Genomic DNA, 57,671 nt, shown 5'->3' with positions numbered 1-57,671 from the left:
GGAGCAGTTGTAAAACCAACCCTTAAAGTTATGGATGGAAATGAGCCTCTGACAGAGGGCGTTGACTACGTGATTGAAGGATACAAGAATGCTAAGGATGTAGGAACAGCAACTGTTACTCTTAGGGGATTGGGTGACAATAACAACCCAGCAGATGGTATCTATGACACAGATACTAAATTATCTGCAACTTATGAGATCACAGCTGCAAATGCTGCTGATATTAAAGTTGAATTTGCAGGCGGAAACACAGGAACAATCTACACAGGAAATGTAATCAAACCTACCATCTACAAGGTAACCTTAAACGGAAATGATGTTTCCAAACAGTTTGATTTTGTATATCCAAGCACAAATGTAAACGTTGGAACAGGACATGTAATCCTGAAACCAGTTGCAGGAAACAAGAACTTCACTGGACAGAAGGATGCTGAATTCAAAATCAATGCAAGAGAACTGGAAGGTACTCTGAAAGTATATGATGAGAAAGGTAATCCATATACAGTTAGTATTGACGGATATCTGTGTGACGCTAAAGGAAAAGTATACTTTGCAGTAGACGGAAAACCACATACATTTGCAAAAGCTGTATTTACACCTACCGGAAAATATGCTAAATATGTAACAGAAAACGATTATGAAATCGTTTATGTAGATAATACATACGGAAAATCAGAAAATACTTATGAGGACAGTGAACTTGGCAGAGGTATCGCTCATATTGCAGTAATCGGTAAAGGAAACTTCACTGGTACAAATAAGGTTACTGACTCTACAGGTGCAGTTTACACCACAGTTAAAAATGCTGATTATAAGTTCTATATTAAGAAATATGAAATTATGAAACAGCATGTAACCATCGCTGATGGTGAATATGCAGCAGGACAGCCGGTAAGACCAAATGTTACTGTAACAGTTGGCGGCAAGACTCTTGTTGAAAACCAGGATTACAAACTTACTTACTCTGCAATCTCTGATATCACTAACGGAAAGACCATGAAAGTAACTGTTCACGGTATCAACGGATATAAGGGTGAAGTCAGCGGAACATGGGGCGTTGTAAAGAAAGACATGGCAAATGCACAGGTAGTTCTTGACAAAGCTCAGTACAAGAAAGACGAGAAACCAGCTGTAACTGTATACAACGCAGGCGTTAAAGTAGCAGATACAGAGTACACTGTATCTTATGCAGATGACACTGTAACAGTAACTGCTAACAAGGATTCCAAATACTACACAGGAAGCCAGACAGTTAAAGTTGTACGTGAGGATGAGACAGGAAAGACAATCGGAACACCGGTTATCACAAATGTAAGCATCACAGGAAATAAAGCAACTGTAGTACTTGGTGGAGAATCTGCAAATGCAACCGGTTATGACTATGTAATCTCTGCAGACCGTGACTGCATCACAAACAAGAACTATGGAGCAGTAACAAAGAACCAGGTTAAGACAACAGGAAGCTTTGAATATGTTCAGCAGGGTACTTACTATGCATACTGCCATGCTTGGAAACGTGGAGCTGACGGCAAGAAGGTATTCGGCGAGTGGTCTAATGCATTCCCATTCGTAGTATCTGCCATCACACCGTCCCAGCCGGTAATCACAAGTGTAAAAGCAAAAGGATCTACAGTAACAGTAACCTATACACAGGCATCTGATGCTAAGGGTTATGATGTAGTTCTTGGAACAGCAGCTAAGAAGGTGAACGGAGAAATCCGTCCAGTAAACTATGGCACACTGGTTAAGAAGAACGTTAAAGGAAATGTAGTTAAAGTGACATTCAAGAATGTAGAAAAAGGAACCTACTATGCAGGACTCCATGCATTCAACAGAACATCTGACGACGGCAAGAAAGTATTCAGCCGCTGGTCAAATGTAAAAGCTGTAAGAGTAAAATAATCCCTTTGGGTAAATTTATACAGATTCCTAAAAAAAGAACCTCGGTCTATTGACCGGGGTTCTTTTTAGGATATTTGAATAACTAATGCAATTTTTCTGGCAAATGAATAACTATTCTGATAAAATATAAATATGAAACTATGCAGAAATTGCAAAGGAGGAATTGAAAATAATGAAAAAGAAACTGATTACTTTATTATTGGCATCTTCTATGGCATTAATGAATTTTGCTTCTGCGTATGGAGCAGGCGATTTTACGGATCCTGGCTATGCGATGACTGCGGAAGATTCATCTGATGTTGAAGCTGATGCAGGAGAGGAAGTAAATGCAGAAGATCTTTCTGCACCTGAAGAGTCCGAAAATACAACAGATTTCGATGATATAGCGGACGAATTCACTTCAGAAGAGACAGAAGAGGAACCTTTTTCAGATGAAAAAGAAATCCCACCTGTTCCAGAAGGGGACATACTGGTAGAAAGCGCAGGTCAGGGAATAACAGCCGGAACCTCTACTTATTCTGAAAAATCTTCTTTTGGACGTAGGAAAGCTCTTTCCCAGCTCAAAGGCATGGGAATTAACAGCAGATCCTACAGCTGGAACTGGGCAAATCCCGAATATACTTCTTATTATACGGACGAGACAGGATGTCTGCATATCGTTGCCTGGAAGGATCAGACTTTATATGATGCAGCCTGCAATTCTGATCTTAATATTACCGGCGTAACAAAAGTCCAACTTCCTCTTCCATTGTGGGGAGGCTTTTACGCTGCACCTGATGGCAACTTTTATGTTGCAGTAGGGCAGAAAAACCTTAATGAAGACAATAATGTGATTGCTGCCCGGGTTCTCAAGTACAGCCGTGCCTGGAAACTGCTTGGAGCAACAGATATTAGTGGTGGATATACAAATATGTTTGAGGGAATTTACATTCCTTTTGATGCAGCATCTCTGCGTATGACTCAAATTGGTTCTACCCTGATTGTCCATACAGGAAGGGAAATGTATGGAATGGAAGGGGTTCATCATCAGAGTGATATCACTTTTGTCATTAACACCCAGAATATGACCCTGATCGATTCAGACATGCCTTATTGCAGTCATTCTTTCAATCAGTTTGTTGTAAATGATGGTTCTCGTGTATATTTCCTGGACCATGGTGATGCCTATTACAGAGGTCTGATTCTGTCCTCCTTTTCAGCATATTCTGGCGGATATATTGCTCAGGATAGGGCGGTAGATTTGTTTCCTTTCATGGGTGCTACAGGTGATAATTACACCGGATGTCAGGTAACCGGATTTTCTCTGGCTGGAAATAACCTGATCACTGTAGGAAAATCGGTTCCTCATGAATTTGCAGTAAATGGTCAGACCGGATATGAAAACCTTAACCAAAATATTTTTATGATAGTCACAGATAAAAACAGCATGCTTTCTAAATTTATCTGGCTTACCCAATATTCTCCATCAGGAGCTGAAGTAACCCTGACAGAGCCGAAGCTTATTCCGGTTGAAAATAATCAGTACGCAGTCCTTTTTTCAGAGGAAACTACAGATCAGAGTATTCTGCATTACCTTCTGATGGATGGTTCCGGAAATGTGATATTGTCCAAATTATATAAAAATGTCACCATCCAAACAGATTCCCAGCCAATTTTATGGGGCCGGAATATAGTGTGGGTGTCCGGAAATTATGACAATGATAATTATGACAGCTCCAATACATTCCTTTATGAAATTCCGGTAGTAACAACTCCTCTTGAAGGAATTTCTCTGGATCAGACTAATCTGACAATTGATGAAGACAATACCCAGAAGCTTACCCCTTCCTTTACACCTTCTAATTCCGATGATGTCAAAGATGTAGTCTGGACAAGCAGTAATCCTAAGATTGCATCTGTTTCAGAGGATGGAACCATCAAGGGAAATGGTTATGGCCAGGCTGTGATCACTGCCTCCGCAGGAGATTTCCAGGCCCAGTGCCAGATAATGGTGAGAGTATCGGAGACAGATACACCTCTGGTAACACCAACGTTGAAGCTTTCCCAGAAAGCTGCAAACCAAATACATTTAACCTGGAGTAAGGTTCCTGGTGCCAAGGGATATCAGATTTACTGCAAAACAAATTCCCGGTCTTCTTATAAGAAAATAAAAACACTGAAAACAGGTACTCTCAGCTTTGATACTGCTGTAGTTCCAGGCGTAAAATATTCATTTAAGATTCGAGCTTACGGAACCACTGCAAGCGGAAAGACCAAATATTCCAAATTTTCATCCGTGAAATCAAAGAAAGCAGCTGTACCGGCTCCTTCTAAGATTTCATGCAAAATGAGTAACGGCGGTACACAGATTTCCTGGTCAAAAGTAGCCGGTGTTTCAGGATATGTAATTTACCGAAATGGTACAGCTGCTAAAACAGTAAAAGCTTCTGCTTTAAGCTGGAAAGATACAAAGGCTTATGATTCCCAAACAGGTCTGTACTGGGTTTATAACTATTATGTGAGAGCTTTTAAGACAGTAAACGGAAAACGGATATACAGTAAAGCTACAAAAGTAGTTAATCTTTATGTATAAGTATAAATTATCCTGAATTATTCACAGCTGTGCCGTGAAAGTAGCTGAAAGCCACATAGTTACTGTATTTAAGCTGCTTATTGCATTTCATCTAATAAGTGAATAGAAAAAGAGACCAAATATGTGGTAAAATTTAAGTGTCGAATCCAAATAAATACCGCAGAAAGGGTCTCTCTATGGATATTTTAAACACCTTCACACTGAAAAGCAATAGACAGATTAAAATAAATTTTGACGGAGGCGATTTATCCTCCGATGCAGGACTTCTCCTGATAAAAGAATTCGCTGCAAAGATCGGCTTCACCAAGCTGATCAAAAAGAAATTTAAAACCAATGATACATCAGTCCGTTTTCACAAAGACGATGAAAACCTGATGCAGATGATTTATCAGATTATCTCAGCCTATTTCGAGGATGACTGTGCTGATGAACTGGCCATTGATCCTGTTTTCAATGCCATTCTTGAAAAGAACAGTCTGGCTTCACAGCCAACACTATCAAGATTTTTCAACCGTATGGATGAAGATACACTCCTGCAGTTTGATGACATTGATAAAAGCCTTAGGGATATCATCTATTCCATAAAGTGTCCGGAGCATATGCTTCTGGATCTGGACAGTACTTTATTTGGCACATACGGCAATCAGGAAGGGGAAGGTTTCAACTTCCATTATCAGGCACACGGATACCATCCTTTGCTCTGCTATGATGGTCTGACCGGGGATCTGTTGAAGGCAGAACTTCGTGATGGAACACTTCACTGCAGCAATGATGCTGATAAATTTATGGAACCCCTTTTTCAGGAATATCTGGAAAGAGGCATCAAAACATACCTTCGTGGTGACAGTGGATTCTCATCTCCCAAACTTTATAAAACCTGTGAGATGAATGGCTGTTCCTATGCCATCCGCTTAAAACAGAATTCTTCACTCGTGGCTCTTGCTTCGGATAAAGATGAAGATTTATACAAAGCAACCAAAGAGGACCAGATCAGCTATGCTGTAACTTATGGTGAATTTCTGTATCAGGCCGGCTCCTGGGATTATCCAAGGCGCATGGTTTTCAAGATTGAAAAACCATACGGTCAGCTGACGCATATGTACACCTTTATTGTTACAAACATGGATATGGAACCTTATCAGGTCATCCAGTTTTACTGTGGGCGTGGCAAGATGGAAAATTTCATAAAAGAGGGCAAAGGTGGATTTGACTTTGCTGCTGTCAGCAGTCATTCCAAAGTAGTAAATGCCAACCGCATGAGACTTCATATGCTTGCCTACAACTTATTCAATTGGTTTAGGCGAGTGGTACTCCCTGCAAATATGCGAAAGCAACAGGTGGATACCATTCGTTTGAAGCTGATAAAGATTGCTGCAAGAGCAGTCCGCTCAGCAAGATACGTTTACTGGAGGGGTCTGACCACCGAAAATAATCGGAAAGATAATAATCTTCACATAAAAAAATTCTAAAATTTATATAACATAAAATTCCTTACCCATACATAAAACCATCCCAACTATATGAATAATATACATAGTCGGAATGGTTTTAATTGCGAATTATTACTCTGTCTATTAATTTTCTACAGTAAGTTTACAAACAGGGGCGCACGGGTCTGACCATCGAAAATAACCGGAAAGATAATAATCTCCGCATAAAAGAATTCTAAAATTTATATAACATAAAATTCCTTACCCATACATAAAACCATCCCAGCTATATGAATAATGTACATAGTCGGGATGGTTTTGATTGCAGTTAGCCCGTAAGGGTCTGATCACCGAAAATAAGTGTGTGAAAGCAGTAGAAAAGATATAGTGGTTCGGTTATAATAAAGAAAAAGTGTCGAAGTAGGAAAGGAGAAAACATTATGCCGGTAGCAATAAAAATGCTGTTAGATCAGTATACCGAAATATTACGGAAGATATATGGAAATCATTTAAAGACAGTAATTTTGTATGGCTCCTATGCAAGGGGAGATTATAAGGCAGATTCTGATATAGATATAATGATTCTCCTGGACTTGTCAGATATGGATATTAAACAATATCGCCATGAACTGTCAGGAGAAACTTTTGATTTTAATATGGATCATGACCTTGATATTAAACCGATAGCAAAAAGTCAGCAGCATTTTCAGAACTGGGTTGATGTATACCCGTTTTATGCGAATGTAAAGAAAGAAGGGGTGAAATTATTTGATGCAGCCTAATGAAAAAGGAACACGGAAAGATTTGGTACTGTATCGGAACACTGTAGGGGTCTGACCATCGAAAATAACCGGAAAGATAATAATCTCCACATAAAACAATTCTAAAATTTATATAACATAGAATTCCTTGCCCACACATAAAACCATCCCAGCTGTATGAATAATATACATAGTCGGGATGGTTTTTATCATGAATGGTTGCTATTACAATTGTTCTATTTTACAATGGTGTTCTTTTGTGTCTTTATCATAACTGATTCCCACACCCAGGATCTGCCCGGTGTATCTTTCCTTTTCCCCAGGCTTTCCCCTAAAGCGGAGCGCATACTGTTTTTCTCTGATCTGCCGGATTGCTTCTTCCGGTGAGTGACCTGCTTTTAATTCCAGGATCAGCCCTGTATCTGCCGGGTTTTCCGGATAAAAAATGAAATCTACAAATCCTTTACCTGCTTTATCTTCACGTTCCACCCGGTATCGGTCTCTGGCAGATAAATATACCAGATTGACTACCGCAGCCAGTTCCGTCTCGTTATTATACGAAAGAATCGGTGTTTCTGTATTGTGTGCCAACTGCAGGATCTCAGCCATCCGGTCGGTATCTCCGGACAGGGTTGCTTTTAGCATCTGGTCGGAAATACTGGCCAGACGGTAGACATAACCCAAACTTTTCTCACTGCGCAGAAGCTCCTCGTATTTGAACATTAATTCCCTGTTGGGAATAAATACTTTTCCCTTTGTATAGGTCAGCAGTCCATAGACTACCATAGCTGAGTAGATCTGGTTTTTGGTCCGAAGCTCCATGGCAGAAGCTGCAAACTCCTCCACCCGTGCATCGATCCCCTCTCCTGAAATCATCAGTGCCAGGTCATCCCGTATGTGTTCTATATCATTTCGTATATAATAAAAAATTTCATCATAAGGCCCGGAGCTGGTCCAGTAATTTGACAGCTGATTGAACCGCAGCGCCATCACTACAGATCTTGGATTGTAGAGACGTCTGCCGGAGGCAGTGAAATATCCATCATACCACTCACGCAGACCCTCTCTGGAAACCTGAGGATTTTTGCATAGATGGAGATATTTATCATAAAGAACATCTACTTCCTCATCTGTGAAACCAAAATATTCCCCGAACATTGCCATGGAAGTCATTTTAAACTCCATGAACATGTTTAGTTCTGAACCACTGGAATATTTGGAAATAGGCAGAATTCCGGTCATATAAGACATAGACACATAGGCATGGTCTTTCAGAAGATTACTCAGAAACTGAAGATATCGTTTCCGATCTTTGTCCAAAATAAAATCTCTGTGAAAAATATAGTCCCATTCATCCATGACAAATAGAAATTTCTGTCCATGATATACATCAAAAATACTGTCCAGAATATCCCATAAGGCATCTTCCATGCTGCACTCTGCATCCGGGAAATCCTTTAACAGATCCATCTTTAATCTCTTTTCAATTCTTGAAATATATGCGGTATAAGAAGAACATTCCGCAGGCATTTTACTGAAATCTATATAGATAAGGTTATGCTGATTCAGGTTATCCTCGTATAACGGCGAAGCTGAAATCTGCAAAGCATCAAATATATCCTGTGTGTCGGAGCCTTTTCCAAAAAAGGCACCAATCATGTTTGCCATAACCGTTTTTCCAAACCGCCGCGGTCTGGTGATGCAGATGTGTTTATTACCCTGCTGTACAAAAGGAATCAGCGCTTCCAGCAGCTGTGACTTATCTACAAAATAAGGGTTCTCAGTTTCGCTTTTGTATAATGCACCCGGTGCTGCACTGTTCAGATAAAATCCCATGGATTTTCGCCCTCCTTTTTCTATTTTTTGATCACATTTAATTGGTAATGGTTTCACTACTATCAGTATAACAAACACAACAAATACTTGCCAGCAGAAAATATTTAACTTTGTCAGGGCAGGGATACGTTTACCCTAAAATCGGAACCGGGTTCCGATGTAGTGAAAATGCTGTAATTATATAAAAAAATCCCATTCGGGTATAATTTATATATTTCTATATTAAATCATCCCGAACGGGTATAATACTATTTCTATAGTGGGACAATAACAATCTACACAACATATTCAAACAAAATTTTATCTTGATATATAATTTTATTCATTCCTATTTCTTTTTTCGCATTAAAACTAAATGTAAGCAGGTAACCTGTATCTTGATGATAAAGATCCAAATATTCAGCCAATTGTTTCTCACCTTTGGATTTATACGCTTCACCGTGCCATATTTTTAATTCAATAATAAACTGTTCTCCCGCGTAATCTACAATAATGTCTGTACGGGTCAGATCCCTGGTCTGTGCTTCTACGTAAAAATTTCCCGTTCCATTAATGATCGGTTTTAAATAAAGCAGAAATATTTTTCGCCCATGTTTTTCGACAAACGAACTGTCTGATTCCGAATAAATATCTGAATAGTACTGTACAAATTTATCCATCACTTTTTTCATATCCAGATGCCCATGGACAATAAACTGATTTCTATCAGAAAGTGCCGTACGTTCTGCTGTATTTCCTGCAATTTCTTCTGCAAGAAAATAATTATACAGATGTGATTCGAAAATTTTATTTGCAACAGCAACCCGTCCATCTGTATCTTTAAGAAAACCAAACATAATGCCGATGTTAAATGCCTTTGCATATGCATTAAATGGGTAATCCTGACCTTCGAAAAGAATATTCTGAAGAATCCCTGCCAGCTCCGGATATTCCGCAAGGTGTTTTATCATGTCATCAAACAGCGTATTGGGTTGTTTCAGCAGTAAATGAATTGCCTGCATGATTCCCTCTGTGCGCCATGCATAATCCGGATGCTCCGGAAATACCTGTTCATCAATGTTTTTACAAACTGCGGAAACCAGATAAGGATATCCGCTTGTGTAATCGTAAATGATTCTGGCAGCATTTAAATGGTCAATCTCTATTTTCCGATCATCTGCGTATTCCGAAAGCATTCCTTCAATATCTTTTACCGAAAAACTCATATCTATATCAAATTTTGCGGCAATATTCCAGGGGCTGTTGTACTGATGCTCCTGTTCCGGTCGAATCCTCAGTTTCAGATTTTTAATATCATATACACCGGCCAATATAACAGACTGAAAAGCAGGACGTTCATTCCTGTTAATATACTGATCCCTGAGTGTCCCAAGAAAAGCAAGAAAAATCTGTTGGTTACTGGCCTGATCAACTTCGTCGATCATGAGTACTGCCGGTTTTTTTATCTGTCTGCAAAGATTTGATATAAAATCTGAAAGCGTCCACAGATCTATATTCTGTTTCCCGGAACTAAACATAGATCTGCATTCTTCTACGATCAGATCAGGAATTTCGTTTAAGCTGCCATAAACCATTGAGGTGTAAAGAAGCTTAAAAACTCTTTGGCAAAAAGTGTTTTCACTCTGAAATACATCATAAGTAAAGCCTTCAAAACTGATTGAAAACACCTGATACTCATCGCTGAGAAAACTTTTCAGATTTTTTAATATCGTTGTTTTTCCATACTGACGAGCACGGTTTATAACAAAATAGTCACCATTATCAACTAAAGTTTTGATCTCCTGCAAACGGCTGGAAAGACTGACCATATAGTGCCTGCTGCTGTCACATGGACCGGTAATATTAAAACGCTTCTTCAATGTAAGCCTCCTATAAATAGTTGCCTGGATACAGTTATCGCATGCCTTTATTGTACCAAATATTTTTTATACTTACCATAAGAAAATAAACTTTGTCAGGGCAGGGAAAACCAGAAGAATTATCCGATAAATCATCTGGCTTATTTGTAATAACTGCCTGTTTCTAATGTTAGAGCAAACAATTACCCACTTATAAATCACAAAATCCATCTATTCTCCAAGTCTAAACACGATTCCCCACACAAAATTCCCTCCAAAATCAACCTGTACACCACCCAAAGGGGAACTATAATCATGACAAAGATTAAAAACACAAAGAAGGGCATGGCTAAAAAGACATTAAGTATGTCTCTTGTAGTTGCAATGCTTGCTACTTCTAATGTGCCGGTATGGGCTGCTGAGTTCAGCGATGGTTCTGACGTAGCAGTTGCTACAGAAGCTCCTGCAGAATTCGCAGATGAAACAGAAGCACCTGTTGTAGAGGATGCTACAGAAGTTGCTCCTGCAGAAACTACAACTACAGGTCCCAACATTGGGGTCTGACCATCGAAAATAATCGGAAAGATAATAATCTCCACATAAAAGAATTCTAAAATTTATATAACATAAAATTCCTTACCCATACATAAAACCATCCCAACTATATGAATAATATACATAGTCGGGATGGTTTTAATTGCGAATCATTACTCTGTCTATTAATTTTCTACAGTAAGTTTACACTATCAAATATAGGTTTTCTCTTGAAATCAAAAAGCAGTCATGTTATATTATTAATAGAAAAGATGCCACCGATAGACGGTTGGCCCGATACTAAATGTTAAGCTTTAGAAAAGCCGCTCAGTTTTCTCAGGACCGGGGCGGCTATTTCTGTGTCTTATTATTATCCTTACCAAAGGAATATCCTAATCCAAAGCAGGTTAAGCCAAAGCTCATTACTGCGATAAAATCAACAATACTCATAAGGCTCAGCCCTCCTTTCCGTTGATTCCCGTTTGGGTTTCTATGTAATCGGAGGGTTCAGTCCCTCCGTAGAGGGCCAACCGCCTACCGTTATGGTAGCATCCTATATGATTTTATCATGAATATAGTCTTTTTTCAATCAAAATAGACAGTCACCAGTCCTCTTTTTCTACTGGTAAGTCTCTTCTGAAAGAACCGGAGGGGTCTGACCACCGAAAATAACCAGAAAGATAATAATCTCCACATAAAAGAATTCTAAAATTTATATAACATAAATTTTCTTACCCACACATAAAACCATCCCAACTATAAGAATGAGTTCAATAGTCGGGATGGTTTTGATTGTGAATTATTACTGCACTGGTTTATTGGTATTTTCATCTTCAGATGGGCTCTCTGATTCTGCAAATAAATATTTCTCTGCCAGTTTCCACATCAACGGAGTCAGACTGCTTCATATAAAACAACTCCCTCCTTTTGAACATTAGAATAAAACGGATAAGACGCTGCCCAGTGGTAAAAATGCTGCTGATTTTTCACTACAGGCATCATCCATATATCATGCTGAACATTATATTTAAATCCAAGTTCTGAAAGAGCATCTGAATATGCATCCATTTCTTCTTCGGAAAGATCTACCAGAATCATTATATCTATGTCTGAATCTGGTGTATAATCTCCTCTGACATAGGAACCGTATAGAATCACGCATTTTTAAATGCGCTCCATATATCTTTTGTATCTCTGATAAGTATTGAATAAGCAGTGTATGAATTGTCTGTGGCATATAAATCCATTCCTCCTTTCACTTTTAGTATAAAACAAACGATACTTTTTGGAAATGTGAAAAGCCGTCTATCTATCCCAAACTTCCTCTGGCAGACGCCAAGATGATCCGGAAAAATCTGACCATCGAAAATTGACGGTTTTAGAGAATGGATTGAAATAAATAAAAACGCCCAGCACGTTAATTCATGCCGGGTTTAGTATTTCAATTCGTTCTAAATTATGATATATTTGCTATGTTACCGCCTCCGATACTGGTGACAGGAGGGAGGTGAATTACATGGAAATTCTTGTTTCTCTTTTTGTCGCTATTATGGGTAATGTTATTGGCAATTTAATTTGCCATTATCTTATCAAATGGTTGGATAGCGACCAATAGTCGGTAATGAACCTATGGATTTAATCCCTTCCATCTCAAATAGGGAATCAAAAGCCCCGAAGGTCGCAACTTCGGGGCTTTTGCTGTAGTTGAACTACATGGATTTCTTGTTTCTCTTGTCTACTGACATTATAGCATATGCAGATCATGAAATCAATATACTACTGTGATAATTGTATGAGCCCTAAAATGAATTCTTAAATTCCACTGCCCCACTGGGCGATGGAATTTACTCTCGCATAGTAGATATTTACTCTTTCACACAATAATGTTATGGTTGTATTTCCTTCTGACAGCAGTAGAAGGAGAATTATCATGAGTAAATATATACCAGGAAATCAGAAACACTTAACATTAAATGACCGAATTTACATCGAAAATGAATTAGCAAAAGGAACATCTTTTAAAGACATTGCTACTTTTCTATGTAAAGACCCAACAACCATATCCAAAGTACTTACCTGGTAGGGTCTGACCACCGAAAATAATCTAACAGCAACATTCAAGAATGTGAAGAAAAAAACCTACTATGCAGGTCTCCACGCATTCAACAGAACATCTGAAGACGGCAAGAAAGTATTCAGCCAGTGGTCAAATGTAAAGAAAGTAACTGTAAAACAATCCATTTGGGTAAATAATACAGATTCCTAAAAGGGAACCCCGATCATTTCGATCGGGGTTCTTCTTTGTACAAAAAAGAGCCTCTGACCAATATGATCAAAGACTCTCCGTACTGGTTTACCAGTATTTTTTACATAGCTGACAGCTCCCAGTTCCGATTCCGGCATAAAGAAACCACTGGCTAGATTTTAAACTCTTTATATAATTGTTCCCTGTATGTTTCATCTTCAGATGCTCTTTTCGCATCTGCATAACGTTTATTATCTAAAAGTATTTTCATAAGCATCCCAAGACGATTCTCGCCCTTCTTAATGCCCTTCTTAATACCTTTCTTTTCACCTTTTTTCTCGCCTCTTTCTTCTGCATAGGAAATCATACTCAACATATCGGATACCTCCTTTTGCCGGATCTGACTGTCTGAATCCGGAATGTAAGACAAGACTTTCTTCTGATCACCGGAAAATACACCATATAAAAGATCCATTAGTCCTTTTTCATTTTGCGCTTCCCCTCCAAGACGTATTATAACAACTTCCATAAGGTCTGCTTCTGCAGCATCGATCTGAATGTCAGGGACACGGAAGCCTTCGTTTTTATAATTATGTATCTTGTAATAGGATACGGTATTCTGCTGCTCTTTAGGAATATTGTCAAGACAGATCCAGATACTGTACACCTTTTCCAGATATTTATAGCCTTTCCCATTCTTCCCTACTTTATCCAGCTGTGAGGATAATTTCCGGCATCCATAGTATATGCCTCTTTTAATAACAGGATACCCAGGCCGGTAATTCTTCTGCAATTCAAAATCCACATGAAGATTTACCAGGATATTTTCCTTTTTCTTTGGAAGCAGGGAACGAAACAGGATATCAAAAACTGCCGGTGCCTCATCTGTTGTGTTGAATTCCGTCAGCTCACCCCGGATGCTTCCTGCCATATCTTCTTCTACAAATGCGGTTCCTGTCTGGATGGTATCTCCCTCAATGCAGTTTATGATCTCCTCCAGAGAACAATCACTGTATTCTGTCACCGTGTACTTTAGAATATTGCCCATGATCGGCTTATATGAAAAAATATTTTTTGCCGATTTGTCTTTGGTTTCTTTGCCTTTTAAGGTTCTCATTGTTGTGGAAATACTGTTTTTTACCTTCATGAGATACTCCTGCAAATGAAACATTCTTTTATATTTTCATGATAACTCAGAAATAAAAATTCGTCAATAATAGGAGGGGTCTGACCACCGAAAATTAAAGACTTACCAGTGAAAAATGTCGCCGTTTATATAAAGATGACAGAGTCTTTAAAAACCGGCAAAAGCCTTGATTTCTCTTGATTTTATTGCCTTTACAAGATATACTGGACTGAACGACATTTGTATTAAAATTGGAGGATTTTTCACATGAGAATTGCAGTAACCTATGATAACGGAAATATTTTTCAGCATTTTGGGAAAACAGAAAACTTCAAGGTGTATGAAGTAGAGAATAACCAGGTGATTTCCAGTGAGGTCATTAGTTCCAACGGCAGCGGCCACGGTGCTCTGGCTGGCTTGCTGGATGGACAGAATGTAGATGTGCTGATCTGCGGTGGTATTGGTGGCGGTGCACAGGCGGCTCTCACAGAGGCTGGGATCGAGTTTTGTTCAGGAGCCCAGGGAGATGCAGATCAGGCTGTGGAAGCTTATCTGAAGGGCGAATTAGTGTCTTCCGGCGTGAATTGTGATCATCACCATGGGGAAGAGCATTCCTGCGGCAGCCATGAAGAGGGACATTCCTGTGGTGACAGCTGCGGCGGTGGCTGTGGTGGAAGCTGCGGATCCCATAACCCGATCACAGGACGGAATGTGGGCAAGACCTGCCGTACTCATTACAAAGGTACCTTTAATGACGGAACACAGTTTGATTCCTCTTATGACCGTGGAGAACCACTGGAATTTATCTGTGGCGCAGGCCAGATGATCAGAGGCTTCGATGCTGCTGTAGCAGACATGGAAGTAGGTCAGGTGATCGATGTACATCTGATGCCTGAGGAAGCATACGGCCAGGCTGATCCCAACGCTATTTTCACTATGGAGATCGCTCAGCTTCCAGGCTCTGAGGACCTTACGGTAGGCCAGCAGGTATATCTGTCCAACCAGTACGGACAGCCATTCCCGGTAAAAGTAACAGCCAAGGATGAGAAAAACATCACTTTCGATGCCAACCATGAAATGGCCGGAAAAGAACTGAACTTCAAAATTGAATTAGTAGAGGTAAAATAAAGCAATCCCCCGGTCAACTAACCGGGGGACTTTGTTTTTCAAGCATCAGGAACGAAAATTCACGGTTTTTGTGGGTTTACTGTAGATCCGTTTCCCATTTACATTCGTGACATACTCCCGTCACTTAAATCTTACAGATTTTGAAGTGGGAGCTTCCTGCTCGATTGCCCTTCAGGGCAAAGCTAAAACAGGCTATCCCCGCGTGTCCCGCGGTTCTTTTTTATCCGGTTACGGATCTTTTCTGTGATATTATGCACATTTTTTATATATTCTTTTTCCTTCTTTCAGAATATTGACCGCCGCATTCACATCCCGGTCCATCCGGTTTCCACATTCGCATAGGTATATCCGTTCTGATAATGCCAGCTCTTTCTTCTTATGTCCGCATACGCTGCATATCTTACTGGATGCAAAATATCTGTCTACTTTTATCAGATATTTTCCACGTTCTTCCAGCTTATATCCAAGCATGGAAAGGAACTGACCGTATCCGTTATCCTGTATCCCTTTTCCGAAATGCAGACCTCCGGCTATCCCCTTCAGGTTCAGATCCTCCACACATACCGCGTCATAGTCTTCTGCAAGGCTGTGGCTGAGCTTATGCTGGAAGTCCTTCCTCTGGTTCTTTATCTTTTCATGATATAATGCAATCTTTTTCTTCTGTTTCTGATAGTTACGGCTGCCCTTTTCACATCTGGAAAGCTTTCTCTGTTCCCGGGCAAGTTTTTTCTCTGCATTCCGGTAAAACATGGGATATCCGGTCCTTTCACCGGTGGAAAATACACACATTCCATGCATGGCAAAATCGATCCCCAGAAATTTTTCCGCCTGTCTTTTCTCCGCTGTTTGGTTTTCACAGTCGAACAGCAGACTGGCAAAATATTTTCCGGACGGTTCCCTGCTCACAGTCACTGATTTCAGCTTCCATCCCTCCGGGATCATATGGTGGAGCTTTATTTTTACCGGCTGCATCTTTGGCAGTTTCAGGAACCTGTCCTGCAGACAGATATTCCCATTTACCATATTCGTTGTATAGGATTTCCGCGAATGTTTTTTTGATTTATAATGCGGAAATCCCACTCCCGGTTCCCGGAAAAATTTCCGGAAAGCCCCTTCCAGATTTAACTGTACATTCGCCAGCGCAAGAGAATCTACCTCTTTCAGCCATGGATATTCTTTTTTATATCCGGCCGGCGTATTTTTCAGCATCTTTTTTTCTTCCTGATAATAACGGATCTTATCCGCAAGCATCCGGTTATAGAGAAAACGACTGCAGCCGATTGTCTTCTCTATCTGGGTTATCTGTTCTTTATTTGGATAGATCCTTATTTTTACTGCCCGGTTTATCTTTCTCACCCTGACTCTCTATATACTGATGGATTGTTTCAACAGGTGCTATATTTCAAAGATTTCTTTTGTTCTCTCTGACATCTTATCGTCCAGCATCTTTCTGCTATATTTCATAACCATGATCAGGTAAAACACTGAATGAGAATTATTATCTAAACTCATTATGTACACTCACTTATTGCTTATTTCGACCGTTCAAATTCCAAGAGCATATTGTTCTTTTTTTCTATCATACTATATTTATTGTATCAGAACAAGTGTTTTTGTGATTTTTTATGAATTTGAGCAGACATGCTCGAATGTGCAATTCATCCCATCACCTATAGAGGTGAGGGAATTCTTGCTACGGTTGTTAAAGGAATGGCTACAATAAGGCATATCAGAATTGATCAGTGTCATATCCTGTGTGTTGATGACAAAGGTAACATCACTCTGATGATGGATTCCATCCATACCATACATTTCACGTCCGGTGTGGACGATCAGTATTTTCGATGGTCAGACCCCTCCGGTTCACTTTGTTTTGCAGACCTTTTCAATGCAGCACTTTTTGGCGGTGAGCAGTCTGTGCGTATATTATGGAGAAAACGAATGGGACGGTCCATTTTCGTTAAAGGACATGCTGGAGATTCCAGAGAAAATAAAACCGCTGGTATCTGATTACAGAATCACATCAGCTGATAAACCATGCACTGGAATCAGAACAGAAGGGAGAACAGGTAAACATGTGCAATGCATTGGAAGAATTGAAACTGGAAGGAAAGCAGGAGGGAATAGAAGAAGGTATCCTTGCCAACATAAGGACATGTAAAAATTTTAATATCAGTAAAGAAGATACGATCCGGAATCTTATGAAAGAATTTTCTTTATCAGAACCGGAAGCTGTCAGCTATGTAAAAAAATACTGGTAAACCAGCGAAGAGAGTCTTTGACTATATTGATCAGAGGCTCTCTTTTTGATAGTTTTCTTTTTCCCTGCGATTATTTTCGGTGGTTAGATTCCGCCGAGGCACAAAACATAAAAAATGCCAGATTTCAGGGGAAACAGACGGGATAAATCTGTTTCTGAAGTCTGTTATAGAAATAATATTATACCTGTTCGGGATGATTTGACATAGAAATATATAAATTATACCCGTTCGGGATTTTTTTATATAATCCACTTGAAATTATACCCGAACGGGATTAATATGTTTAATATGAGTACAATTGGAGATTATATAAAAAAAGAAAGAAAAAAAGCAGGGCTGACGCAGGAGGATTTTGCAATCCGTTCCGGACTTGGACTTCGTTTTGTAAGGGAATTGGAACAGGGAAAAGAAACGGTGCGTCTGGACAAAGTGAATCAGGCACTGGCAATGTTTGGGAAAGAAGCTGTACCAGGAAAAAAGGAGGAATAGCAGGTGGAGTCAGAATATAGAAAAGGATATGTATATATTCAAAATCATTTTTCCGGAATTATTGCAGAAACTGAGGAAGGGTATATTTTTACTTATGACCAGGATTATCTGGACAGAGAAGATGCAGTGGCAGTAAGCCTGACACTTCCATTACGTCAGGAGCCTTATGAAACAACCATATTGTTTCCTTTTTTTGACGGACTGATTCCGGAAGGATGGCTTCTGGGGGTGGTCAGCCGAAACTGGAAAATCAACCAGAAAGACCGGTTTGGCTTACTGTTATCTGCCTGCAGAGACTGCATTGGCGATGTTTGTATCAGGAGAGAAAAGGTATGAAATGCTTGTGTTGTGGAAAGTCAATAACAAATAGTGCAGCGAATGTGGAAAAAGAATGGTGCTGGCACAAAAAGTGTGTAAAGAGATTTTTTCAGACAGATGAATTACCAATCTTGGATATTACGAAAGACCAACTGGAAATACTGGCAAATGAGACGGTAAATGAGGGACTTACCGTGCCGGGAGTTCAGAAAAAGCTTTCCCTGCATTTATCAACAGATCTTAATGCAAGACTTACAATTGTGGACTATCCAACAGGATATATCCTGAAGCCGCAGACGGAAGAATTTCATAATATGCCGGAATTTGAGGATCTGGCAATGCGTCTCGCAGAAATTATGGGAATCCGGACGGTTCCCCATGCTCTTATAAAAATGAATGATGAATACGCGTATATTACGAAAAGGATAGACCGGGAAATATCAGAAAAAGAGACCAGACTATATGCCATGGAAGACTTCTGCCAGCTGTCTTACAGACTGACGCAGGATAAATATAAAGGTTCTTATGAACAATGCGGAAGAATCATAAAAAAATATTCTGCAACACCGGGCTTAGACCTGTCAGAGCTGTTTCTGCGTGTTATTGGATCTTTCGTTATGGGAAATTCAGATATGCATTTGAAAAACTTTTCACTAAAGGAAACGGAGCCTGGCAGCAGAAATTTCCAATTATCAAAAGCATATGATATGCTTCCTGTTAATGTGATCATGCCAGAAGATAAAGAACAGCTGGCACTGACAATAAATGGAAAAAAACGTAATATTCATAAGAAAGAATTTCGGATACTGGCAGAATCCTGTGGAATCCCATTAAATTCTGCAGAACGTATGATGAAAAAAGTATGCTCATTAAAGACAAAACTTTTTACACAGATAGAAGAATCTTACTTGTCAGCAGAGCAAAAAGAGCAAATAGGGGAACTTATTTCAAAAAGGATTGATATTTTGAGTTAGATAAAAGGCTGTTCACATTGCCAAAAAGTATCGTTTGTTTTATACTGAAAGTGATAGAAAGGAGGAATGGATTTATATGCCACAGACAATTCATACCCTGCTTATTCAATACTTATCAGAGATACAAAAGATATATGGGGCGCACTTAAAAAAAGACCCCGATCGCAATGACCGGAGCCTTCTTTGCTTATATTAAAGTTTTTGTTATAAATACCTGCACATTTTTTCCGTCTTTTTCATAATCCCGTTGAAAAGCGTTCTGGTAAGCTTCGGGATTTTTTATAATGTCTTCTTTGTCATAAATAAACAGGTAAAGATTTTTGGTCTTATAATGAAATGCATCTGAGCCAAGTTCTTCTGTCAGTTGTTTTACAGACATACTTGAACGGGTACATTTAATTTCAATTATAATGTCATATGTCTCCAGATACAGATCTGCACGCGTCCCACTATATCCGTTATCCCCGTTTACTTCTTTGCGGGTTTCCGGAAACACTGTGCGCAGCAGTGCATACAGGATGTGCTGGATGTCATATTCATTTTCGATTTTTGCCTGCCCAGATATAGATTTTGGAAAAGTACATTTCTGATGAAAGTCATCCTGGTACATAGATTTCCAAAAAATGTTTACGTGAGACAATATCCGTTCTATTACTAATTTTGCTGTACAGTCAGAAATTTCTGCTCCAATCTGCATATCCCAGCTATCAAAGAGCAGTAAAACATCTTTTACAGCATTCTTTAAATTTTTGATGGATTCTGTTTCTGAAAACTCATTTCTGACAAAATGAGCCCTGACTTTCAGCTGATCTTGTAATTCCCTGGAAAATCCATTTTTTATAGCATATGTCTGGATCCTGCTTTTCCAGACAGTATAAGAATTTAAAGCTTCTTCATAATCACTTTGTTCCAAAACAGCTTTTCCTTGCCTGATCAGTTCATCTATTGTGATATCTGCAAATGTTCTCATTTTAACCTCCCTGTCAGATACCCGACCATCTGATAAAAAACAGAAACAGATTGTCCAGAATGTGTATGATGTCATCCTTCCATTCAAAAACGCGATACAATGCACCAGACTCTTCTAATATTTTCTGCCAGTTCCTGAGAGCTTCTCGTATTTTCTGGGTAGTGATCCTGCATTCCGGCACATTATACTGGATCCGGGCCATAAGTTCCTGTAACTCCATTTCCACAAGCGGAGGATTATCGGCAAGCATTTCCAGGATCAGACTGTAAATATCTCTGCGGCTTCCGTCTGTCAGCTGATATTTCAGCCGTTTCTGGCCTCTGGTTGGGGGGCCTGCTTTGAGTACACGCACTACATCTGCATAAGGAAGATTTGCGCAGGTAAAACGGCAGCTTTCTTCTATGATTTTTCCATCTATAACAGAGCTTTCTCCAGGAAGAAGGCCGATGTTCAGGCAGATGGCCTGCATGACCTGGGGTGAATGGATACTTTCCATTGCCATACGTGAGAGAATATCTTCCTGCAGGGATATGCCCAGCTCATGAAATCCCTTACGCGCAATAGCCTGCAGTTCCTTTTCCTTCCATGGCTCAATTTCAATCACGGAAAGACGTCCGGTGAGGTCCGGATTCAGACGGATTGCATCATCTGACCGGTAGGGCAGGGAAATGATCACCGCCTTAAATCCCAGACGGATTACTTCCTTCAGCTGACAGGCAATATCATATTGAACCTCTGCCGGTGCATAATGAAAATCATCCAGAACCAGAACTTTATTGGATTCTTTAAAATATTGCAGTATTTTTTCCTTATTTGCCGGATAGTTTTTCTTCACCATTGTGGAGCGCTGCTCATTGGAAGAAAAGTCCGCATTCGTCTCACTGATTTCCGCTTCCGTGGATATCCCTATTTTTTTTGCCACCCGGTTCCAGAAATCTGATTCCCTGACAAAATCATTGCCGGACATCTCCACAATCCTGTCAACGCCGATCACACGCTCACATAAAACTGTTTTTCCTATTTTGGATGGGCCTACAATATATGTGAGAAATCCATCAATCGATAAACTTTGCTGAAGACGTTCCTCGTAACTATATTGCATGGTTCCTGATTTTCTGGAAACATAAGTAATGTCCGGAAATGTACCGGGTTTAAACACCTTTGAATACCTTTTATCCATTATATACCCCCTTTTTACTACCTTTTTTAATTATAGCATACATTTAATGATCTTTATACAGAAAAATATATTATAGTCAGTGAAATCTAGCTAGCGTTTTCCTTGTACCGGAACCGGAAGCTGTCAGCTATGTGAAAAAATACTGGTGAACCAGCGAAAAGAGCTTTTGATTATATTGATCAGAGGCTCTTTTTTGCAAACAAGAAGGGACTGTCTATCCAGACAGTCCCTTTTGGCGTATCACACACAAAACCCCGCATACACCGGTACAATATGGTAGTTTTCTTTTTCCTTGAAGTCCTCCACCGACAGCAGGTACATTTCTGCATTTGTATTCATTTCTGCCCGGAATCTGGTAAGGTTCCGGGTTTTTTGATGTGGGGTCAGGCGGTAGTCCACAGCAATATGCCGGCCCTCTTTTTCCAGAAGGAAGGGAACTTCGGCTTGGTTGCCGCTGGACCAGTAGGAGAGGGTGTATCCATTTCTGGTAAAGTGCTGTGCCAGAAAGGTTTCGGTGCAGGCTCTGGCTGCCGGGGTGTGGGAACCGGTGAGCAGCTGATAAGATGGTACACCCAGTACTCTGGCGCACAGTCCGCAGTCAGTGGGATACAGATGCAGGGAGGTCTGGCGGCAGGCAAGGGCATATCCTGACCGGAGCAGCCAGTCCAGTGGCTTTTCATAGGTTTTGGCTGTGGCACCTCTGGTTATAAGGGAATATTGGAATCTCCGGCTGGATTTTTCAAGCTGTGCGGGAATGGAGAGCCAGGCATTCTGACAGTGGCGGGTCATTCCTGTGGGAGCCTGGCTGGAAATATCACCCAGGATCAGTTCCAATAGCTTCTGTTGTATATCCGGTACCATCAGCAGTTTTTTCTCCCTGCGGTATTCCAGTATAGACAGTGGCATTCCGCCGGTGACCAGGTAGAGATAAAACTGTGACAGGGCTTTCTGGTGCAGTTCTTTTCCCAGGGGAGTCAGGGCGGAAAAGTGTCTGCGGATTTCCCTGGATAGGGCATATTCCGCATTTGCCCAGAGGAATTCCTCGAAATCCAGAGGATACAGGATGATAATATTGAAATCATTTTTGCTGTAGAGCTCAGGGGAGGCAAGGCCTCTGTGGATGGCAATGATGTGATACTGTGGATAATCCAGAGAGATTGCAGCCAGAAGTGTGGAAAGCTCCGGTACACATTGGATGTTATCAAGGATCAGCAGTGAGACAGAGGGCTTGAGAGGTTTTCCGGCGTAGGTCTCCAGGAAAAGCAGCGCATCCTGGGGCGGTCTGGGTACGGAGAGATAATCGGTGACTGGTTTGTCAGTCTCCAGGTTGAGATAGAGGGTGTTTTTGTAATTTTTTTCTGCAAAATCCAGGGCCAGCCAGGTTTTACCGGTTTGCCGCAGCCCCTGGAGAAGGAGAGGATGGCGGTGGGGATTTTTTTTCCACTGGATCAGGGAATCAGTATATTTTCTGCGCATATGGGTTCCTCCTGTGAATAAGCGGTGATATATAATTAAATTATAAATGTAATCATATGAAAAAACCATACACAGATGAAAAAGGAGGGCTTTTATGAACAGAATCAATGCAATTTATGCCAGGCAGTCCGTGGACAGGGCAGACAGTATCTCTATTGAGAGTCAGATTGAGTTCTGCAAGTATGAATTGAAGGGCGGATCCTTCAGGGAGTACAAGGATCGTGGATACAGTGGTAAAAATACCACCAGGCCTCAGCTGCAGCAGCTTCTTGCGGATATCCGGAGAGGAGAGGTGGAGAAGGTGATCGTGTACAAGCTGGACAGGATCAGCCGTTCTATCCTGGACTTCTCCAATATGATGGAGCTGTTTCAGCAATATCAGGTAGAGTTTGTGTCTTCCACTGAGAAATTTGATACTTCCACACCTATGGGCAGGGCAATGTTAAATATCTGTATTGTGTTTGCCCAGCTGGAGAGGGAGACGATACAGAAGCGTGTCTGTGATGCTTATTATTCCAGAAGCCAGAAAGGATTTCATATGGGAGGAAAGGCACCTTATGGTTACAGGCTGGAGGAAATCGTAATGGATGGGATCCATACCAAGAAGCTGGTGGAGAAGCCGGAAGAGGGGGAGATTGTGCGGGAAATTTTTCACATGTATTGTCAGCCGGAGACTTCTTATGGAGACATCACCCGGTATTATACGGAAAAGGGAGTCCTGTTTTATGGAAAAGCGCTGATCCGCCCAATGCTTGCCCAGCTGCTGAGGAATCCGGCATATGTGCGTGCGGATATGCTTTGATGAGTGTAAAAACAAAGTCTGGTAAACAGTACCTTAGATGCACCCGGCGTCTGAATAATAAAGCCTGTCCGGGGTGTGGAAAAATTTATACGGAGGATGTGGAGCGACATGTATATGAGGAGATGGTAAAAAAACTGAGAGAGGGTCAGGCTCCTGTGGGACACAGATCCCTGAAGGAAGATCCCAGAGTACAGAAAATATATAAGGAAATAGAAGCATTGGAGAAGGAGATTGGGATTCTGGTGGAATCGCTGACAGGGGCAGGAGAGATATTGAGTAGCTATATTGACCAGAGGGTGGATCAGTTGGATCAGCTTCGCAGGCAGAAATCGGAGGAACTGGTAGCTTTGTCTGAAAATCAGGCAACGCCGGAACAGATGGAGAGAGTAGTGTCCAATATTAGTCTCTGGGATAATATTGGATTTGATGAGAAACGGTTTACAGTGGATAAGATGATCACAGTTTTGAAAATTTTACCCGGAACTGTTCAGATCCAGTGGAAATTTTAAACAGCTCCGGGTATTGGTTACTGGGTTAGAGGTTTGTTTTTTTCAAGAATTTGGTGGATGATGCCCTGGGTATATTCGCCAAGATGCTTCTTTGTTTCTTTGTCCAGTTCATCAGGGTAGATGGGCTTGCCGTATTCCACCACAACCTTTGCAGGATGGATTTTCGGGAAATGTGCTTCGAAAATATCTGCGGAGTTGTTGATGGCAATGGGGATGATCGGACATTTTGCCTTGGTGGCGATTTTGAAGCTTCCCTCATGGAAGGGGAGCATATCCAGGTCATCTTCGTTCTTGTTTCTGGTGCCCTCCGGGAAGATACAGATGGAAATGCCGGATTTGACCTTATCTACAGCTGCCAGGATGGTTTTCAGTCCCTGCTTGATGTCCTTCCTGTCCAGGAAGAGGCAGTGGAGATATTTCATCCAGGTGGACAGGAGAGGGATTTTCTCCATTTCTTTTTTGGCAATGTAGCCGGTGCGGATAGGGCAGCGGCTGTAGGTGAGGAGGATGTCAAAGTAGCTTCTGTGATTACCGATATACAGGACAGGGGTGTCCTTCGGTACATTTTCCTCTCCTATTACTGTGACTTTGGCTCCTGTGATCCACAGGATAAATCGAAATACAGCCTGAATGATCCGAAGAGAGCTGATATCCTTGGTCATAGGAGAAAATTTGCCGATGATCCATTCTACCAGTAAGATCGGGATAGACAGGATCAGATATCCGATGACCACAATACAGACAAGAATAAAACGTATCATTTGTGAATCCTTTCCGGATCAGTCCCTGAGAGATTGATCCTAACGTCATTGTATTCATTATAAAGAATCTGCCCACAGCCTGCAAGTATAAATCCCGTTGGATCTGCATAGAATGGCTAGTAAAGAAATATGCCGAGGTAGCATTGTGAGAAAAAAAGCCTGTATGGCCATGGTTTTTTGGCTGGCTGTAATGCTTCTGACCGGATGTGGGCTCATTAAGATAGAGGAGGGAGAACGCACTCCTTTGGAATATACAATTGTGAAACAGGAGGAAATCCCTGCAGAAGCAGTCCGCTTTATGGAACAGAAAAAGAAGAAGGGCTTTCAGATGATCTATAAGGTGGAGGACAGTATGTATCTGATGAAAGGGTATGGCACTCAGGTAACAGGCGGCTACAGTATTCAGGTAGAGGAGGTCTCACAGTCGGAGAACGGAGTTTTCTGTAAAACCCGGCTTCTGGGACCTGCTGAGGGGAAACAGGGACAGGAGCCCTCCTATCCCTGCATTGTCCTGAAAATAAAAAGTACGGATAAACCGGTACAATTCCTGTGAGGACAGGAAACAAAAAATAGAGATCTGAGTCTGTATATCATAGAAGGAGAGGATTAGAGAATGATGGAATTGAAGAAAGAAACTGTGCAGATGCTTCGGGTGAAAAGTAAGGCTGCCAGCCAGGTAACCTTTGATGAGGATTATAATGTGCCGGATACCAGACCGGATATTGGAAGGATGATCCAGAGTAAGGCGGAGATTTCCATGGATGAAGTGCGCCTTAGTGAAGGAAGGGCTTTTCTAAAGGGGAGCCTGAACGTAGATATGCTTTATGTAGGGGAGAAGGAAGGCAGAATATACAGTCTGGCAGCGAAGCTGCCGGTGGATGAGACTGTGAACCTGGAGGGAATAGAGGGCGGAGATAAGCTTTGTCTGAACTGGGAGATGGAGGATCTGAGCATCCATGTGATCCATTCAAGAAAGCTGAATATCAAGGCCATCGTAACCTTTTATGCTGCGGTGGATGAGACAACAGGGATTCAGATACCGGTGGCTCTGGAGGAAGAGGATATTTCGGTAAAAAAGAAGCGGGTGGGGCTTATGAGTCTCTGTATACATAAAAAAGATACGCTACGTATTAAAGAAGATATTGAACTTGCAGCGAACCGGCCTAATGTGGAGTCCCTTTTATGGCACACTATAGAACCCAGAAACCTGGACCTGCGGGTGGAGAAGGATAAGATACGTGTGAAGGGAGAGCTGGCAGTATTTATTCTTTATGAAGGGACAGATGAGGAAGCTTTGCCGCAGTGGCAGGAATATACCCTGCCCTTTTCCAGGGAAATGGAGTGTCAGGGGTGTGGGGAGGAGCTGATCCCCCATATTGAGGTTTCCCTGATCCATCAGGGGATGGAGGTAAAACCGGATGGAGACGGGGAAGAGAGGATTTTTCAGGTAGATGCTGTACTGGAGCTGAATATGAAGCTGTACCGGGAGGTGGAGTATGACCTGGTCCAGGATGTATATACTCCTCTGAAAGAATGCGTGCTTCATGGAAAACAGGAGATTCTGGAAAGTCTTCTGGTGCGGAATTTGTCCAGATTCCGGATGAATGACAGAATTAAAGTGAAGGAAAGCCAGGGGAAAGTGCTGCAGCTTTGCCATAGCTGCGGCAGGGTGAAGATTGATAAGACCAGGATTACGGAGGAGGGAATCCAGGTAGAGGGAATTGTGATCCTAAGGCTTCTTTATATTATTGGTAATGATGAGATGCCCTTTTATTCTATGGAAGCTATGCTGCCCTTTACCCATGTGATCGATGCAAAGGGTGTGGGTCCGGACTGCAGGTATTTTCTGCATTCGGAGCTGGAGCAGCTTTCTGTGACTATGGCTGACGGAGATGAGATCGAGGTAAAGGCTTCTGTAGGGCTGAATGTGCTGGTATTCAGGCAGTGGGAGGAAATGATCATTGATCATGTGGAGGAGAAACCTCTGGATATGAAGAAGATCCAGGATATGCCAGGTGTTACTGTTTATATGGTTAAGCCGGGAGATACGCTGTGGGATATTGCCAGATCCTTTTATACCACAGTGGAGGAAATCTGCACGATGAACAGTCTGCAGGAGGCGGAGATCAGCCCCGGCCAGTCTCTGCTTCTGGTAAAACAGGTACAGAGCTAAAAGGCTGCCGCAGGTTCTGTTATTGAAAAAAATCCCACAAAAAAACAGAGTTTCCTGTATTGAAATCCTGCTGAAAATGATTTAAAATAAAACTCAAGAATGCTTTGTATACAAAGTACAAAAGCCCGGCTCCCATGTCGGGTATTTGCTGAAGAATAAAAAACAAAGGAATAAACGGAGGGTTATATGCGTTTACGTGCACTGGCGAAGATTAATTTGGGACTGGATATTCTGGGAAAAAGAGAGGATGGATATCATGAGGTGCGGATGATCATGCAGACCATTCAGATGTATGATGTGCTGGAGATAAAGAAAAAGAAAGCCCCCGGGATTTCTCTGTCTGTGAATTATCCATATATTCCCTGTGACGAGAGAAATCTGGTGTACAAAGCAGCGAAGCTTCTGATGGATGAATTTCAGGTAAAGGGTGGAGTTACCATCAGACTTGAAAAGTTTATTCCTGTAGCTGCAGGAATGGCAGGAGGAAGCTCTGATGCGGCAGCAACACTGGTGGGGATCAATCGTCTGTTTAAGCTTGGACTGAGCGAGAGAGAACTGATGGACCGGGCAGTAAAGATTGGGGCAGATGTTCCTTATTGTATTATGAGAGGTACGGCTCTGGCAGAGGGGATCGGTGAGAAGCTTACCGGAATCACTCAGGTACCGGAGTGCTTTGTGCTGATCGGTAAGCCGGGGATCAATGTATCTACCAGGGCAGCCTATGAGAGCCTGAATCTGTCTGGGATTCAGAATCATCCGGATATTGACGGAATGATTCAGGATATTCAGAATGGTGATCTGCAGGGAATGACTGCCAAAATGGGAAATGTATTTGAACCGGGAATTATTGGTCAGTATCCTGTGATTCAGGAGATTAAGGATCTGATGGAGAGCCATGGGGCATTGAAGGCTATGATGAGTGGAAGCGGCCCTACAGTGTTTGGCATTTTTGACAGTCAGGAGAAAATGGATGCTGCTGCGAAAATCCTGAGAGAGAGTAATCTGGCCAAAACAGTATTTGGAACCAGAGTCTTTAACAGGATTTGATATTGAAATATACAGAAGGAGCGGAGGAATATACAGATGACAAGTGAGTTTTCCGTAAATATGAATGAATATCTGCCACTGCGGGATGTGGTTTTTAATACTTTGCGTCAGGCAATACTGAAGGGGGAATTGAAACCGGGGGAGAGACTGATGGAGATTGCACTGGCAGAAAGGCTGGGAGTCAGCAGAACTCCTATTCGTGAGGCAATGCGCAAGCTGGAACAGGAGGGACTGGTGGTGATGATCCCGCGCAGGGGAGCCCAGGTTGCCAATATTACAGAGAAGGATCTGAATGATGTTCTTGAGGTTCGTATTGCTCTTGAAAATGTTGCCATTGAAAAGGCCTGTGACCGTATGACTGAGGAGGAGATGAGCAAACTGTGGCTTGCAGCCAAGGAGTTTGAGCATACCATTGCAGAGGGAAATCTGGTAAAGCTGGCAGAGGCTGATGTGGCCTTTCATGAGATTATTTATCGGGCATCAGATAACAAGCGTCTGATTCAGGTGCTGAACAACATGCGTGAGCAGATCTACCGTTACAGGGTGGAATATCTGAAAGAGGGAGAAACCAGAGATGTGTTGGTGAAGGAGCATGAGGAGCTGACCAGGGCTATCCGGGAGCGCAATGTGGAGCGCGCAAAGGAGCTGTCATTTCAGCATATTGAGAATCAGAGAATGGCGATCATGCGATCCATTGAGGCAGAGAATGCGGAAAAGGAGAAGCGGGAGAGAGAGAAGAGCAGAAATCATAAATAAAATTTCAAATTTCGGAGATTCTAAGAGAGGTGAAAGACCTCTCTTTTTTGTGGAAAAAATAGGATGTGGAAAGTCATCCGAAGGAAAAGGACAGAGAGGGAAGTGAGTAAAAGGATAAAATCATGAGGAAATCAGGAGGGAAAGCATTGGAGCAGGAGAAAAAAAGACAGCCGGAGCAGGAAGGGGACAACGCACAGGACAGAAAAATCAGCTCCAGTCTGCGGGAAAATGAGAAGTATCTGAGAAAACGGCTGGAAAACTGCAGTGATATTCTGATCCGTCCCATGCGGTTGGGAGAGCAGCGAAAGGTAGATTGTCTGATGGTATATATTGAGGTTGCTGTTTCCAATATGATGCTGGATGATTCTGCCATTGGAAAAATGATCAATCATTTCTGGACCGTTTCTCCGGAACAGATCCGGGAGTTCGTTCAGTACAACAGTCTGGGAATTGCAGATGTAAAGAAGTTATCCGGAATGGAAGAGGCGCTAAGCGCCATACTTACAGGAAATGCAGTTTTCTTTATGGATGGTTATGACAGGGCCATGAAAATATCAAGCAAAGGATACCCGGCTATGGGAGTATCGGAAGCTGATAAAGAAAAGGTACTCAGAGGCTCCAGAGAAGGATTTTCCGACAGTGTGAAAAGTAATTCTGCGCTGGTGAGGAAGCGTCTGCGGGATACCAGGCTGAAGGTGGAGGAATATAATGTAGGTGTCCGGTCCCACACTCTGATACAGATTCTTTATATGGAGGATCTGGTCCATGAGGAGCTTCTGGAGGAGGTAAAGGAACGGTTGGGAGAGTTTGAGATTGACGGGATCCTGGACAGTGGGATGCTGGAGCAGCTGACTGAGGATGCATGGTATTCGCCTTTTCCCCAGTATCAGACTACAGAACGGCCGGACCGGGCTGTGCAGGAAATTCTGAACGGAAAGGTTGTGCTTCTGTGTGATAACTCTCCGGAAGCACTGGTGTTGCCTGGGAATTTCGGCAGCTTTATGGAGAGCAGCGAGGACTGGTATCACAGGTTTGAGATGGCTTCCTTTCTGCGGATGCTACGGTATCTGGCAGTGCTGGCAGCTACCCTTCTGCCGGGACTTTATCTGGCAGTGATACGCTTTCATACCCAGATTCTGCCTGGGAATCTGATCCTTTCCTTTGCAGAGGCCAGGGAGGGAGTTCCTTTTTCCAGTGTGACAGAGCTGATTTTTCTGGAACTGTCCTTTGAATTGCTGCGGGAAGCGGGGGTGAGGGTGCCGGGTGCCCTGGGAAATGCCATCGGAATTGTGGGAGGCCTGGTAATCGGTCAGGCGGCTGTGGAGGCAAACCTGGTCAGCCCTATTGTAGTGATGATTGTGGCGCTTACAGCACTGGGATCTCTTGCAGTTCCCAATGAAGAGTTTGCGGCAGCATTTCGGCTTCTGAAATATGTTTTTCTTGTTATGGGAGGCGGCCTGGGGATTTATGGTATTGTTCTGGGAATATATCTTACAGCAGGACATCTGGCAGGGCTTGTCAGCTTTGGAATTCCTTATCTGATGCCCTTTGTGAAAAAAACTTCCGGAACCAATTCCGGGGAGGGAATCTGGCGGCTGCCTATCCGCAGAAGAATCTTTCGGCCGGGCTATGCCAGAGAAGACCAGAGCCTGCGGTTGAAAAGAAAGGAGCAGTCATGAGATTTGCAGAAAATAACAGAATTTCCCACAGACAGCTTTACAGGCAGATGATCCTGGAGTTTCTGGCGCCCTTTATTCTGTGTATGTACGGAGCCAGGAAGCTGAATGGGATCAATGCATTGATTGGCATGGCAATGGCCTTGATCCCTCTGGGTTTTTATGTGATCGTTCTTATCCGTATGGCACCGGTGTTTGAGAATCTGAAGAAAAGCGGCGGAGTTCTTGTGGGGCAGCTGACAGGATTATTTTTCATGGTGTTTATTCTTATGGCAGGCGGCTATATCCTGGCTGTTCTGGGACAGCTGGTGCCGGTAAGCCTGATTACAGGAATGTCTGAGGAATGGATTACTTTCTGGGCAGTTCTGGTGTGCATGACCGGAATCAGGGGAGGAATGCCCGGCAGAGGAAGAATGGCACAGATATCCGGAGGGGTGCTGCTGGGAGGCATGATTTTGATGATGGTTCTATGTATTCCTCAGGGAAAGATAGAATATCTGCAGGATATGGCTGCTGCATGGAAGTTTTCGGGTCAGGAGATTTTGGATGGCTTTTACGGAACCATATGTGCGTTTTCTGCTGTAGGGCTTCTTCCCTTTCTCCTGGGAAATGTAGAGAAATATGCAAGTGCCGGGAAAACAGTGCTGGCGGGGATTCTCACATTGGGTGGAATCCTTATGGGAATGGCTGTGCTCCTTCCTGCTGTGCTGGGATATGGCAGGGTTGTTCAGGAGAGATATCCGGTGCTGCCGTTGCTGGACGGAGCAGACCTGCCGGGAAATGTGCTGGCCAGATTTGATGTACTGTGGATGGGTTTTCTGCTGTACAGTCTTTTGTTTGCCCTGGGAAGCCTTCTACATTATAGCAGGCAGATCGCGGAAGGAGTAGGACTGGGACGGGGAAAAATGTGGACTGCAGTCGCAGCAGTTCTGATCTGGTGCATTGCCCGGACAGGAAAGTGGATTCTGGAGTCTTTTGGCTGGTACCTTGGCTATATTTTTGTTCCCGGTCTTTTGATCTGTCAGATATTTCTTTTTCTGAGGTCAAAAAAACGCCACAGAAAAAAAGGGGTGATAATTTCCGGAGTACTTATCTGCAGCATAATGCTGGGCGGCTGTGCAGGGGCTGTAGAGCCGGAGAAAAGAATGTATGCCCTGGCTCTGGGGGTGGATGCCTCTGAGAATGGACTTCTGGTTTCCTATGGAATGCCTGATCTGCCTGAAAGTACAGGACAGGGAAAAGAGGAGGAAAATGGAAGCACCAGGGTGTTGGCGATCAGAGGAGAGAATTTTACACAGATAGAGGAAGCTTATGATCGTTCTCAGGAAAAATTCCGGGATTTGGGGCACCTTCAGGTGTTGGTGCTGGGGAAGCCGCTTCTGGAGGATGGACGATGGGAGCTGGTGCTGGACTATCTGAAGCAGGAAGCCTTTGTGGGAGAGGATCTGTATGTATTTCAGGCAGAAAATGCCGGCCAGGTGCTGAACTGGCAGGGGCAGGATAATTCTTCTCTGGGAGAATATGTTACAGGGCTGATCGAAAACCGGATGTCCGGGCGCAGGGTGCATACGGTAACCTTGCGGCAGGTGTTTTATGAGAAATATAAAAGCCATACCATGCCAAAGCTGCCGGAAATTACAGTGACGGATTCCAGTCTGGAAATTTCTGTATAAAGTTTTTGGAACTGGAAATGCTTTCTGTAAGGAGGATATGGTTTATGGAGAAAAAAAGGCAAAGAAGACTGGTATTGTCTTTGGCAGCAGGACTTGTGGGGACTTTTCTGGTAAATGCAGTACCGGAGAGAACAGAATATACAGAAAATATTTACAGGGAGCAGGCACAGATCACTGCCTGGTGGGGATCTTTATATCCGAAATTCTGCTTTGCGGAAAAACCTGACAATACAAAAGAAAAAGTAAAGATTTCCTTCTGGCTTGCACAGGTTCTCGATTGGTGTTAGAATAGGAAAATAACCCAAAGAGATGGAGATTGAGCAATGAAAACAGACAGAGAGGCACCGGTAGGCGTTTTTGATTCCGGTGTGGGAGGACTGACAGTAGCGCGGGAGATCATGCGTAACCTTCCTTCAGAGAAAATAGTATATTTTGGCGATACAGCGCGGGTGCCCTATGGGAATAAATCCCGGGAGACGGTCATCCGGTATTCGCACCAGATCTGCCGCTTTCTTCAGGAACAGCAGGTGAAGGCCATCGTGGTTGCCTGCAATACAGCCAGTGCGTTTGCTCTGGATGCTATACGGGACGACTTTGACATTCCCATTATCGGGGTGATCGAAGCCGGTGCCAAGGTGGCTGCTGCCCGCACCAGAAATAAGCGTGTGGGGATCATTGGTACTGTGGGTACTGTGGGCAGCGGCATCCATGCAGAATATCTCAGGAAGCTGGACCCGGAGATCACGGTATTTGGCAAGGCCTGTCCGCTTTTTGTTCCTCTTGTGGAGGAAGGATGGCTGCATGATCCGGTGACTACAGAGGTGGCGGTCAGATACTTAAGGGAGCTACAGGATAAAAAAGTGGATACACTGATTCTGGGATGTACACATTATCCCCTGCTTCGTTCCACAATCCGGGAAATTATGGGAGAGGATGTGTGTCTGGTGAATCCGGCTTATGAGACAGCTCTGGAGCTGGGCAGACTGTTGACAGAAAAGGGACTTTCCAGTACAGGGGCACAGCAGAAGGAGTTCCCTTATCGCTTTTTTGTCAGTGATCTGGCAGATGAGTTTAAGGAATTTGCCAATTCGATTCTTCCTTATGATGTGGAAATGACCAAGAAAATTGATATTGAGAAGTATTAAGGCGCTGTAAGGGCAGCCTGTCAGGAGCAGAGAAAGATGGATAAAGAAGTATTGATTCATGTAAAAGGTTTACATATGATTGATTCTCAGGGAGAAGAGGAGCCGGTGGAGATCATTGTACCGGGAGAGTACTATTTCCGCAACGGAAGCCACTATCTCCGTTATGAGGAAATTGTGGAGGATTCCCGCAAGCCTATCATTAATTACATAAAAATGTCTCCTAAGGGCATGGAAGTCCGCAAAAAGGGAGTAGTCAATGTACATATGGTTTTTGAGCAGGGAAAGAAGAATATGACCTATTATTCTACTCCCTACGGAACCATTGAGATGGGGATCGCGGCCACCAATCTTTTCCTGGAGGAAAAGGACGGAGGCCTGAACATGAAGGTGGACTATGCACTGGATATGAACCAGGAGCATGTTGCAGACTGCTGTCTGGCTATCCAGGCACAGCCAAAGGACTGTAAGAAATTTACTTTATAACAGGTATGTATGCCTGTACAGGCGAAAAAATAAGAAAGACTGCTGTGACAACAGCAGCCTTTTTTATTTTTGAGTTGATTATTTGTTCTTTTTGAAACGGCCGAAGAACCCTTTCTTTTTCGGAGCCGGAGCTTCCAGAGAACCACGGAGTCCCTTTACTCCTACGATATAAAGACCACTTACCTCTGCTTTGATCTCCTTTTTCACAGGGATAAGGTCGAAAACCTTCTCATCTGCAATCAGAATGGAAATCTTGGGGCCAACCTTTGCCTTGACGATTGGCAGCTTGGAACGGCGCATCAGCTTAGGGGTCTGGTCAATAACCATCTGAGGAAGGCCGGATTCCTTCAGTGGCATCCTCTTTTTATCGATAACCAGCATGGAAATAGTTTGTTTGCTTGCTTCGATCTGAGCCTGCTGCTCTTCCTGTTTCTTCTGTGCTTTTTTGCCAAAGAAATATAAACCGATCAGTACACCGATCAGGATAACAAGAATGACCAGAAGGACAATTGTTACTGTGCTCATTTGCATCCTCCTAATTAATGTAGTGTAAACATCATTGTTTTATTTTACCATTAAATTGTTGAAAACGCAAGTTACTGTTCGTGCAGGTTTTCGGAAATTAAGTGGAAATTTATTTGTTTTCGGGGTATAATTAATTATGTATAACCTGTTTCCGGAGGCAAAGCGAAAAGGAACAGGATGTTGTCTTTACTTATATGGATAAAGGAGAAAATTATGAGCGAAATGAAGCCTGATTCTGTTGAAACAGAGGAGAGACTTATGGAAAAAGAACAGGATGTACCTGTGGAAGATAATGATAAAGCTTATGAAGACGATGATAAAGCCTATGAAGAGCGGAAAGCTGCCAGACAGGAGCGCCGCAGACGCCAGAAGCGAAAAAGGAGAAACCGTCGTATTGCAGGCGGGATCCTTGTTGCTGCAGTGGCAGCCATAGGTGTTGGCGTGGGATTTTACGGAGATGAGCTTCAGACTTTTTTTAAGGAACAGCAGGTGAAAATTTCCCAACTGACAGCAAGCAATAAAAAAGAAGAGAAAAAAGAGACTGCAGAGAATACGAAGAAAGCAGAAGAGGCGGAAAAAGAAGAAACAAAGGAGACAGAGCAGACTTCTGCAAAGGTGGAGGAGACTCCTGCCCCTGAGGACAATCAGGAAACAATGACCAAGGAAGAGAAAAAGATATACAAAAGAGCCAAGCTTTACAGTCAGCAGTATAATTATGACAAGGCAATCAAGGTTCTGAAGGAAAGCTCTTATTATGAGACCAACAGCAGATTTCAGCATGCAGTGGAGGTATATCAGAAGAAAAAGGATTCCTGTGTATCCTGGCCTGTTGATCAGGTGACACATGTGTTTTATCACACCCTGATCGCAGATACCTCTAAGGCCTTTGACGGAGATTACAAGGCTGCAGATTACGATCAGGTAATGACCACCATAGATGAATTTAATAAGATCACTCAGAGCATGTATGATAAGGGCTATGTAATGGTAAATATTTATGATCTGGCCAAGGTAGATGAGAATGGTAATATGAGCGCAGGAGAGATTCTTCTGCCCCCCGGTAAAGTGCCGTTTGTCCTTTCGCAGGATGATGTGTGCTATTATCATTATATGGACGGTGACGGATTTGCCACCAAACTGGTGGTGGATGAGGATGGTAAGATCCGCAATGAATATGTAAATGATGATGGAAGTGTATCTGTGGGAGATTATGATATGGTTCCGCTGATCGACCGTTTTGTAGAGGAGCATCCGGATTTTTCCTATCGGGGAGCTAAGGGAATTGTGGCATTGACCGGCTATAACGGAATCCTGGGATATCGTACAGATATCAGCTATGAGACACGGCCCGATGATCTGGACCAGAATAAGGTAGACTGGCTGAACAGTCATCCGGATTTTAACCTGGATACTGAGAGAGAAGAAGCCAAAAAGGTTGCCCAGGCTATGAAGGAGGACGGATGGGTCTTTGCCAGCCACACTTGGGGACATCTGAATGTAAGTCAGATCAGTCTGGAGAGGCTTCAGGCAGATACCCAGAAATTTAAGGAAAATGTGGATCCTCTGATCGGAGGAACAGATATCATTATCTTTGCTTTTGGCGCAGACCTTACAGGAGTGGAGGACTATTCCGGAGATAAATTTGAGTATCTGAAGAGCCAGGGCTATAATTATTATTGCAATGTGGACTCCAGTAAATATTACGTGCAGCTCCGTGACAGATATTTCCGCATGGGAAGAAGAAATCTGGATGGATACCGAATGTATTATAATCCGGATCTGTTGACGGATCTGTTTGATGCCAGCGCAGTATTTGATCCTGCCAGACCGGTACCGGTGCCGCCAATGGGGTAGAATTAACGGAGTATAGCGATAGAAGGGAGAGAATATGAAGAAAAGAATATATCTTGCCATGCTTGCTGCATGCCTGGCGCTGACAATGACAGGCTGTGGAGAAAGCGGGAAAACAGGGACGGATACGGCAGAAACACAGGAGAACACAGATGGAAAAACTGCGGAGGCAGGGGTTTCCAGGCTGGTTTCTGTTGATAATGTAGATAAATATATCACTTTGGGAGAGTATAAGGGGCTGATCCTGGATAATACAGTGGAGGTCATCACAGATGATGATGTGCAGGCCAGAATCGACCAGGAGCTTCAGGATAAAGCAGAGGCAGTTTCTGACGGAGCCCAGGAGGGTGATCTGGTTACAGTGAATTATGTGGGAACTATTGACGGAGAGACTTTTGACGGAGGAACTGCCAATAATTATGATTTTATCATAGGAAACGGCGGGATGTTCCAGGAGTTTGAGCAGGGTGTGATTGGCATGAAGAAGGGGGAGACAAAGGAAATTTCTATTGATTTCCCTTCAGATTACAGTGATAGTACACTGGCAGGAAAAAAGGCAGACTATAAGGTGACTGTCCAGAATGTCCGCCGTGCTCCTGAGCTTACAGATGAATGGGTAACAAAAAATACAGATTATACCACAGTAGAAGAATACAGGGAGGGAACTTATAAGACTCTGGAAAAGGAAGCCAGGGAATCTGCAGGTGAAGTGTTGAAAAACACTGCATGGAATACAGTTCTGGAGAACACAGAGGTAAAGGAATATCCTGAGGTAGATGTGGAGAATGCGATCTCTGAATTCCACAAGAGTATGGAGGTTTATGCGAAACAGGCAGATATGACGCTGGAGGAGTTTGTGGAAAGCCAGGGAATCTCCCAGGATGCTTTTGATGAGCAGAGCCGCCAGTATGCAGAGGGCAAGGTAAAGCAGAATCTGATCGTTCAGGGCATTATGGATGCAGAGGGACTTTCCCTGGATGATAAGGAAAGCCTTAAGGTGCAGGAGGAGCTTGTAAAACAGATGGGAGCCGCTAATCTTGCAGAACTGGTAGATACCTACGGGCAGAGCTATGTGGATGAGTCTGTGGGACTGCTGCGGGTGGAAGACTTTATTGTGAAGAATGCAAGGGTAAGTGAAAAGTCAGCAAACGGAGATACAGTAGCAGATAATGCAGAGGGTGCTGCGGAGCAGGCAGAGGACTCTGCATCAGGAGACAGCCAGACAGAAGAGTCAGAAGTAGATCAGAATCTGGAAGATGAGCTTGGTACAGAGGCGGAATAGTGATTGTATTTATCGGGCAAATGAGTTATGATAGAGTAATGAGAGATACTTGACATGAATATTAAACAAAAAGTGGGGAAAGGTAACAATGGATAAGCGTGTTTTGCGTGAAAGAATGCGCAGAAAAAAACGTCAGATGATGATCAGGCGATATACAAGATTAGGCCTTTATGTCGTGGGACTGATTCTGGCAATTGTATTTGTGGTCAGAGGGATCATAATTCCTGTCGCACATCGTGTAACCGGAGGCGGTAATACAGGGAAAACTGTAGAGGCTCAGGCGCAGACTGAGCAGACTACTGATCCAAATGCAGCAGTGAGACAGCCGCTGAAGGGAAAATCAGATACAGATAAAATAGGCACCATGACTGTTGGATGGCATGAGGATTCCAATGGGAAATGGTATCAGAACGCAGATGGTACATATTATGCCGGGGGCTTCCAGGAGATTGACGGACAGACATATGCCTTCGATTCCAATGGATATTTACAGACCGGCTGGGTAACCAAGGGAGTGAATGATTATTTTTTCAAGGATGACGGCACCTACGATCCGTCTCAGAAGCGCCCCATGCTGGCACTGACCTTTGATGACGGACCCGGACAATATACAGAGGAGCTTCTGGATTGCCTGGAGGAGAACAATGCACATGCTACATTCTTTATGCTTGGTAAGAATGTCAGTGCATATCCGGAGGCACCAAAACGTATGCTTGAACTTGGCTGTGAGATTGGAAATCATTCCTGGGATCATACACAGCTGACAACAATTGATCTTGATGCAGTTGCAAAGCAGTTTTCTGATACAGATGATGCGTTGATTCAGGCATGCGGACAGGCTGCGAGTGTGGCACGTGCGCCTTACGGAGACGGAAATTCAGATATTTATAATACTGTAAATAAGCCGTTCTTTATGTGGTCTCTGGATACAGAGGACTGGAAGCTTATGGATGCAGATGCAGATTACAGTGCGGTAATGAATGGAGATCTGACAGATGGAAGTATCATCCTGATGCATGATATTCATGAGCCGTCTGTAAAGGCAGCTTTGAGGCTGATACCAGATCTTATTGCAAAGGGATATAAACTTGTAACTGTAAGTGAGATGGCAGAAGCCAAGAATGTAACCTTGCAGAATGCATGTTATGTGGATTTCTGGCAGAGTACTCTGGACAGCGGACAGGTTCCGGGATATCAGGGAGGTTCTGATGCAGCAGCTTCTGCAGACGGAACAGATGGTACATCTGATGCAAGTACAGACTCTTCTGACGGAAGTGAGGATTATTCTGATGGAAGTACAGATTCTGGAGATGGAAGCACAGATGACAGCAGCTATGATGACGGCAGCTATGATGATGGTAGCTATGACGACGGAAGCTATGATGATTCCGGAGATTACAGTGATGATAATGTAGATTATGGGGACGGATACGAATAAAACATGAATTTCAGAGATCTGTCCGGATAAAAGAAAGAAGAGCAGTTCCTGTAAAACTGTGATATATACTCAGAATTGCAGATATATCGCAGAGGGAACGGCTCTTTTTTGATATCTGCAAATTGCTCCGCTGATTTATTTTGACCTTTTGACTCTGATATCATGAAATGAAAAGGTTATAGTTAATGAATTTTACAAAAAACACATAAAATCATCAGAAAAATTGTTGAATATACACAGAAATATGATTGACGTAGAGGATGGTCATTGGTATAATAAAAACTATAGAATGACTAAAGGTCAGTTCGCTAAGGGAGGACTCCAGATGGGTGAAAATATGAAATTTACAGATTTAGATCAGTATTTATTTGGTCAGGGGACCAACTATGAAGTATATAAAAAATTAGGAGCACATCCTGGTACCCGTCGTGGCAAAAAGGGTGTATATTTTGCTGTTTGGGCACCTAATGCACAGGCAGTGTCAGTGATCGGAGACTTTAATGGATGGGATGAGACTGCCAATCCTATGAAGAAGGTGGGTCCCATCGGGGTTTATGAGATTTTTGTAAGGGAAGCAAAGATCGGACAGCTGTATAAGTTTTTTATTACAGGAGCTCACGGGGAGAAGCTTTACAAAGCAGATCCCTATGCTAATGAGGCTGAGAAGCGCCCCGGAACTGCATCCAGGATCACAGATATTACAGATTATAAATGGAAAGATGCCACATGGATCAGAAACAGAGAAAAGTATGATTATAAAACACAGCCTATGGCAATTTATGAAGTACACCCCGGTTCCTGGATGAAGCATGGATGGACAGAAGAGAATGAGGAAGGCTTTTATAATTATCGTGAATTAGCCCCTGTTCTTACTGACTATGTGAAGAAGATGGGATATACCCATGTAGAGCTGATGGGAATTGCAGAGCATCCCTTTGACGGATCCTGGGGATATCAAGTGACCGGATATTATGCTCCTACTTCCCGTTATGGAACACCTCAGGATTTCAAATATATGATTGATTATTTTCATCGCAATAAGATCGGAGTTATCCTTGACTGGGTGCCGGCACATTTTCCAAAGGATGCCCATGGTCTGGCTAACTTTGACGGAACTGCAGTGTACGAGCATGAGGATCCCAGACAGGGAGAGCATCCGGAATGGGGGACAAAGATATATAATTACGGCCGCCCGGAGGTAAAGAACTTCCTGATTGCCAATGCTCTCTACTGGGTGGAGGAATGCCATGTAGACGGACTGCGAGTAGATGCGGTGGCATCTATGCTGTATCTTGATTACGGCAAAAAGGATGGCGAATGGGTTGCAAATAAGTACGGCGGAAATAAAAATCTGGAAGCCATTGATTTCTTTAAGCATCTGAACACAGTAGTGCAGGGAAGAAACCATGGAACTGTTATGATCGCAGAGGAATCTACTGCCTGGCCCAAGGTTACAGGAGCTGTGGAGGAAGAGGGACTGGGCTTCAGCCTGAAGTGGAATATGGGCTGGATGAATGACTTCCTGGAATATATGAAGCTGGATCCTTATTTCCGTAAATATAACCATAATAAGATGACATTCTCCATGACTTACGCATATAGTGAGAAGTATGTGCTGGTACTTTCCCATGATGAGGTGGTTCATCTGAAATGCTCTATGCTGGAAAAGATGCCCGGAAGCCCGGAGGATAAAGTGAAAAATCTGAAGGCTGCATATTCCTTTATGACCTGTCATCCGGGTAAGAAGCTTCTGTTTATGGGACAGGATTTCGGACAGCTCAGAGAGTGGAGCGAGGAGAGAGAAATTGACTGGTTCCTGCTGCAGGAAGAACCGCACAGAAAGCTGCAGGAATATTATGCAGATCTTCTTACGATTTATAAGAAATATCCTGCTCTTTATGCTATGGATAATGATCCATCCGGCTTTGAGTGGATCAATGCCGATGACGGGGACAGAAGTATCTTCAGTTTTGTGAGAAAGTCACCTACCGGAAGAAATAATATTTTGTATGTGGTTAATTTCACTCCTGTGGACCGTCCGGACTACAGAGTAGGTGTACCAAAGAAAAAACAATATAAGCAGATCATGGATGAAAATGGTCTGTTGACAGAGCCAAAGACCTTTAAGGCTGAGAAACAGGAGTGCGATAACAGACCGTTTTCCTTTGCATATCCGCTTCCTGCTTACGGAGTTGCAGTATTTACCTATTAAACATGGTAAAGCGTTAAAAATTCGTGCAAAATAAATAATTGCTTTTTCTTTCTGAGTGCGATATAATGAGCGCGAACAAGAAGAGTTGATTAAGTTTGTACATGTTGAAAGGAGAAAAACATGAAGGTATCTAATATTAAAGACATTGATAAATTTTTTGAAGTAGTAGACAGCTGTGATGGTAAGGTGGAATTAGTAACAGGCGAAGGCGACAGACTGAACCTGAAATCTAAGTTATCCCAGTATGTATCTCTGGCAAACATTTTCTCAGGCGGAGAGATTCCGGAGCTTGAGATCGTTGCATATGAGAAAGAGGACATTGATAAATTAATGAGCTTCATGATCAACGGCTGATCATAGAATATACTAAGGGGCATGATATCATGCCCCTTTCTTTAACCGAATAAACTACGGAGCAGATATTCGGTTATGAGCAAGTAGCGAAGCGGATTGCGAATATCCGCTTGACAGGACAAAGTGTGTAAAAAAGCTTTGGAACTGTAACTGACAGTATACGTATACGGCTGGAAACCAGGGGGCGGACTGCTTCCTGGTCAAAGTGCGTTAAGGTACAATAAACAGTAATCAGAAAGAAAAGGAGAAAAATGAATCATGGCTACAAAAATTGATATTATTTCCGGTTTCCTTGGAGCCGGCAAAACTACATTGATCAAAAAACTTCTGAAAGAAGCATTTGCAGATGAGCAGGTGGTACTGATTGAAAATGAATTTGGCGAGATCGGTATTGACGGAGGTTTCCTGAAAGAGGCGGGAATCCAGATCCGTGAAATGAATTCCGGATGTATCTGCTGCTCCCTGGTTGGTGATTTCGGAACTTCTCTGAAGGAGGTTGTTGAGAAATATCATCCGGACAGAATTCTGATCGAGCCATCCGGTGTAGGCAAATTATCAGATGTGATCAAAGCAGTACAGGGTGTCCAGGGAGATGTGGATATTGTACTGAACAGCTATACCACTGTGGTAGATGCAAAGAAATGCAAGATGTATATGAGAAACTTTGGCGAGTTCTTTAATAATCAGGTGGAATATGCGGGAGCGGTTATTATGAGCCGTACGGATATTGTAGATGAGAAAAAAGCGCAGCAGGCAATGGAGCTTCTTCGTGAGATCAATGGAAAGGCTGCCATCATTACCACTCCTATTGAAAAACTGGATGGTAAGAAGATCCTGGAGGTTATGGAGAAACCGGTATCTCTGGCAGATGAGATGATGGAGGAAGAGGTTTGCCCGGAATGTGGACATGTGCATGAGCATCATCATCACGATCACGACCATGAATGTGGCTGTGGCCATGACCATGAGGAGCATGAGCACCATCATCACGACCACGAATGCGGCTGTGGCCATGACCATGAGGAGCATGAACACCATCATCATGATCACGACCATGAGTGTGGCTGTGGCCATGACCATGAGGAGCATGAACACCATCATCACGATCACGACCATGAATGCGGCTGCGGCCATGATCATCACCATCATCATGCAGATGAGGTCTTTACAAGCTGGGGACGTGAGACTATCCGTAAATACAGCCAGAATGAATTAAAAGAAATGCTGGATGCGTTGTCTGCATCTGAAGAGTATGGTATTATCCTCCGTGCCAAAGGAATGCTTCCTGCTGAGGACGGAACCTGGATCTATTTTGATATGGTTCCTGAGGAAACAGAAATCCGTGAGGGTGCACCGGAATATACAGGACGTCTCTGTGTGATCGGTTCTAAATTAAAAGAGGATAAGCTGGCAGAATTATTTAAACTTGCTTAGTGATGTTGTAAAAATAAAAGGTTAAAGGAAATAATATTATGGAAGATATCAAGGTTCCCATTTATCTCATTACCGGTTTCCTGGAAAGCGGAAAGACCACTTTCCTGGATTTTACATTGCAGCAGGAGTATTTTTCCATTGATGGAAAAACTCTGTTGATCCTCTGTGAAGAGGGAGAAGAGGAATATGACAAAGAAAAACTGAAGCTTGCAAACACAGTAGTTGAGGTGATCGAGGAAGAGGATGACCTTACACCTCAGCGTCTGGCTGCTATGGATATTATCCATCAGCCGGACCGTGTGGTTATAGAATACAATGGAATGTGGCTTGTGAGCAAATTTGAACAGATGGAACTGCCGGAAGGCTGGGGGATTGAACAGGAGATCACCTGTGTAGATGCCACTACCTACCAGGTGTACATGGCAAATATGAAATCTCTGTTTATGGATATGGTCAGAAATACAGACATGGTTATTTTTAACCGCTGTAAAGAGGGAGATCCTCTGCCTGCATACAGAAGGGGAATCAAGGTTGCCAATCAGAGTGCAGAGGTTATTTTTGAGGATGAAGAAGGGGAAATGGAGGATATTTTCCAGGATGAGCTGCCCTTTGACATCAATGCACCTATTGTGGAGATTCCCCCTGAGGATTATGGAATCTGGTTTGTAGATGCCATGGATAATCCAGATACCTATGTGGGAAAAATCGTACGTTTTAAGGGACGTGTGATGAAGCCACGTGGAATGGGAAGCAAATTTTTTGTTCCCGGACGTGTAGCTATGACCTGCTGTGCGGATGATACCACATTCCTGGGATATATCTGCAGAAGTGATTATGCTCCTCATATCAAGGAAGGAAGCTGGGTGGAGGTAACTGCGAAGGTTGCTTTTGAAAATCGTACAGAATATCAGGGAGAGGGCATTGTTCTTTATGCGTCAGATGTAAAGGAATGTGAACCTTTAAAAGAAGAAATGGTATATTTTAACTAGGGAGAAAATATGTACTTAGTAGTTGGTTTGGGAAACCCGGGGCGGCAGTATGAGGCTACCCGCCATAATATGGGTTTTGATACAGTAGATTATCTGGTGGAGGAATATAAGGTTCCCCAGGGTGGCGTGAAATTCAATGCCATGTATGGAAAGACTGTGATCGGCGGTGAGAAGGTGATCCTTATGAAGCCGTTGTCCTTTATGAATTTAAGTGGTGGTCCGGTCAGGGATATGGTGAATTATTTCAAGATCGACCCTGAGACAGAGCTGATCGTAATCTATGACGATATTGACCTGGATCCCGGACAGCTCAGGATCCGCAAGCAGGGAAGTGCAGGCGGGCATAACGGGATCAAGGATATTATCCGTCAGCTTGGCACAGAGAAATTCCTGCGGATCAAGGTGGGAGTAGGTGCCAAGCCCAAGGGCTGGGATCTGGCAGATTATGTTCTGGGAAGGTTTTCCACAGAAGACAGAAAAATTGTGGATGAAGCCATTGCAAAAGCAGGGAAGGCTGTGGATATCATGATTTCCCAGGGACCGGATGCTGCCATGAATGAATTCAATAAAAAGGCAAAAGCAGTTGTGTAAAAGTAACCTGAAAAATTTATGACTGTTTCGGGAGATTAGGCATGAAAGCTTTTTTGACACCTCTGCAGGGGCTTGCAGAGTTTGAACAAATTTGTGAAAAAGGCAAAAAAAATAAAGGAGTCCTTCAGGTTTCCGGGTGTCTGGAATCCCAGAAGGCTCATTTAATATATGGCCTTTGTCAACTGGCGCCATTTCGTCTGATCCTGGCAGAGGATGAGCGGCGTGCCAGGGAAATTTATGAAGATTATCGGTTTTACGATAAAAAGATATATTTATATCCTGCCAGGGATCTGCTTTTCTTTCAGGCAGATATTCACGGGAATCTGCTGATCCGCCAGAGAATGCAGGTGGTCCGTGCGCTTATGGAGGAAAAGGAACTGGCTGTTGTTACCAGTATTGATGGCTGCATGGATTTTCTGGAATCTCTGGAGCAGATAAGGGAACAGCTTCTGCATTTTACCAGCGACAGCACGGTGAATATAGATGCTCTGAAAGCCAGGCTGGTATGGCTGGGCTATGAAAGAGTAGGACAGGTAGAGATGCCGGGGCAGTTTTCCATTCGTGGCGGTATTGTAGATATTTATTGCCTGACAGAGGAGAATCCCTGGAGAATTGAGCTGTGGGGAGATGAGATTGATTCTATCCGCAGCTTTGACGCAGAGAGCCAGCGTTCTCTGGAAAATCTGGAAGAAATCACAATTTATCCTGCTGTGGAGCATCCGGGGGAGAAGGCCCAGCTTTCTTTTCTGGATTATTTTCCTGCCCAGAAATCTGTGGTTTTTCTGGATGAACCAAATCGTCTTGTGGAAAAGGGACAGGCTGTGGAAGAGGAATATCGCCAGAGCCGTCTGCACAGAGCAGAAAAGGGAGAGAAGAATCTTCCGGAAAACTGGCTTTGTTCTTTTGAAAAGGTGCAGAAGGAGCTGAACAGGCGAAATTGTATTGCCCTCTGTGCACTGGAGCCCAGACAGGCTGGCTGGAAGATTAATGAAAAATTTTATATAGAGGCCAAATCTGTAAATTCTTATAACAGCAGCTTTGAGCTTCTGACAAAGGATCTGGAACAGTACAAAAGACAGGGATACAGGGTTGCGCTTCTTTCCGGCTCCAGGACCAGGGCAGAGCGTCTGGCAAAGGACCTTCAGGAACAGCAGCTTTCGGCTTTTTACAGTCAGGATTATGACCGGCAGATTCAGCCGGGAGAGATCATGGTGGTCTATGGTCATGCGAAAAAGGGATTTGAGTATCCCCTGACCAAGTTTGTGGTCATGACAGAATCTGATATTTTCGGCCGTGAGCAGAAAAAGCGAAAAAAGAAAAAGAATTATAATGGAAAGCGCATTCAGGATTTTGCAGAACTTTCCGTTGGAGATTTTGTGGTTCATGAAAGACATGGTCTGGGTATTTACCGGGGCATTGAGAAGGTTGAGGTTGACCGGGTGGTCAGAGATTATATCAAGATCGAGTATCAGGGAGGAAGTAATCTCTATATTCTGGCTACCCAGCTGGATTCTCTTCAAAAATATTCTGGTGGGGATGCTTCGAATACGCCTAAGCTGAACAAGCTGGGAACTTCTGAATGGAACAAGACAAAAAGCAAGGTTCGGGGTGCTGTAAAAAATATCGCAAAGGAACTGGTAGAGTTATATGCAGCCCGTCAGGAGAAGGAAGGGTATGTGTGTGGTCCAGATACTGTGTGGCAGAGAGAGTTTGAGGAGATGTTCCCCTATGAGGAAACAGAGGATCAGCTTGCTGCCATTGAGGATGCCAAAAGAGATATGGAGAGCACCAGGATCATGGACCGGCTGATCTGTGGAGATGTGGGATATGGAAAAACAGAGGTAGCGCTCCGGGCAGCCTTCAAGGAGGTACAGGAGAGCAGACAGGTGGCATATCTGGCACCTACCACCATTCTGGCTCAGCAGATTTATAATACTTTTGTCCAGCGAATGAAGGAATTTCCGGTACGTGTGGAGCTGCTCTGCCGTTTCCGCACGCCTGCCCAGCAGAAAAAGGCAATTGAAGATCTGAAAAAAGGACAGGTGGATGTGGTGATCGGAACCCACAGGATCCTGTCCAAGGATGTGAAATTCAAAAATCTGGGTCTTCTGATCGTAGATGAGGAGCAGCGTTTTGGGGTCACTCACAAGGAGAGGATAAAGCAGCTGAAAAAAGATGTGGATGTACTTACTCTTACTGCCACACCGATTCCCAGAACCCTTCATATGAGTCTGATCGGGATCAGAGATATGAGCGTGCTGGAGGAGCCGCCTATGGACAGAATGCCTATCCAGACTTATGTAATGGAGTATGATGAAGAGACTGTACGGGAAGCCATTAACCGGGAGCTTCGCAGAGGCGGGCAGGTGTATTATGTTTATAATCGGGTAACGGATATTGCAGATGTGGCATTGCGTATTGCAAAGTTGGTGCCTGAGGCAAGAGTGGATTTTGCCCACGGGCAGATGAGCGAGCGGGAACTGGAAAACGTTATGTACGGTTTTGTAAATGGAGATATTGATGTGCTGGTTTCCACTACCATCATTGAGACAGGGCTGGATATTTCCAATGTTAATACCATGATCATCCATGATTCGGACAGATATGGACTTTCCCAGCTTTATCAGCTGCGAGGCAGAATCGGACGGTCCAACCGCACGGCTTACGCATTTTTGATGTACCGAAAGAATATGATGCTGAAGGAGACTGCAGAGAAGAGACTGGCTGCGATCCGTGAATACACAGATCTGGGAAGCGGCTTCAAGATTGCCATGAGGGATCTGGAGCTTCGCGGTGCAGGAAATCTTCTGGGAGCCCAGCAGCATGGGCATATGAATGCAGTCGGATATGATCTGTATTGTAAGATGCTCAGTGAAGCGGTAAAAGAAGCCAAAGGAATCCATACAATGGAAGATTTTGACACATCCATTGACCTGAATGTAGATGCTTATATTCCGGATACTTATATTGGAAATGAGTTTCAGAAGCTGGATATTTATAAACGGATTGCGGGAATTGAAAATCAGCAGGACTATGATGATATGCTGGAAGAGCTTCTGGACCGGTTCGGAGAGCCGGGAAAGGCTGTGCTGAATCTGTTGGCTGTAGCCAGATTAAAATCCATTGCCCACAGGGGTTATGTGACGGAAATCAAACAGCTGGGGAAAGAGGTGCGTATTACTCTATATGAAAGGGCAAAGCTGAATCCTGCGGGAATTCCTCTGCTGATGCAAAAGTATGGACGGAGCCTGCAGTTTAAAAATGACCAGGAACCTAAGTTTATTCTGAATCTCAGGGATCCTCTGATCCAGGCGCTTACAGAGTTTGCAGGAGAGCTGGAGAAGCTGGCAGAATGATCGGAGAGGTGACAGAAAGAAAGATGTCTGGGATTTTGGGAAAATCGTGATGAAAGTGTGAATTGTATGAGATATTTTACAATTTGCCTTGCCCTCAGACTGAAAAAAGATTATACTGAGATAAGCGCACAGGACGGAAGGATAATATTCCTGTGAATATATGGAGGAAGAAATGAAAAAAATGATGAAAAGAACAGCCGCTGTGACTCTGGCAGGCATTATGTCAGTGGGAATGCTTACAGGCTGCGGAAGCAAAACAATAGACGGAACAAAAATAGTAGCTACTGTAGACGGAACTGAGATTCCTCTTGGCGTGGTAAGCCTTTATGCCCGTCAGCAGCAGGAGCAGACAACTGCTATGTATATGAGCTATATGGGAAGTGCTGATAATATCTGGGATCAGACTGCAGATGAGGATTCCGGAAAGACTTACGGAGATCAGGCAGTGGAAAGCAGCCTGAAGTCTGTAGAGACTATGTATATCCTTAAGGAAAAGGCAGCTGACTATAAGGTTGAGGTGACAGAGGATGAGGAAAAAGCCATTGCAGATGCAGCTTCACAGTTCATGGCTTCCAATGGAGAGGATACCATCAAAGAGCTTGGAGTTACCGAGGATCAGGTAAAGACTCTGTTAGAGCTTCTCACAATTCAGGAGAAGATTTATGATCCTATTGTTGCGGAGGGCAATATTACAGTTTCCGATGATGAAGCAAACCAGTCTTCTTTCACATATGTCAGCATTTCTACCAGTGGTGATGATGTGACTGATGAGCAGAAAGAGGAAAAAAAGAAACAGGCTCAGGAGATTCTGGACAAGATGAAAGAAGATCCTACTGCTGATATGAGTGAAATTGCTAAGAGCGTGGATGACAGTTATTCTGCAGTAGAGGGCAATTTTACAACCAAAGAGAGTGATGAGGATAGCGAGGATGAGGATTACAGTTCTACCGCATATCCGGATGAGGTTCTGAAAGTACTCCGTGGTCTGAAGGATGGAGAGGTTGCTTCTGATATTATTGAGACAGATACAGGATATTATGTAGTAAGACTGGATAAGGTTCATGATGATGATGCAACCGCATCCAAGAGAGAATCTCTGAAGAACTCCAAGGAGAGCACCTACTATTCCGATATTACAAGTGATTGGCTGGACAGTGCAAAGACCGATGTGAACAAGAAGGTTCTTAAAACTCTGAAGATTACAGATAAGCATACTTTCACAGCACCTACACCTACTCCAACACCTGAGGTAACTGAGGAAGCAACAACCACACCTGAGGTAGAGGAAGAAGCAACAGAGACACCTGCAGCAGAAGAAGAGGTAACAGAGACACCTGAGGCAGAGGAAGAAGCAACAGAAACACCTGCAGCAGAAGAAGAGGTAACAGAAACTCCTGCGGCAACAGAAGCAGCAGAATAAAAATGAGATAAAATGAAAGCCGGCTATATCAATTCGTTGGATTGATATAGCCGGTTTTCATTTTGGGCAGTATCAGAAAATCACAGTATCCCTGCCGTGAGTCTTGCCATAATATAGCTTGTCATCTGCATGCTTGACCATTTCTGAAGGACTGGAGTTATAATCGTATTCCTCCAGACCAAAGGTCATAGTTACATGAAGGGAGACATCCTTATAAACGATCGTCAGATCAGAGACTGCTAATCGGATATTATCCATCAGTGTGCTGGCTTCATCCAGATTGAGTCCGGGAAAGAAAAAGAGAAATTCTTCACCGCCCCATCTGCACACATGTCCCAGTCCCAGGGTTTTTTCCTTGAAAAGCTTTGCCAGATCAGTGAGGACCTGGTCTCCGCAGTTATGACCATAGGTATCGTTGACCTTTTTGAAGAAATCAATGTCTCCGATGGCAATACTGAAATTTTCGGATGGATTTGCTGTAATATGATTTTTCAGGATTTCCTCCATACGTCTGCGGTTATACAATGTGGTAAGAGGATCTGTGGCTGCCTGCTGCTGCAGCTCCATGTTGTAGAGAAAGAGATGTTTCTCTGCTTTCTGAAGATTAGAACTGAAGGTAATGCAGACTAATACCATAATAATAAAGGAAAGTACAGTGTTCACAATCTGCATGATCAGCATTTGCTCATCATTCAGAGAATATACAGGGGCATTGAGCTGACAGTTGAAAAATAAAGCCATTCGCAGGAAAAACAGGAAAATGGTAAAAATAATTTTATTGAACAGCCGGTCATAGATGGAAAACATGGAAACCAGCAATAACGGCATCATAAAATTGATTCCACCACAATTCCATCCATAGCAGTAAATGAAATAAGTAATCCATCCTACGGAAATGCATACATAAAACAGAAGATTCCATCGGATAGGAATGGTGTTAACTTTTTTCCTGGCTATATAGGAGGCTGCTATCCAAACTAATACGGGAATACTGTTTTTGACATATCCCATTTGCACCAGGCAGATGATAAAGATAGCAAAATAGGCGATATAAATATTGTAGGATCTGGTCAGAATCAGGGAATAGTAGACAGGGATTGATTCTGGCAGATTCTCCTGAGTTTTTTTTGTATTCATACAAAATCCTTTACTGAAAATTTATATAAGATGAAAATGTTTTAAAGCATTTGCAATTCCGTCCTCTTCTATAGGAGTGGTCTGATAGGTACAGTAAGGCAGGATCAGGGGATTTGAGTTCCCCATTGCAATGCTGGTTTTGGCGTATTTAAGCATAGGAAGATCATTGGTGCTGTCGCCGAAGGCATAGGTATTCTCAATGGAAGCCCCAAGGTAATCGACAAGAAACTGAATACCTGTAGCTTTGCTGTGGCTTTTCTGAGCCAGCTCCCAGGCAGCATCTTCGTGAACGAAACAGGTGAAATGCTGATCTGCAAATTTGCGGAATTCCTGCCTGTCAGATTCAGCAGTAGGAAATACCAGGAATTTATCAAATGTGAAGTTCTCATATTTCTGGGTAGTGTACAGAGAAATGTCCTCTGTAACAGTTACCTTTTTCAGCTTTTGTATAGCATCCGGCAAATCACAGGAAGAACTGTCATACAAAATTTTATCCGGTCTTTCAAAGCAGGCGGGAAGCCTGCTTTTCCGAAGCCTTTCCACAATTTCCCTGCATAACGGGTTGGGAATAGAGCTGGAAAGCAGAAGCTTATCGTGGAGATAGATCTGGCTTCCGCAGCCACATACATATCCGTCAAAATTCATTTCCCGGATCATATCCGGAAGCATGGTGTAGGTACGCCCGGAATTAATGAAAAGCAGATGACCATTTTTACGTGCAGCCTTTAATGCCTGCTGTGTACTGTCTGGGATTGTCCAGGGATAAGCGGTGAGCAGCGTGCCGTCGATGTCAAAAAATAAAAGCTTTTTATCTTTATTCATCCAGAGAATCCTCCTCATCTGAGACAGATTTCTCTCCGGTGTGTATACGGATGCCATTGAGCTCTACGTCACCTTCCATAGGGATGACCAGACATTTTACACCGTCAATAAGCTTTGTTTCCACAAGGGCGGCACGTTCAGGATCCACATGTACTACCACATCAGGTGTTTTGATCTCAAAACGTCGGGTGTTGGTGATGTTTGAGGCTACCAGAGAGGATTTTTCTCCGGCATTGATTTCATATTGTTCATCAAAGGACTGGAGCTTCTCATCCTCTACACCGCAATCCTCAAAAAGTCGTTTGACTTCAGATTTGGTAAGGACTACAGGTTCAGGCTCATCCTTCTGGGATTCGATCAGCTCATTCAGCTTTTCGTGAATATTCATAACTGTATCATAGTTGCAGTCATCTCCCAGGGTTTCTTCTACCAGAGCATTAAAGGAGTCCTTTTGTCCGCCGGCAGAAAGAGGGGCGGTGCATCCCAGCAGCTCGTCAATAAAGATATCTCGAAGCTCATTGGTATTCTTACTATAATAAAGAACACCGTGGATATCTGTGCTGCGGTCATTAAACTGTGGGAAAAGGAAAGCTACTTCAGGCATTTCTACGATCCAGTCACGGATACGGTCCTGAATGCTGTTAGTCTCTGCGTTATAACAGAGCCCTGCTTTGGAAAGCTTTACAGGGCAGATACAGCACATAATGTGATCATAAATCTCATCAGATGCATCGAACATCTCTGCACCATCAGAGGATTTACCGGGAATATCGTAGACTCCGTGGATCAATATAATATAGTAGTTTTCCGGATAATCATAGTTTTCAATAATCCGGTCATAGAAGTTTTCAACAAGCTCATCGTCAGTCAGCTTGCTGCTTCGCAGTCTCATAAGAAAATGCTGGGTGCCTCCCTCAGCCTCCTGGTCCAGAGGGAATTCCATGTTCATAAGATTTTTACCCACTGTACCGGACAGAGATTTGCGGAAAATCTCAAAATATTTAAACATTTCCTCCTCAGAGAGAGAAAGAAAGGCTTCTTTTAATTCTGTTTTCTTGTTTTTTTCCCCATCTACGTAACAGCCGCAGATACGGGTGATAGAACAGTTTTCCGGAGTAAACTGTTTCTTAATCTCGGAAATTTCTTTTTTATTCATAAAAGGAGATACCTCATTTGCTGTTTGATTGTAATGTATGATCAGGGGATATTTTTTCCGTTTCTCACCTGACAGTATAATATTTATTATAAAACAGATTTAACTTGGGGGCAAGGAAGAAGTATAACAAAACACAAACAAAACACAAAAATTGCAACGTATAATTACTAAAACGGAAAATAAAATAGTTGAAAAATTTCAGGTACGATGTTATATTGGAAATAGATGGGAAAACGTTTTCTTATATGCGGAAAAAACTCCTTGAAAAATTTTACGAATGTTGGAAAAGCGGATGATTATGTGGGAAAACGTTACCATAAAGACCTGTTTTAACTGAATTAAGTAAGTCCCCTGCTTCAATTGCGAAGAGCAATAAGCAGTTATTTGGTTATGGCAAATGGCGAAGCGGATTGGGAATATCCGCTTGACCAAGACAGAAAGGACAAGGAAGAAAATGGATGTAACAATTAAGGATATAGCAGCTGATGCAGGGGTATCTGTATCTACGGTATCTCGTGTTGTGAATGGATCTAAATCTGTAAGTCCTGAATTAAAGGGGCGGGTTATGGCCAGTATTGAGAAATTTCATTTTCGTCCCAATGCTGCAGCCCGCAGTCTGGTTACCAGAAACACCGGACTGGTAGCTGTTCTGGAAGCAGATGTACGAAATCCGATCACAGCTCTTCATCTGAAGCAGATCAGTGATGTATGTATGAAGCACGATAAAGTGATGATTGTCTGCGATTATGATTTTGACCAGGATAAGGCCCTTCTTCTGATGGATAATATGCTGGAACGAAATATTGACGGATTGATTTTTCAGGGAGTTCATCTTAATGAGAAAATTCTGGAAAGGCTCAGGAGATTTCAATGTCCGGTTGTGCTGGGAAATCAGGGACCATCAGAAGATATGAGATGTGAGTTTCCTGCTGTTACAGTAGACAGCTATCATGCAGCCAAAGACATGACCCGGTTTTTGATCAGCGAAGGACATAAACATATTGCATATGTTGGCGGAAGCTCTGAGGATTATACAAATGGAACACTGAGACTAAGAGGTTTTCTGGATGGAATGAGGGAGGCTGATCTGCAGGTACAGGATTCGGATATATATCAGGGAGAGTTTTCTACAGAGTTCGGAGAAAAAGGGATGAATCAGATTTATGAAAACAGTTTGGAGCTTCCGACAGCAGTGGTGACTGGCTCTGATATTATTGCCGCAGGTGTGATTCGGTGTCTGAAAGCCCATAAATTAAAGGTACCGGATGATATTTCTGTGGCAGGATTTGATGATTCTATTTCTGATATCTATGATCCTCCGTTGACAACAGTAAGAATGCTTGATCAGGGAGAGGTTTTTTATAAGGCTCTTTTTGAGGAAAAGGGAGAAGCGTGCGTGAATGAATGGTGTTATTTTCCATATCAGATTGTAAGGCGAAGTTCTACCAGGAGAATTACAAACTAAAATTTCATTGCCCAGGAAATCAGGAATGAATTTTGGAAATGTTACTAAAAAGGAAATGTATATATAAAAGACAGGAGGCCGTATATGGCAATTAAAAGGGAAAAAATGAAAAAAAACACAGGTATGGAAAGTCTGTATGATGTCAGACTGGAGAAAAAAGTAGAAGAGCTGCGCTGGTTATATATGGAGCTTTATGGAAATACTTCGATGTTTGCGGAATTATGTGACCAGATGAAGAGCTTCTATCAGAACCGTGCAGAAGCACTGAAGGAACTTGATCAGGAAAGAGAAAAAGATCCGCAGTGGTATAAGAAAAATGACATGCTGGGAATGATGTTTTACATTGATAATTTTGCCGGAAATATGAAAGGTGTTGAAAGCAAACTGGATTATCTGGAAAAAAATAATGTAAATTATATTCATCTTATGCCATTCCTGGAGACTGTGAAAGGCCGCTCGGATGGTGGCTATGCAGTGGCAGATTTCCGCAAGGTACAGGAGAATCTCGGCACTATGGAGGATCTGGAAGAGCTGACAGGCGCCTGCCATAAAAAAGGAATCAGTGTGTGCATGGATTTTGTTATGAACCATACCTCTGAGGATCATGAATGGGCAAAAAAGGCCCGCCAGGGGGACGGAGAGTATATGAGCAGATACTTTTTCTTTGACAATCCCTATCTTCCTTCTCTCTATGAGAAAACAGTGCCGCAGGTATTTCCTACCACTGCACCTGGAAATTTTACCTGGCTTCCGGAAATCGGCCATTATGTAATGACTACGTTTTATCCTTATCAGTGGGATCTGAATTACAAAAATCCCCGGGTATTCAATGAAATGATGTATAATTTCCTTTTCCTTGCAAATAAAGGAATTGATATTATACGTATTGATGCAGTTCCTTATATCTGGAAGGAACTGAATACTTCCTGCCGTAATCTGCCCCAGGTACATACGATTGTGCGTATGATGAGACTGATCAGTGAGATTGTATGCCCGGGCATCCTTCTCCTGGGAGAAGTGGTGATGGAGCCGGAAAAGGTGGTGCCTTATTTCGGAACTGTGGAAAAGCCGGAGTGTCATATGCTTTATAATGTAACTACAATGGCAACAACCTGGCATACAGTTGCAACCAGGGATGTGAGCCTTTTGAAAAAACAGCTGGATATTGTCAATGGACTTCCCAAGGATTATGTATTTCTCAATTATCTGCGGTGCCATGATGATATTGGCTGGGGGCTGGACTATGCAACTCTTCAGCAGGAAGGAATAGAAGAACGTTCCCACAAGAAGTATCTGAATGATTATTTTCAGGGTTATGCCGGAAACAGCAACAGTCGTGGAGTGCTCTATAATGAGGACCCGGTTACCGGAGATGCCAGATTCTGTGGAACAACAGCATCTATGTGCGGGATTGAGAAGGCTGGCTTTGAGCATGACAGGGCAGGGATGAAGAAGGCAATCCAGCTGGACGTGATGCTTCATGCTTATATGTTCATGCAATCGGGAATTCCTGTTCTTTACAGCGGAGATGAAATTGGGCAGGTAAATGATTATTCCTACAAAAAGGATCCGGACAAGGCTCCGGATTCCAGGTATATCCACAGAGGTGCCATGCGTTGGGAACGTGCAGCAAAATGTGACAGCCCCAGAACTGTGGAAGGACAGATTTTCAGACAGCTGGATAAGCTGGAAAAAATCCGCAAAACGGAAAAGGCTTTTATGACAAATGCGGATACCTGGACAGTAGAAACCTGGGATAACAGTATTTTGTGCATTGGACGCTATTATGATGGCGATAAGATATATGGGTTGTTTAATTTTAGTGAGTATGATAAGACCGCATGGATCAATGAGCGGGATGGTATGTACAAAGATTTGATTTCAGGTAAAGTTATGGAAGCGGCAGGGGTAAATGTTCCGGCCTATGGTTTTTACTGGCTGAAAAAACAGTAAAGGATTTCTCTCATTACATTACATAGATTACATTACATAGAAGGAATTTGGTGTTGCGGGTACCGGATACTTGGAGATATAATATTAAAAAAATATGGGAGGCTGAGACTATGATGAATGAAACAATAAAAACTCTGCTGGAACGTAGAAGTATTCGTGGATATAAAAAGGATCTGGTTCCTGCTGAAATTCTGGATCAGATTCTGGAAGCGGGAGAATATGCACCCAGCGGAATGGGAATGCAGGGAACCATGATGGTTGTTACACAGAATGCGGAGCTTGTGGCAAAGTTGTCTCAAATGAATGCTGATGTGATGGGAAGTGGGGCAGATCCATTTTATGGTGCGCCGACAGTGATCATTGTGTTTGCTGACAGTGAAATGGGAACCTGTGTGGAAAACGGAAGTCTTGTGATGGGAAATCTTATGAATGCGGCCCATGCTCTTGGAGTTGATTCCTGCTGGATTCATCGTGCGCGGGAGGTATTTGATTCTCCGGAAGGGAAAGCGCTGAAGGCTCAGTGGGGAGTACCGGAATCTTATGTAGGTATTGGACATTGTGTTCTGGGATATAGAAGTGGAGAATATCCGGAGGCTAAGGCCAGAAAAGCTGGATTTGTGATTCGGGTATGATGATCAGGAGGCATTATTGGTTTTCCGGGAGAGTGCAGGGAGTTGGTTTTCGTTATAGGGCGTATTATATTGCCGGCTCTCTGGGGATTACCGGATGGGTACGGAATAACTGGGATGAACGTGTGGAGATGGAAGCCCAGGGTACGGAAGAGAGTCTGGATAAAATGGTGCAGATGTTGAGGGAGCAGAGGTTTATCTGGATTGAAGATGTTGAGATAAAGGAAATGGAGGTGGAGGTGGAAAGTGGGTTTTATGTGAAGTAGAGATGGGGGTGCCGGAGGCCGGACGCCGGACGTCCCGAAAGGACAGCGGGTGGGGAGACTGGTTTCGGGAGCTAGGAACTCTAAGGCCCGGGAGATCAGCTAAAGGCGCTCGCAAATGGCGCAAACTCGCTTCGCTCAGACAGTGCGGCCATTTGTTCGCAACGCTGATCTCCCGGGCCCAAGAGTTGCTACGCTCCCTGCACGAGCCTCTCCACCCGCTGTCCTTTCGGGGCTGGTGGCTGGCGGCGGGAGGGGGTGTAGATTGGTGGCTGGTATGGGGAGGGGGCGGAGCGGATTTTTTTTGTCTGTGGAAGGAAGAATAGTGATTGGAAATAAAAAATAAAAAAAGTTAAAAAGGGGGTTGACAGTGGCGGATAGGAGTGTTATATTAGTTGAGCTGTCAGAAATAATTGTTTCTCAGACAGGGACAATTTTAATAGATTTCTGAAAGAAAAAAGAAATTTAAAAAAGTGCTTGACAACTTAAAACCTTTGTGTTAAAGTAATCAAGTCGCTTGAACAGAACTGACAGTTATGTATCTGGATAACTTTTTGAGAAAACGAAAGAGTTGAAAAACTTTGAAAAAAACTTGAAAAAAGTGCTTGACAAAGTAAAACAGATATGATAAAGTAAACAAGCTGTCGCAAGACAGACAACCTTGATAACTAAACAGTGAAACACATACGATTCTCGAAAATTCTTTACACATGAGCATCGAAAGATGCG

Annotated in this window: 46 protein-coding genes and 4 pseudogenes (1 of these 50 running past the window's edge); 37 read left to right on the top strand and 13 right to left on the bottom strand. The window is 43.0% G+C overall.

Going from position 1 to position 57,671, the window contains the following annotated elements; genetic code table 11:
* From ACTNC6_RS12645 to ACTNC6_RS12630, 4 genes and pseudogenes are all read left to right on the top strand, one after another.
* Positions 1-1,902, top strand: partial view of a hypothetical protein gene (locus ACTNC6_RS12645; protein ID WP_441044260.1) — the 3' end only. The gene continues 2,133 nt to the left of window position 1, outside the view; only the last 1,902 of its 4,035 coding nucleotides appear in the window; its start codon lies beyond the left edge, outside the window; it ends in the stop codon at positions 1,900-1,902.
* A 172-nt stretch (positions 1,903-2,074) separates the two neighbouring features.
* Positions 2,075-4,474 (top strand): Ig-like domain-containing protein, encoded by a 2,400-nt coding sequence (locus ACTNC6_RS12640; RefSeq protein WP_441035174.1) that lies wholly within the window; start codon positions 2,075-2,077, stop codon positions 4,472-4,474.
* A gap of 176 nt (positions 4,475-4,650) precedes the next feature.
* Positions 4,651-5,886, top strand: a pseudogene (locus ACTNC6_RS12635) (IS1380 family transposase); the annotation flags it as partial.
* Positions 5,887-6,344: 458 nt separating this feature from the next.
* On the top strand, positions 6,345-6,686 hold the full coding sequence (locus ACTNC6_RS12630; protein WP_441035172.1) for a nucleotidyltransferase domain-containing protein: 342 nt from the start codon (positions 6,345-6,347) through the stop codon (positions 6,684-6,686).
* Between the two features lie 204 nt (positions 6,687-6,890).
* Here the strand turns inward: ACTNC6_RS12630 and ACTNC6_RS12625 are convergent, their stop codons facing one another.
* Together ACTNC6_RS12625 and ACTNC6_RS12620 are read right to left on the bottom strand one after the other, a co-directional pair.
* Entirely contained in the window at positions 6,891-8,501 is a 1,611-nt protein-coding gene (locus tag ACTNC6_RS12625; RefSeq protein WP_441044259.1) for an AAA family ATPase, read from the bottom strand.
* A gap of 275 nt (positions 8,502-8,776) precedes the next feature.
* Positions 8,777-10,360, bottom strand: coding sequence for an AAA-like domain-containing protein (locus tag ACTNC6_RS12620; protein ID WP_441035169.1), 1,584 nt, complete (start codon positions 10,358-10,360; stop codon positions 8,777-8,779).
* Positions 10,361-10,654: 294 nt separating this feature from the next.
* Between ACTNC6_RS12620 and ACTNC6_RS12615 the strand changes: the two genes are divergently transcribed.
* Positions 10,655-10,903: a hypothetical protein gene (locus tag ACTNC6_RS12615; RefSeq protein ID WP_441044258.1), complete on the top strand. Its 249-nt coding sequence runs from the start codon at positions 10,655-10,657 to the stop codon at positions 10,901-10,903.
* Between the two features lie 864 nt (positions 10,904-11,767).
* Here ACTNC6_RS12615 and ACTNC6_RS12610 read toward each other — a convergent pair.
* Positions 11,768-12,110 (bottom strand): annotated as a pseudogene (locus ACTNC6_RS12610) (nucleotidyltransferase domain-containing protein).
* 693 nt (positions 12,111-12,803) lie between these two features.
* On the opposite strand from ACTNC6_RS12610, the pseudogene ACTNC6_RS12605 reads away from it, so the two are divergent.
* Both ACTNC6_RS12605 and ACTNC6_RS12600 read left to right on the top strand, forming a co-directional pair.
* A pseudogene (locus tag ACTNC6_RS12605) lies at positions 12,804-12,941 on the top strand (helix-turn-helix domain-containing protein); the annotation flags it as partial.
* A gap of 57 nt (positions 12,942-12,998) precedes the next feature.
* A complete protein-coding gene (locus ACTNC6_RS12600; RefSeq protein WP_441044257.1) occupies positions 12,999-13,139 on the top strand; it encodes a hypothetical protein in 141 nt (46 codons plus the stop codon).
* A gap of 151 nt (positions 13,140-13,290) precedes the next feature.
* On the opposite strand, the gene ACTNC6_RS12595 is transcribed toward ACTNC6_RS12600, so the two are convergent.
* Positions 13,291-14,265, bottom strand: a complete 975-nt coding sequence (locus ACTNC6_RS12595; protein ID WP_441044256.1) for a hypothetical protein — start codon at positions 14,263-14,265, stop codon at positions 13,291-13,293.
* 246 nt (positions 14,266-14,511) lie between these two features.
* On the opposite strand from ACTNC6_RS12595, the gene ACTNC6_RS12590 reads away from it, so the two are divergent.
* Entirely contained in the window at positions 14,512-15,372 is an 861-nt protein-coding gene (locus ACTNC6_RS12590; RefSeq protein WP_441044255.1) for an FKBP-type peptidyl-prolyl cis-trans isomerase, read from the top strand.
* A 249-nt stretch (positions 15,373-15,621) separates the two neighbouring features.
* Here ACTNC6_RS12590 and ACTNC6_RS12585 read toward each other — a convergent pair whose 3' ends face one another.
* Positions 15,622-16,728: an RNA-guided endonuclease TnpB family protein gene (locus tag ACTNC6_RS12585; RefSeq protein WP_441044254.1), complete on the bottom strand. Its 1,107-nt coding sequence runs from the start codon at positions 16,726-16,728 to the stop codon at positions 15,622-15,624.
* A 285-nt stretch (positions 16,729-17,013) separates the two neighbouring features.
* Between ACTNC6_RS12585 and ACTNC6_RS12580 the strand changes: the two genes are divergently transcribed.
* From ACTNC6_RS12580 to ACTNC6_RS12560, 5 genes are all read left to right on the top strand, one after another.
* Positions 17,014-17,382: a hypothetical protein gene (locus tag ACTNC6_RS12580; protein WP_441044253.1), complete on the top strand. Its 369-nt coding sequence runs from the start codon at positions 17,014-17,016 to the stop codon at positions 17,380-17,382.
* A 65-nt stretch (positions 17,383-17,447) separates the two neighbouring features.
* On the top strand, positions 17,448-17,633 hold the full coding sequence (locus ACTNC6_RS12575) for a hypothetical protein (RefSeq protein ID WP_441035157.1): 186 nt from the start codon (positions 17,448-17,450) through the stop codon (positions 17,631-17,633).
* 288 nt (positions 17,634-17,921) lie between these two features.
* Entirely contained in the window at positions 17,922-18,122 is a 201-nt protein-coding gene (locus tag ACTNC6_RS12570; RefSeq protein WP_026076851.1) for a helix-turn-helix transcriptional regulator, read from the top strand.
* A 3-nt stretch (positions 18,123-18,125) separates the two neighbouring features.
* Complete coding sequence (locus ACTNC6_RS12565; RefSeq protein ID WP_118409687.1) at positions 18,126-18,458, top strand: HipA N-terminal domain-containing protein; 333 nt, start codon at positions 18,126-18,128, stop codon at positions 18,456-18,458.
* On the top strand, positions 18,455-19,414 hold the full coding sequence (locus tag ACTNC6_RS12560; protein ID WP_441035154.1) for a HipA domain-containing protein: 960 nt from the start codon (positions 18,455-18,457) through the stop codon (positions 19,412-19,414). Before ACTNC6_RS12565 ends, ACTNC6_RS12560 begins: the two co-directional genes overlap by 4 nt.
* Before the next feature lie 187 nt (positions 19,415-19,601).
* On the opposite strand, the gene ACTNC6_RS12555 is transcribed toward ACTNC6_RS12560, so the two are convergent.
* The 3 genes from ACTNC6_RS12555 to ACTNC6_RS12545 all read right to left on the bottom strand — a co-directional run bounded on the left by ACTNC6_RS12555 (position 19,602) and on the right by ACTNC6_RS12545 (position 23,040).
* The gene (locus tag ACTNC6_RS12555; protein ID WP_441044252.1) at positions 19,602-20,384 is read right to left on the bottom strand and encodes a hypothetical protein; all 783 of its coding nucleotides are present in this window, start codon (positions 20,382-20,384) and stop codon (positions 19,602-19,604) included.
* A gap of 13 nt (positions 20,385-20,397) precedes the next feature.
* Complete coding sequence (locus ACTNC6_RS12550; RefSeq protein WP_441044251.1) at positions 20,398-21,564, bottom strand: ATP-binding protein; 1,167 nt, start codon at positions 21,562-21,564, stop codon at positions 20,398-20,400.
* A 240-nt stretch (positions 21,565-21,804) separates the two neighbouring features.
* Positions 21,805-23,040, bottom strand: a complete 1,236-nt coding sequence (locus ACTNC6_RS12545) for an ATP-binding protein (protein ID WP_441044250.1) — start codon at positions 23,038-23,040, stop codon at positions 21,805-21,807.
* 94 nt (positions 23,041-23,134) lie between these two features.
* On the opposite strand from ACTNC6_RS12545, the pseudogene ACTNC6_RS12540 reads away from it, so the two are divergent.
* Positions 23,135-24,351, top strand: a pseudogene (locus ACTNC6_RS12540) (recombinase family protein).
* A 17-nt stretch (positions 24,352-24,368) separates the two neighbouring features.
* Here ACTNC6_RS12540 and ACTNC6_RS12535 read toward each other — a convergent pair.
* Positions 24,369-25,112: a lysophospholipid acyltransferase family protein gene (locus ACTNC6_RS12535; protein WP_441044249.1), complete on the bottom strand. Its 744-nt coding sequence runs from the start codon at positions 25,110-25,112 to the stop codon at positions 24,369-24,371.
* 145 nt (positions 25,113-25,257) lie between these two features.
* Here ACTNC6_RS12535 and ACTNC6_RS12530 point away from each other — a divergent pair, with 145 nt between their 5' ends.
* From ACTNC6_RS12530 to ACTNC6_RS12490, 9 genes are all read left to right on the top strand, one after another.
* Positions 25,258-25,665, top strand: coding sequence for a protease complex subunit PrcB family protein (locus tag ACTNC6_RS12530; protein ID WP_019160414.1), 408 nt, complete (start codon positions 25,258-25,260; stop codon positions 25,663-25,665).
* Positions 25,666-25,725: 60 nt separating this feature from the next.
* The gene (locus ACTNC6_RS12525) at positions 25,726-27,285 is read left to right on the top strand and encodes a DUF3794 and LysM peptidoglycan-binding domain-containing protein (protein ID WP_243176489.1); all 1,560 of its coding nucleotides are present in this window, start codon (positions 25,726-25,728) and stop codon (positions 27,283-27,285) included.
* 186 nt (positions 27,286-27,471) lie between these two features.
* A complete protein-coding gene (gene ispE / locus ACTNC6_RS12520) occupies positions 27,472-28,332 on the top strand; it encodes a 4-(cytidine 5'-diphospho)-2-C-methyl-D-erythritol kinase (protein WP_173744179.1) in 861 nt (286 codons plus the stop codon).
* Positions 28,333-28,368: 36 nt separating this feature from the next.
* The gene (locus ACTNC6_RS12515; RefSeq protein ID WP_173744178.1) at positions 28,369-29,088 is read left to right on the top strand and encodes a GntR family transcriptional regulator; all 720 of its coding nucleotides are present in this window, start codon (positions 28,369-28,371) and stop codon (positions 29,086-29,088) included.
* Between the two features lie 122 nt (positions 29,089-29,210).
* Complete coding sequence (locus tag ACTNC6_RS12510) at positions 29,211-30,767, top strand: spore germination protein (RefSeq protein WP_441044248.1); 1,557 nt, start codon at positions 29,211-29,213, stop codon at positions 30,765-30,767.
* Positions 30,764-32,437 (top strand): GerAB/ArcD/ProY family transporter, encoded by a 1,674-nt coding sequence (locus tag ACTNC6_RS12505; RefSeq protein WP_441044247.1) that lies wholly within the window; start codon positions 30,764-30,766, stop codon positions 32,435-32,437. Before ACTNC6_RS12510 ends, ACTNC6_RS12505 begins: the two co-directional genes overlap by 4 nt.
* Positions 32,438-32,481: 44 nt before the next feature.
* Positions 32,482-32,724, top strand: a complete 243-nt coding sequence (locus tag ACTNC6_RS12500; protein WP_441044246.1) for a hypothetical protein — start codon at positions 32,482-32,484, stop codon at positions 32,722-32,724.
* Positions 32,725-32,760: 36 nt separating this feature from the next.
* Positions 32,761-33,582 (top strand): glutamate racemase, encoded by an 822-nt coding sequence (murI, locus tag ACTNC6_RS12495; RefSeq protein ID WP_173744174.1) that lies wholly within the window; start codon positions 32,761-32,763, stop codon positions 33,580-33,582.
* Between the two features lie 36 nt (positions 33,583-33,618).
* The gene (locus ACTNC6_RS12490; protein WP_441044245.1) at positions 33,619-34,065 is read left to right on the top strand and encodes a DUF1934 domain-containing protein; all 447 of its coding nucleotides are present in this window, start codon (positions 33,619-33,621) and stop codon (positions 34,063-34,065) included.
* 78 nt (positions 34,066-34,143) lie between these two features.
* On the opposite strand, the gene ACTNC6_RS12485 is transcribed toward ACTNC6_RS12490, so the two are convergent.
* On the bottom strand, positions 34,144-34,590 hold the full coding sequence (locus ACTNC6_RS12485; RefSeq protein ID WP_173744172.1) for a hypothetical protein: 447 nt from the start codon (positions 34,588-34,590) through the stop codon (positions 34,144-34,146).
* Between the two features lie 213 nt (positions 34,591-34,803).
* On the opposite strand from ACTNC6_RS12485, the gene ACTNC6_RS12480 reads away from it, so the two are divergent.
* The 10 genes from ACTNC6_RS12480 to ACTNC6_RS12435 all read left to right on the top strand — a co-directional run bounded on the left by ACTNC6_RS12480 (position 34,804) and on the right by ACTNC6_RS12435 (position 49,517).
* Complete coding sequence (locus ACTNC6_RS12480; protein ID WP_441044244.1) at positions 34,804-36,444, top strand: polysaccharide deacetylase family protein; 1,641 nt, start codon at positions 34,804-34,806, stop codon at positions 36,442-36,444.
* Positions 36,445-36,478: 34 nt separating this feature from the next.
* The gene (gene tig, locus ACTNC6_RS12475) at positions 36,479-37,723 is read left to right on the top strand and encodes a trigger factor (RefSeq protein WP_441044243.1); all 1,245 of its coding nucleotides are present in this window, start codon (positions 36,479-36,481) and stop codon (positions 37,721-37,723) included.
* Between the two features lie 88 nt (positions 37,724-37,811).
* The gene (locus ACTNC6_RS12470) at positions 37,812-39,161 is read left to right on the top strand and encodes a polysaccharide deacetylase family protein (protein WP_441044242.1); all 1,350 of its coding nucleotides are present in this window, start codon (positions 37,812-37,814) and stop codon (positions 39,159-39,161) included.
* Between the two features lie 325 nt (positions 39,162-39,486).
* Positions 39,487-41,373, top strand: coding sequence for a 1,4-alpha-glucan branching protein GlgB (gene glgB / locus ACTNC6_RS12465; protein ID WP_441044240.1), 1,887 nt, complete (start codon positions 39,487-39,489; stop codon positions 41,371-41,373).
* A gap of 120 nt (positions 41,374-41,493) precedes the next feature.
* Positions 41,494-41,727 (top strand): hypothetical protein, encoded by a 234-nt coding sequence (locus ACTNC6_RS12460; RefSeq protein ID WP_019160428.1) that lies wholly within the window; start codon positions 41,494-41,496, stop codon positions 41,725-41,727.
* Positions 41,728-41,985: 258 nt separating this feature from the next.
* Positions 41,986-43,161, top strand: coding sequence for a GTP-binding protein (locus ACTNC6_RS12455; RefSeq protein ID WP_441035125.1), 1,176 nt, complete (start codon positions 41,986-41,988; stop codon positions 43,159-43,161).
* 38 nt (positions 43,162-43,199) lie between these two features.
* Positions 43,200-44,150, top strand: a complete 951-nt coding sequence (locus ACTNC6_RS12450) for a TIGR03943 family putative permease subunit (protein WP_173744166.1) — start codon at positions 43,200-43,202, stop codon at positions 44,148-44,150.
* Positions 44,151-44,159: 9 nt separating this feature from the next.
* Entirely contained in the window at positions 44,160-44,741 is a 582-nt protein-coding gene (gene pth / locus ACTNC6_RS12445) for an aminoacyl-tRNA hydrolase (RefSeq protein ID WP_433844657.1), read from the top strand.
* A 41-nt stretch (positions 44,742-44,782) separates the two neighbouring features.
* Positions 44,783-48,097: a transcription-repair coupling factor gene (gene mfd / locus ACTNC6_RS12440; RefSeq protein ID WP_441044238.1), complete on the top strand. Its 3,315-nt coding sequence runs from the start codon at positions 44,783-44,785 to the stop codon at positions 48,095-48,097.
* Between the two features lie 181 nt (positions 48,098-48,278).
* Complete coding sequence (locus ACTNC6_RS12435) at positions 48,279-49,517, top strand: peptidylprolyl isomerase (protein WP_441044236.1); 1,239 nt, start codon at positions 48,279-48,281, stop codon at positions 49,515-49,517.
* Positions 49,518-49,589: 72 nt separating this feature from the next.
* On the opposite strand, the gene ACTNC6_RS12430 is transcribed toward ACTNC6_RS12435, so the two are convergent.
* From ACTNC6_RS12430 to ACTNC6_RS12420, 3 genes are read right to left on the bottom strand one after another with little or no spacing between them, the layout of a single operon-like run.
* Complete coding sequence (locus ACTNC6_RS12430; protein ID WP_441044235.1) at positions 49,590-50,654, bottom strand: GGDEF domain-containing protein; 1,065 nt, start codon at positions 50,652-50,654, stop codon at positions 49,590-49,592.
* 21 nt (positions 50,655-50,675) lie between these two features.
* A complete protein-coding gene (locus ACTNC6_RS12425; RefSeq protein ID WP_441035116.1) occupies positions 50,676-51,476 on the bottom strand; it encodes an HAD family hydrolase in 801 nt (266 codons plus the stop codon).
* Positions 51,469-52,632 (bottom strand): DUF4317 domain-containing protein, encoded by a 1,164-nt coding sequence (locus tag ACTNC6_RS12420; RefSeq protein WP_173744160.1) that lies wholly within the window; start codon positions 52,630-52,632, stop codon positions 51,469-51,471. Before ACTNC6_RS12420 ends, ACTNC6_RS12425 begins: the two co-directional genes overlap by 8 nt.
* Positions 52,633-53,086: 454 nt before the next feature.
* Here ACTNC6_RS12420 and ACTNC6_RS12415 point away from each other — a divergent pair, with 454 nt between their 5' ends.
* The 4 genes from ACTNC6_RS12415 to ACTNC6_RS12400 all read left to right on the top strand — a co-directional run bounded on the left by ACTNC6_RS12415 (position 53,087) and on the right by ACTNC6_RS12400 (position 56,945).
* A complete protein-coding gene (locus ACTNC6_RS12415; protein WP_441044233.1) occupies positions 53,087-54,097 on the top strand; it encodes a LacI family DNA-binding transcriptional regulator in 1,011 nt (336 codons plus the stop codon).
* Between the two features lie 123 nt (positions 54,098-54,220).
* Positions 54,221-56,050 (top strand): amylosucrase, encoded by a 1,830-nt coding sequence (locus ACTNC6_RS12410; protein ID WP_441044280.1) that lies wholly within the window; start codon positions 54,221-54,223, stop codon positions 56,048-56,050.
* A 113-nt stretch (positions 56,051-56,163) separates the two neighbouring features.
* The gene (locus tag ACTNC6_RS12405) at positions 56,164-56,682 is read left to right on the top strand and encodes a nitroreductase family protein (RefSeq protein WP_303243414.1); all 519 of its coding nucleotides are present in this window, start codon (positions 56,164-56,166) and stop codon (positions 56,680-56,682) included.
* The gene (locus ACTNC6_RS12400) at positions 56,679-56,945 is read left to right on the top strand and encodes an acylphosphatase (protein WP_173744157.1); all 267 of its coding nucleotides are present in this window, start codon (positions 56,679-56,681) and stop codon (positions 56,943-56,945) included. The genes ACTNC6_RS12405 and ACTNC6_RS12400 overlap by 4 nt, the downstream gene beginning before the upstream one ends.
* Positions 56,946-57,671 lie beyond the last annotated feature (726 nt).

It is taken from the genome of Blautia sp. HCP3S3_C4, assembly GCF_052064095.1.
Lineage (GTDB): Bacteria > Bacillota > Clostridia > Lachnospirales > Lachnospiraceae > Blautia_A.
Note: the sequence above shows the minus strand (reverse complement) of the source record. Positions and strands in the feature narration are given on the sequence as shown.

Coding starts and splice junctions, on each gene's coding strand:
- ACTNC6_RS12450 (WP_173744166.1), top strand. CDS start 43,200: ATGGAAGATATCAAGGTTCCCATTTATCTCATTACCGGTTTCCTGGAA.
- ACTNC6_RS12590 (WP_441044255.1), top strand. CDS start 14,512: ATGAGAATTGCAGTAACCTATGATAACGGAAATATTTTTCAGCATTTT.
- ACTNC6_RS12525 (WP_243176489.1), top strand. CDS start 25,726: ATGATGGAATTGAAGAAAGAAACTGTGCAGATGCTTCGGGTGAAAAGT.
- ACTNC6_RS12500 (WP_441044246.1), top strand. CDS start 32,482: ATGGAGAAAAAAAGGCAAAGAAGACTGGTATTGTCTTTGGCAGCAGGA.
- ACTNC6_RS12460 (WP_019160428.1), top strand. CDS start 41,494: ATGAAGGTATCTAATATTAAAGACATTGATAAATTTTTTGAAGTAGTA.
- ACTNC6_RS12575 (WP_441035157.1), top strand. CDS start 17,448: ATGTGCAATGCATTGGAAGAATTGAAACTGGAAGGAAAGCAGGAGGGA.
- ACTNC6_RS12490 (WP_441044245.1), top strand. CDS start 33,619: ATGGATAAAGAAGTATTGATTCATGTAAAAGGTTTACATATGATTGAT.
- ACTNC6_RS12430 (WP_441044235.1), bottom strand. CDS start 50,654: ATGAATACAAAAAAAACTCAGGAGAATCTGCCAGAATCAATCCCTGTC.
- ACTNC6_RS12550 (WP_441044251.1), bottom strand. CDS start 21,564: ATGGATAAAAGGTATTCAAAGGTGTTTAAACCCGGTACATTTCCGGAC.
- glgB (WP_441044240.1), top strand. CDS start 39,487: ATGGGTGAAAATATGAAATTTACAGATTTAGATCAGTATTTATTTGGT.
- ACTNC6_RS12515 (WP_173744178.1), top strand. CDS start 28,369: ATGACAAGTGAGTTTTCCGTAAATATGAATGAATATCTGCCACTGCGG.
- pth (WP_433844657.1), top strand. CDS start 44,160: ATGTACTTAGTAGTTGGTTTGGGAAACCCGGGGCGGCAGTATGAGGCT.
- ACTNC6_RS12410 (WP_441044280.1), top strand. CDS start 54,221: ATGGAAAGTCTGTATGATGTCAGACTGGAGAAAAAAGTAGAAGAGCTG.
- ACTNC6_RS12480 (WP_441044244.1), top strand. CDS start 34,804: ATGAGCGAAATGAAGCCTGATTCTGTTGAAACAGAGGAGAGACTTATG.
- ACTNC6_RS12570 (WP_026076851.1), top strand. CDS start 17,922: ATGAGTACAATTGGAGATTATATAAAAAAAGAAAGAAAAAAAGCAGGG.
- ACTNC6_RS12420 (WP_173744160.1), bottom strand. CDS start 52,632: ATGAATAAAAAAGAAATTTCCGAGATTAAGAAACAGTTTACTCCGGAA.
- ACTNC6_RS12435 (WP_441044236.1), top strand. CDS start 48,279: ATGATGAAAAGAACAGCCGCTGTGACTCTGGCAGGCATTATGTCAGTG.
- ACTNC6_RS12485 (WP_173744172.1), bottom strand. CDS start 34,590: ATGAGCACAGTAACAATTGTCCTTCTGGTCATTCTTGTTATCCTGATC.
- ACTNC6_RS12455 (WP_441035125.1), top strand. CDS start 41,986: ATGGCTACAAAAATTGATATTATTTCCGGTTTCCTTGGAGCCGGCAAA.
- mfd (WP_441044238.1), top strand. CDS start 44,783: ATGAAAGCTTTTTTGACACCTCTGCAGGGGCTTGCAGAGTTTGAACAA.
- ACTNC6_RS12615 (WP_441044258.1), top strand. CDS start 10,655: ATGACAAAGATTAAAAACACAAAGAAGGGCATGGCTAAAAAGACATTA.
- ACTNC6_RS12415 (WP_441044233.1), top strand. CDS start 53,087: ATGGATGTAACAATTAAGGATATAGCAGCTGATGCAGGGGTATCTGTA.
- ACTNC6_RS12505 (WP_441044247.1), top strand. CDS start 30,764: ATGAGATTTGCAGAAAATAACAGAATTTCCCACAGACAGCTTTACAGG.
- ACTNC6_RS12510 (WP_441044248.1), top strand. CDS start 29,211: ATGAGGAAATCAGGAGGGAAAGCATTGGAGCAGGAGAAAAAAAGACAG.
- ACTNC6_RS12630 (WP_441035172.1), top strand. CDS start 6,345: ATGCCGGTAGCAATAAAAATGCTGTTAGATCAGTATACCGAAATATTA.
- tig (WP_441044243.1), top strand. CDS start 36,479: ATGAAGAAAAGAATATATCTTGCCATGCTTGCTGCATGCCTGGCGCTG.
- ACTNC6_RS12405 (WP_303243414.1), top strand. CDS start 56,164: ATGAATGAAACAATAAAAACTCTGCTGGAACGTAGAAGTATTCGTGGA.
- murI (WP_173744174.1), top strand. CDS start 32,761: ATGAAAACAGACAGAGAGGCACCGGTAGGCGTTTTTGATTCCGGTGTG.
- ispE (WP_173744179.1), top strand. CDS start 27,472: ATGCGTTTACGTGCACTGGCGAAGATTAATTTGGGACTGGATATTCTG.
- ACTNC6_RS12560 (WP_441035154.1), top strand. CDS start 18,455: ATGAAATGCTTGTGTTGTGGAAAGTCAATAACAAATAGTGCAGCGAAT.
- ACTNC6_RS12625 (WP_441044259.1), bottom strand. CDS start 8,501: ATGGGATTTTATCTGAACAGTGCAGCACCGGGTGCATTATACAAAAGC.
- ACTNC6_RS12580 (WP_441044253.1), top strand. CDS start 17,014: ATGCTCGAATGTGCAATTCATCCCATCACCTATAGAGGTGAGGGAATT.
- ACTNC6_RS12595 (WP_441044256.1), bottom strand. CDS start 14,265: ATGAAGGTAAAAAACAGTATTTCCACAACAATGAGAACCTTAAAAGGC.
- ACTNC6_RS12425 (WP_441035116.1), bottom strand. CDS start 51,476: ATGAATAAAGATAAAAAGCTTTTATTTTTTGACATCGACGGCACGCTG.
- ACTNC6_RS12470 (WP_441044242.1), top strand. CDS start 37,812: ATGGATAAGCGTGTTTTGCGTGAAAGAATGCGCAGAAAAAAACGTCAG.
- ACTNC6_RS12400 (WP_173744157.1), top strand. CDS start 56,679: ATGATGATCAGGAGGCATTATTGGTTTTCCGGGAGAGTGCAGGGAGTT.
- ACTNC6_RS12555 (WP_441044252.1), bottom strand. CDS start 20,384: ATGAGAACATTTGCAGATATCACAATAGATGAACTGATCAGGCAAGGA.
- ACTNC6_RS12640 (WP_441035174.1), top strand. CDS start 2,075: ATGAAAAAGAAACTGATTACTTTATTATTGGCATCTTCTATGGCATTA.
- ACTNC6_RS12545 (WP_441044250.1), bottom strand. CDS start 23,040: ATGCGCAGAAAATATACTGATTCCCTGATCCAGTGGAAAAAAAATCCC.
- ACTNC6_RS12535 (WP_441044249.1), bottom strand. CDS start 25,112: ATGATACGTTTTATTCTTGTCTGTATTGTGGTCATCGGATATCTGATC.